Consider the following 57,671-nt stretch of genomic DNA (forward strand, 5'->3'; position numbering starts at 1 on the left):
GCAGCGGATATCGCACGGCGCGGGCTGTGGCCGGTGAATCCATTGAGCGATCCGCGCCTGGCGCGGTTCTGCCATCAGCTCCCGCTCGAGCAACGACACGGGCGCGCCCTGATGCAGCGCTATCTCCAGCAGCAGCTCGGCGAGGATACGTTTCCGGCCGGTTATCGGAAGGAGACGTTCGAGCAGGTGTTTCCAGCATTGATCGCGGCACAGGCGGGCATGCTGACGGAACAGTTGCGCGAATGCGCGCTGGCGGATCTTGGGCTGGTCGACCGGCGTGGCGTGATGGCGCTGCTCGACGCGGTAGCGGCCAGCCAGGCGCGTGCGCCTACGGCGGTGCTGGTGTCGTTTCTGTGGATGGAGCGGTTGGCGAGGCAGTGGGGGTGACTATGGAACCCTTCTCCCCTCCGGGGAGAAAGTAGCAGCAGCCGGATTAGGGGTGGGTGCTCGCGATTACGCTTCTACGAAAAGAAGAAAAGCTCTTGAGCTTATCGAGACCCTCCACTCACCGCTCCGCCCGACCCCTCACCCCGACCCTCTCCCCGGAGGGGAGAGGGAGCAAACTGCGCTTCAGCGAAAACGCTTTATCCATGCCACGTACTTGTCCACGAACCCCTGCAGGAACTTCTTCGTGCCGTCGCTCGAAATATTCCCCTCGCCGTCGATCAACCCGTCCTTGAACGCAATGAACACCTCCGGCTGCGCCAGCAAGGGCACGTCCACATAGGCCAGCACATTGCGCAGATGCTGCTGCGACAAGGCCGAGCCGGTCGCGCCGATCGAGGCGCCGATCACCGCGCCGGGCTTGCCCGCGAAGGAATTCGTCCCCCACGGCCGCGAGGCGATGTCGATCGCGTTCTTCAGCACGCCGGGAATCGAACGGTTGTATTCGGGCGTCACGAACAGCAGCGCATCCGCCGCTTCCACCGCCTGCTTCAGCTGCTGGCACGCGGCCGGATAGTCGCCGTCGAAATCCTGGTTGTAGAGCGGCAACCCGCCGATGTCGATGTGCTCGAACGAAAGATCCTTCGGCGCCAGCTTTTCCACCGCACGGGCGAGTTTGCGGTTGATCGAGTCCTGGCGAAGGCTGCCCACGAAGACGGCGACCTTGGTGCTCATGGCGAATGCTCCTTCCGGGAAAGGGAACGCCCAAGCTTGCGGAGCCGCGGTCAAGGCAAGGTGACGCCTGGATGGCACGCCCCATGCTTTCTTTCCTAGGCCATTCGTCCGAATGGGTCAGCCGCCGCGACTCGGCCAGAATCCAAGGCCAGACCGCACGGCAGAGCCGGGCCAGGATGGCCGCGGACGCCAGGCGGGCCGGCAGGGGGGTGTGGTGGTGGCAGGCTGGTTACCAGGAACGCACAGGTGGCGGCGATGGTTCGTCCTCGCGCTGCTGCTGCTCGTGCCATGGCGCGCCATGCCGCAGCCCGCGGCCGCGATGGAGGCGGCCTGGTGCGCGGCGCGGCCCGGCGACACGCCGGCCGGCGTGCTGGCCGCCTTCGACCGCGGCGAGCTGCGCGCCTTCGACCCGTCCGCGATGACTCCCATCCTCAATCCCGGCGAAGCCGCCTGGGTGGTGCTGCGGCCGCTGCCGACGCCGCTGGTCGAGGAGCGCGCGCTCACCATCGAACCGCCGCCGCTGACGCCGGTGACGCTGTACGCGCGCGGCGAACCGGCGCGCCGGCTGGCCCTGGACGATTTCGACGCGCCACTGCACGGTCACGGCCGGCTGGCCTGGCGCGTGCCGGCCGACGGGGCCGCCACCGCGCCGATCCTGCTCCGCTTCGAAGCCAATGCCGCGGCCAGCGCACCGGTGCGCTTCGGCTTGCAGCCCTGGGCCGACTACCTGCGCGACGACGCCGGCTGGCTGATGTTCGCCAGCGCCTGCTTCGCGGTGATGCTGGCGATGGCCGCGTTCGCGTTGTGCCTGGCGCTGATGCTGCGCGACGCCACCTTCGGCTGGTATGCCGGCTATGTGTGCTGCTACGCGGCGATCCAGGGCATCCAGACCGGCTACGTGTTCCATCCGATGGAGTGGGCCTGGCTGGCCGGCACCGCGCAGGTGGCCGCGCCCACCGCGGCGCTGCTGTCACTGGCCTTCGCCGCGGTGTTCGTGGCGCGCTTCTGCGATCTGCAGCGCTTCGCGCCGGCGCTGCACGCCACCACGCTGGCGCTGGCGCTGGGCGCGCCGCCGCTGGTGCTGATGCGCAGCAGCCATATCGATGCGCTGATCGCGCCGGCCCGCGCCCTGCACTACCCCATGCTGCTGATCGGCGCGGTGCTGCTGCTGTGCGCCGGCGTGGTCGCCGCCGTGCGCGGTTCGCGCAGCGCGCGCTATTTCCTGCTCGGCTTCACGCCGCTGCTGGCGCTCACCGTGCTCGACAGCGCGCAGGCCAACGGCGCCCTGCCCGGCATGGGCTGGCTGGACGATGCGGCCCTGGCCGCCGGCGCGGTGCAGGCGGTGGTGCTGGCGCTGGGCCTGGCCGACCGCGCGCTGGCCATGCGCCACGACACCGACGTGGTGCGCGAACTGGCCGACGTCGACGCGCTGACCCGCGTGCTCAACCGCCGTGCCTTGAGCGAAAGCCTGCAGGCGGCGATGTCCTGCCACGGCGAGCCGCTGGCCCTGCTGTTCCTGGACCTGGACTGCTTCAAGTCGCTCAACGACAGCCAGGGCCACCACGCCGGCGACTGCGCGCTGACCGCCGTGGCCGCCGCGCTGCGCCACGAGCTGCGCCCGCAGGACCTGCTCGGCCGCCACGGCGGCGAGGAATTCCTCGCCGTGCTGCGCGGCGTGGAGCTGCCGCAGGCCATCCACGTGGCCACGCGGCTGTGCCGGCGCGTGCACCGGCTGGAAATTCCCGTGGACGGCCGCCAGCAGCTGCTGACGGTCAGCATCGGCATCGCCATGCATCGCGCCGACGATACGGTGGAAACCCTGGTCGAGCGCGCGGACCACGCGATGTATCGCGCCAAGCTGGACGGGCGCAACCGCGTAAGAGTGGACGAGAAGCTGATGGCCTGCCGCTCGCGCGAGCGGGCGGCGCTGCGTTCGACGGAGCAATCCTGAGCCGCGGACGCGCCGGCATGCGCCTCGCGCCACGGCCATCGATCAGGCACTCTGGTAGAGCCATTGCTTCAGCGCCGCTTTTATCTTCGCGTCGGGCCGGCCCAGCCAGGTGAGCTCGTCGCGGCTTTCGTCGGCGCCGCCGTCGTCAAGATCGGACCGGTCGCGGCGGGCCCGCGCGAACACACCCCACATCGCATGGCTCTTCTCGTCGTACGCCAGCACCAGACGCTCGGTGGCGCAGTCGTGCGGCTTGCAGCCGTGCGCGACGAGCAAGGTCCGGCCGTCCGCCCGCATGTCCTTCGCGGGCGCGGCGGTGCCGCCGTCGCGGGTCCAAGCGGGAAGCGCGTTGATTCCGGCGAGCGCCTCGAAGGCGATGGCGAAATCGGCCCGTTCCAGCAGGTCGGACAGATAGGGGCCGAGCACCGATACTTCCGGCCCGGCTCCGTCCGCCGGCTCTGCATCGGCCCACATCGGAAATGCCGCCGATACGCTGCCGCCATGCGCCGGAGCGGCAGGGATGATCGGACTGGCGACCCGCACCCTTACCTCCCGGTCCCCATCGTCCTGCGAGCAGGCGGCGATAGCGAGGACCGAAGCGATCGCGAGAGCCCGAGCGGGCATGTTCATGCTGATTTTCCTTCGACGGCGGATACGGCAGCTTGTTGGTGCAGACTGCGTGAAAAGCACCGCACCATAGCCACCGCCATCGCACCGCGTCGGCAGGAAAATTCCAGTGGCCGCGCCAGGCCGCGGCCGGCATCGGGCATCACTCGGGGTAGTACAGCCTCTTCTTCAAGGCGTCCTTGAACTGATCGTCCGGCTCGCCCAGCCAGCTCAGCTGGTCGTTGCTGCCGTCGCTGACATCGGCCGGCGCTTCGCCCTGGCGCCGCGCGAACACGCCCCACATCGCGTGCGTCTTCTCGTCGTACAGCAGCACGATGCGTTCGCTCGGACAGTCGTGCGGTTTGCAGCCGGCGGCGGCGAGCAGGCTCTTGCCGTCGACCGCGACTTTCTGCGCCGGCGTCGACGTGCCGCCCTGCTCTGTCCAGTCGGGCAGCTCCTTCGCGCCCTTCAGCGCATGGAACGCCGCGGCGAAATCGCTCTGCTGCAGCAGGTCGAACAGATACGGGCCAGCCGAAACCGGCGTGGCGGCGGAAGACGCGGCAGCGGCACTGCTGCCGGGAGCGGGAGCCAGATTGCTCGCGGCTGCGGTGGCGGTGGTGGATAGGGCCGGCGTCGACGGCGAAGTCGCCGGGTTATCCGCGGTGTCGTCCTGCGAGCACGCGGCGACGGCGAGGACCGAGGCGATCACGAGCGCGTGAACGGCATGTTTCATGGCTGCCTCCCTTCGTTATTCGTTCGAAGGACTTCGACCATACGGCGCGAGGGCTGAATCGCCACCCTTGCGGTCCCATGCCGTGAACCAGATCACGTGCATCGTGCGGTTGGGGTTCGCCTGCGGCTCACCCCAACCTACGCCATGCGGTCGGCCGCGGCCACGATCTCCGCTTCGCCCGGCAGGACCAGCAACGCGGCACCGGCCAAAGGCGTGTACGTGTCGGCGCCCACCACGCGCTGCAGCGGCGTGGCGCCGCAACCTCCTTCGACGATGGCGGTGATGATGCCCTCGCCCACGCCGGCGCTGCGGCGGCCTTCGTCGAGCACCAGGATGCGCTTCGCGTTGCGCGCCTGCTCCACGATGAACGCATCGTTGAGCGGCGCCAGCCAGCGCAGGTCCACCACGCGCGTGCGCCAGCCGCGTTTCTGTTCGATCTCGCGCGCGGCGCGCAGCGCCATCGGCACGCCGTTGCCGAAGGTGAACACCACCAGGTCGTCGGCGTCCTGTTCGTAGACGCGGCCCTCGCCCAGCGGCAGCGCCTCGCCCGGGGCGGGATAGGCGTACTGCCACAGGCCGTCGCCGGCTTCGTACAGGTCCTTGGTCATGTACAGCGCGATCGGCTCCAGGAAGGCGCACACGCGCCCGTCCACCTTGGCCAGCGCCATCAGCGTGCGCAGCATGGCCGCTGCGTCGTCGCCGCGGCTGGGGCAGCCCACCACCAGGCCGGGGATGTCGCGCAGCGCGGCGATCGAGTTGTCGTTGTGGAAGTGGCCGCCGAAGCCCTTCTGGTAGCCCAGCGAGGCCACGCGCATCACCAGCGGATTGCGGTACTGGTCGTTGGAGAAGAACTGCAGGCTGCAGGCTTCGCCGCGGATCTGGTCGCAGGCGTTGTGGAAATACGCCAGGTACTGGATTTCCGGCATGGGCAGCATGCCCATGTTGGCGTAGCCCTGGGCCAGGCCCAGGATCACCGTTTCGTCGAGCAGCGTGTTGAACACGCGGTTGCCCTTGAAGGTCTTGAACAGGCCCTTGGTCACCGTGTACACGCCGCCCTTCAGCGCCACGTCCTCGCCGAACAGCAGCGACTCCGGATACTTCGCCATCACGTCGTGCAGCGCCTGGCCGATCTGGATCGCCAGATGGCGCGGCGGCTGCTTCTCCGGCAGCTTCTCTTCGCCGCCGAACACCTCGGCGCGGCGCGCGGCGTAATCGGCGCGTTCGGCTTCGGCCTTCACCGCGGCCGGCGTGTACGGCGCCAGCGGCTTCATCACTTCGGCCAGCGTGCCCAGGCGCGGACGGCGGTCGGCATCTTCGGCGGCGGCGAAGCACTGCTTGCGCGTGGCTTCGTACAGCTCCAGCAGCGACTCGCGCGTGTACAGGCCCGAAGCGAGCGCGATCTCGGCCGAGCGCAGCAGCGGGTCGGTAGCTTCCAGCGCGAACAGCTCCTCCACGCTGCGCCACTCGATCTCGAAATCGGTGCCGGCGTGGCCCATCACGCGCGTGGTGCGCAGATGCAGGAAGGTCGGGCGGCGCGTGCGGCGGCAGTGCTCCACCGCGGCCTGCACCTGGCCGTAGCCTTCGGCCAGGTCCAGGCCGTCGGCGTAGAAATAATCAAGGTCCGGGCGCCGGCTGAAATTGTTGGCGATCCAGCCGCTGGGCGTCTTCACCGAGATGCCGATGCCGTTGTCCTCGCACACGAACAGCACCGGCGCAGGCAGCTTCTGGTAGGCCGTCCACCCTGCCGCGTTGAACGCGGTCTGCGCGGTGGCGTGATTGGAGGAGGCGTCGCCGAAGGAGCAGATCGCGATGCTGTCCTCCGGCACCGGCAGCGTGTGGCCGATGCGGCGCGCCTGTTCGATCGCCACCGCGGTGCCGAAGGCTTTCGGCAGATGCGAGGCGATGGTCGAGGTCTGCGGCAGCACCCACAGCGGCTTGCTGCCCCACACCTTGTGGCGGCCGCCGGAGGCGGGGTCTTCCATGCTGGCGGCGAAGGACAGCGCCGAATCCATCACCGGATCCATGCCCGGCAGCTTGCGGAAGCGCTCGGCCATGAAGCCGCCGGAGCGGTAATGCAGGAAGGCCGGATCGGTATGGCGGGTGAGCCGCGCCACCATCGCATTGCCTTCGTGGCCGCTGGAGCCGATGGTGTAGAACACCTTGTTCTGCACGCGCAGCACGCGGGCCATCAGGTCCAGATGGCGCGAGATCAGCTGCGAGCCGAGCAGGTCGCGGAAGCCCTGCGCGTCCAGCGCGCTGCCTGGCAGCACCGGCTCGCCGTCGCGCGGCGCGGCCTGCGCCTGGCCCTGCCAGAGCTGTACGAACTCGATGAAGTTCTGGTCGACGATCTCGGCGCGGTTGAAGCCTTTGTGGCGGGCATTCAGGGAGAACGGAAGCGCGGTCATGGCGTGTCGGGTTCGGTAGGAAGGGAAAGAAGGAAACGCTGGCGTCAGCTCGCGGTGCCCGGCAATGCGCGCAGCAGCGCGGCGCGATGCAGGTCTTTCGGGCGGGCGAAGCTTTCGAGGATGCGGATCTGTTCGGGGATGCTGGGCACGGGCACGTCCAGGCCGGCGACGCGCACCTGCACGGTCTCGTGCACCGCCACCGGCTGCCAGCCCTGCCCCGCGTTGAGTTCCAGCGCACCCATCACTTCCACCGGCATGCCGGGGAAGCGGAAGCGGGCGAAGAGCGAGCGGAAGCGTTCGGCGCCGGCGGGTTCGTAGCCGGCTTCGAGGCGGTCGCGCCAGGCGTCCGTGAGGCGCGCGGCATCGGCGGCGCTGGTGAGCAGGTCGAGGTCGGCCACGCTGACATCGGCGCCGGCCAGGCGGGCGGCGGCGCTGCCGATCAGCTGCCAGGGGTCGCGGCACAGCCGCCGCAGCTGCGGCACGGCGTCGAGGATCACCTGCTCCAGTGCGTCGCGCATGCGGCTCGTCAGGCGCGCCGGCGGCGGCGCCACTCCTCGCGGCTCTGGCCCCAGATATCGATGGCCACGTCCTGGAACGGCTCCGGCAGGCGGCCCGGGCCGCGCTTGCGCGAACCCAGGCGCATGGCCAGCGCCTGCGAGGCGGTGTTGGCGGGGTCGATGCTGTGGATCACGTCGGTCCAGCCCAGATGCTCGAAGGCCCAGTCCATCGCCGCCGCCGCGCCCTCCGCCGCATAGCCCTTGCCCCAGGCCGCGCGCGCCAGGCCCCAGCCCACTTCGGGGCCGGGCCAGCCTTCCGGCTGCCAGGGGCCGAGCCGGCCCAGCCACTGGCCGGTGGCCTTCTCGATCACCGAGAACATGCCGTAGCCCTGGATCGACCAGGCCCCGACCATGGTCAGGAACCCGCGCCAGGCCACCGCGCGCGGCTGCTGACCGCCGATGAAGCGGGCCGATTCCGCATCGGCCATGTTCGCGGCCCAGCCGTCGAAATCCTCGGCCCGCGGCGGACGCAGCAGCAGGCGCTCGGTTTCGATGCGCAGTTCGACCCAGGCGGTATCCGGCGCCCCCATCGGCGTCAGAACGCGTTGATGCCGGTGAGCTCGCGGCCCACCACCAGCTGGTGCACGGTTTCCGTGCCCTCGTAGGTGATCACCGATTCCAGGTTCAGCGCATGGCGGATCGCCACGTGCTCGGTGGTGATGCCGGCGCCGCCCAGGATGTCGCGGCATTCGCGCGCGATGTCGATGGCCATGCGGCAGTTGTTCCACTTGGCCAGCGAGACCTGGGTCGGCTGCATGGTGCCGGCGTCCTTCAGGCGGCCCAGCTGCAGCGACAGCAGCTGCGCCATGGTGATGCGGCGGGCCATCTCGGCCATCTTCAGCTGCACCGCCTGATTCGAGGCCAGCGGCCGGCCGAACAGCATGCGCTCCTGGGTGTAGTCCAGTACTTCCCTGAGGCAGGCCTGGGCGGCGCCGATCGGGCCCCAGGTGATGCCGTAGCGGGCCTGGGTGAGGCAGCCCAGCGGGCCCTTCAGGCCTTTTACGTTGGGCAGGCGGTTGGCTTCGGGCACGCGCACGTTGTCGAAGAACAGCGCCGAGGTGACCGAGGCGCGCAGGCTCATCTTCTTGTGCACTTCCTGGGCGGTGAAGCCCTGGGTGCCGGTGGGCACGATAAAGCCCTGGATGCCGTCCTCGGTCTGCGCCCACACGATGGCGATGTGCGCCAGGTTGCCGTTGGTGATCCACATCTTGGCGCCGTTGATGACCCAGTCGCCGCCATCCTTTTTGGCGTTGGTCTTCATATTGGCCGGGTCCGAGCCGCCGTGCGGCTCGGTGAGGCCGAAGCAGCCGATGATCTCGCCGGCGGCCATCTTCGGCAGGTAATGCAGCTTCTGCTCCTCGGTGCCGTAGGCGTAGATGGGGTACATGCACAGCGAGCTCTGCACCGAGGCGAAGCTGCGCAGGCCCGAATCGCCACGCTCCAGCTCCTGGCAGATCAGGCCGTAGCTGACCCCGTTCATGCCGGCGCAGCCGTATTTCTCCGGAAGGGTGGCGCCCAGCAGGCCCAGGCTGGCGATGTCCGGCACCAGTTCCTTGGGGAAGCGGCCCTGGTCGAACGCGTCGCCGATGATCGGCAGCACGCGCTCGTCCACGAAGCGGCCCACGGTGTCTTGCACCATGCGCTCCTCGTCGGTGAGCAGCGAGCGGACGTCGTACAGGTCGAGCGGGTTCAGGCGGGCGGACATGCGGATGTTCCGTGCGGTCGGTGGGAAGCCGCCGATTCTAGCGGGGCGGCTCGCCCGGGGTCATGACGAGGTGCAGCAGATGGCGCAACGGTTGCCGTAGGTTGGGGTGAGCGCAGCGAACCCCAACGCCGCGCACCGTTGGGGTTCGCTGCGCTCACCCCAACCTACGCCGGGCTTTGGCTGTCATTGGGCATGCAAGCCATGGGACCATGGCCCTTTCCCCCGCCGCCTTCCCCTTCCCCATGCTCAAAGGCGTCCTCCTCGGCTTCGCCTGCTACGCCGCCTACGCGATCAGCGATGCCTTCGTGAAATCCCTGCACGGCGGCCTGCCGGCCTTCGAGGCGGTGTTCTTCGGCGCCGTGCTGATGCTCAGCGCCCTGCCCTTGATCCGGCGGCCGGGGGACCGCTGGATCGAGGTGTTCCAGGCCCGCAAGCCGTCGCTGTGGTGGATCCGGGCGGTTTCCGGCGCCGTCTGCAATATCACTGCCGTGATCGCCTTTACCGCGCTGCCGATGGCCGAGGCCTTCGCGCTGATCTTTCTGTTGCCGATCTTCGTCACCTTGCTGTCGGTGCTGTTCCTGAAGGAGCACGTGGGCTGGCGCCGCTGGTCGGCGGTGGTGGCGGGCTTCCTGGGGGTGCTGGTGGTGCTGCGGCCGGGCTTCCGCGCGCTCGGCGTCGGGCACCTGGCGGCCATGACCTGCGGCCTGTTCGGCGCGGTGTCGGTGGTGGCGCTGCGCATGGCCGGCGCGCACGAGAAGCGCATCAGCCTGTACGGCGCCGGCGTGATCGGCCCGCTGCTGGCGGGCGGCGTGCTGATGCTGCCGCATTTCGTCTGGCCCGATGCCCATCAATGGCTGCTGCTGGCCGGCTATGGCCTGCTCGCCGGACTGGCCGGCGTGCTGCTGATGCTGGCGACCCAGCATGCGCCGGCCAACCGGGTGGCGCCGACCCAGTACAGCCAGATGCTATGGGCGATCGGCTTCGGCTACTGGCTGTTCGGCGACCGGCTGGACTGGCCGATGCTGATCGGCATCGGGCTGATCCTGGGGTCGGGGCTGTTCACGCTGGTGCGCGAGGAGCGCGTCACGCCGTGGTGGCGGCGAACGAAGCTGGTCTAGTTCATATCTCGCGCGGGGGGCCCGCGCTCAGCTTCATATCGCGCGGCAGGCCCGCGCTCAGCTGTTGCTGACCCCGTGCGGCACGTGCCCCGCCGCCACGTATCTGCGCGCGGACTCGATATTGGCCGGTGAGTCGTCGAAGAAGATGTCCGCGCCGAAGGCTTCCAGGAACGGGCCCTTGTCGCGTCCGCCGAGGAACAGCGCTTCGTCGATACGCACGCCCCAGCGGCGCAGCGTGAGGATCACGCGCTTGTGCGCCGGCGCGGAGCGTGCGGTGACCAGTGCGGTGCGGATCGGCGAGGTCTCCGCCGGAAACGCCGCCTGCAGCCGATGCACCGCCGTGAGAAAGCCGCGGAACGGCCCGACCGACAGCGACTCCTCCGCCCGCTCGCGTTCGTTGCGGTGGAATGCATCCAGCCCTTCCTCGCGCGACACCCGCTCGCCTTCGTCGCCGAAGATCACCGCATCGCCGTCGAAGGCGATGCGCAGCTGCTCGGTCGCACGCGGCGGCGCCACCGACGGCAGGATGGTGGCGGCGGCCACGCCGGCGGCGAGCGCGCGGCCGACGTCCTCGGCGTTGGCGGACAGGAACAGGTCGGTCTTGAACGGCGCGATGTAGTCCGACGTCGGCGCACCGCTGGTGAATGCCGCGCGGCTGATGTCCAGGCCGTAATGCTGGATCGCATTGAAGATGCGCAGCCCCGTATCGCCGGAATTGCGCGACAGCAGGATCACTTCCACCGGCGGCACATTGCCGCCGAGCTTGTTCAAGCCCAGCAGCTTCTGCACCAGCGGGAAGGCCACGCCGGGCTTGAGAATCTCGTTCTCGTGGTCGATCTGGAATGCGCGGTAGGCATCGAGCCCGTCGCGCTCGAACAGCGCGTGGCTGTCGCCGAGGTCGAACAAGGCGCGCGAGGAAATCGCCACCACCAGGCGGTTGTCGCTGGCGGCTTGCGGATCGTGGGCGTCGGGGTGCGGGGTGGTCATGGTGTGCTTGTACAAGTGATCAGTCCGGCGCGAACTGCTCGTCGAGGATGCGCTGCTCCAGATTGTGCTCCGGATCGAACAGCAGGCGCACGCCCGGCCCCGCCGACTGCCTGACCGTCACCTCGCGCACGTCGCGCACTTCGTGGAAATCCGCGGTAGCGCTGACCGGCCGCTTGTTCGGATCGAGCACGCGCAGGCTGACCTGGGTGCGGTGCGGCAGGATCGCCCCGCGCCAGCGGCGCGGGCGGAACGGGCTGATCGGGGTGAGCGCCAGTACGTTGGCGTCCAGCGGCAGGATCGGGCCGTGCGCGGAAAGGTTGTAGGCGGTGGAACCGGCTGGCGTGGAAACCAGGATGCCGTCGCACACCAGCGCATCCAGCTTCACGGTTTCGTTGAGCTTGATTTCCAGATGCGCGGCCTGGTTGCTCTGGCGCAACAGCGAGACTTCGTTGAAGGCCAGCGCGTGGTGCTTCTCGCCCTTGGCGCAGACCACGTCCATCTCCAGCGGATACAGCACCGCCGCATGTGCCCGCTCGATGCGCCCGGGCAGATCGTCCACGCGATGCTTGTTCATCAGGAAGCCGACGCGGCCCAGCTTCATGCCGTAAACCGGAATGTCCAGCGGCAGATGCGCATGCAAGGTGCGCAGCATGAAGCCGTCGCCCCCCAAGGCCACGATCGCCTGCGCCTGCTCCGGCGGCACCTCGCCGTAACGCTCCACCAGTTTGCGCCGCGCCTGCTGGGCGACCGAGGTTTCGCTGGCGACGAAGGCGTAGGCCATGGGGGCGTGGGCGGCGGTGGATGGGCCGCCAGTTGAGCCTAGATGGGCGACAGGCGCAAGGGCTGGCGCCGCCCGCGACAGGCCAGTCCTGGTTTTTTCCGGTTCATTGCCGCTGAGCGGATTTCTACGATGCACATCCCTCATCGCACCCGGCGTGCGTGCGCGAGGTTCCTTCGATGCCCAGCTACCGCCAGGTGTGCGGTAGGCGTTGGCGCGTGCACGCGCATTCGAATCAAGTGGAGATGCTTTAAGTGAATACGATCTACAAGGTTGTACGGAGTGCTTCGACCGGCAAGTGGGTGGTGGCGTCGGAATTGGCCAAGGGGCGCACGAAGAAGGCTTCGAAAGCCATCGCTGCAATGGCGATCACCATCCTCGGATTCAGTGCGAATCTCGCCTTGGCCGAAACAGATGGCGCGACGGAGCATGCAGCAACATCCTGTACTACAACCGACGGCAAGCCCGGGACCATCAACGCACAGAATGTATGTGCGGCCCGCAATAGCCCAAATTCAGCTGCACGTGCACCACGGACCATTGCGTCACGCGCGGCGCTCGACGATGGATTCATCAAAGTCAATGGCAATACAAGTGCAAGCTCAACCACCCCGGCCACTGCAAACGGTTCTGGAGCGATTGCCATTGGTGACGCTGCTCAGTCAGGCGCGTCGAGCGGAACTGTCGACACGGTAGCCATCGGCATTTCATCCAGGGCTATAGGACGCACCTCCATCGCTCTCGGCAGGGCGGCCTCGTCAAGCGGAATCCAGTCTACGGCCATAGGCAACGAAGCATCGTCGGCTGCCACCAACTCTCTCGCCTTCGGCGCAAGTTCATCAGTTGACTCGACCTCCACGGGTGCCATCGCGCTCGGCGCCGGAGCCTCCGTAGCCGCGAACGCAGCTAACTCGGTTGCACTCGGCAACAATTCGACGGTCGGCGCCGCCAATACCGTGTCGGTTGGCAACTCCACGACCAAGCGCACTATAGTCAATATGGGCAACGGCGTGAGCGCTAACGACGCCGTCAACGTCAGCCAGCTTTCGCCGGTGGTGACCGCCCTGGGCGGCGGTGCCACGATCGACGCCACCACCGGCGTCGTTACGGGCCCGACCTACATCCTGACCAATGGCGGCACGCAGACCACGGTGGGTGGTGCGCTGAGCAGTCTGGATACGGCCATCACCAACTACAACAAGTATTACAAGGTGAATACCTACAGCAGTGCGGCGGATGCGGTTGCCAATGGCACCGGCGCCATTGCGATCGGTGCCGGTGCAGTAGCAGGGGCTGCCGGCGGCGGCGCCACGGATTCGATCGCGATCGGCCTTAACGCTCAAGCGGACGGCACGCAGTCGCTTGCATTGGGCCGGACTTCCCGCGCCAGCGGGGTACGCGCGGTAGCCCTCTCCGACAGCGCCAACGCTGCGGCTGACAACTCGCTGGCGGTCGGCTACAACGCTTCGGTGGCTGCCACCTCCAGTGGCGGCATGGCGCTCGGCGCCAACAGTTCGGTAGGCGCGAACGCAGCCAATTCTGTCGCCCTGGGCTATGGCTCGGTCGCCGACCAAGCCAATACGATCTCCGTGGGCACCAGCACCGCGCAGCGCAAGATCGTGAATGTGGCTGCCGGCGAGCTGTCCGCCTCCAGCCACGACGTGGTGATCGGTTCGCAGCTCTACACCACCAACCAGAACGTCACCAACCTGCAGAACCAGATCAGCAACGGCTCGGTCGGCCTGGTGCAGCAGGATGCCACCAGCAAGAAGATCACCGTGGCCTCGGGCGTCGACGGCGATACGGTGGACTTCTCCGGCACGAAGGACGGCGCCACGATCTCGCGCAAGATCACCGGCGTCAGCGACGGCGAAGTGTCCGCCACCAGCAAGGATGCGGTGAACGGCTCGCAGCTGTACGCCATCGACAACAGAGTGATGACCAACGAAAGCGACATCCTCGCACTGCAGAACGGCACAACCGGTCTGGTCAAGCAGGATGCCACCACCCAGGCAATCTCCGTGGGCGCGAGCAGCGGTGGCACTAGCATCAACTTCGCTAACAGCACGGGCGCCGGCCGCGTGCTGAGCGGCATCGCCAACGGCGTCGCCGACAGCGATGCGGTGACCATCGCGCAGCTGAAGGCCGCCGGCCTGGTCGACGGCAACGGCAAGTCGCTGCTGGCGCTGGTCTACGACGACCTGACCATGGGCAGCGCCATGCTCGGCGGCAGCAAGGGTACGGTGATCCGCAACCTGGCCAACGGCTCGGTGGCGCACGGCAGCATGGAAGCGATCAACGGCGGCCAGCTGTTCGACTTCCAACAGGACGTGCGGAACCAGATGAATGCGCTCAACGGGCAGATCAATGCGCTGAACGACCAGGTGAGCCATATCCAGGAAGGCATCAACAACGGCTCGATCGGCGGCACCGGCACCGGTGGCGACAGTGCCTCGCTGGGCGTGGGCGCCAATGCGTCCGGCGATCACAGCACGGCGGTGGGCACGGGCTCGAACGCGTCCGGCGCCGGCAGCACGGCCACCGGCGCGGGCTCCAGCGCCTCCGGCGACAACAGCACGGCCAATGGCGCCAACGCCATCGCCTCGGGCGGCAACAGCACCGCCAATGGCAACGGCGCGCAGGCCACCGGCAACGACAGCACGGCCAGCGGCGCTCATGCCATCGCCTCGGGCGAGGGCTCGACCGCCAACGGCACTAATGCAGTGGCCTCCGGCAACAACAGCACGGCACTGGGTTCCAACAGCAGTGCCACCGGCAGCAACTCGGTGGCCCTGGGCGCCAATTCCAGCGCCGACCGCGACAACACCGTGTCGGTCGGCTCGGCAGGCAACGAACGCCAGATCACCAATGTCGCCGCCGGCACCCAGGCTACCGACGCCGCCAACTGGGGCCAGGTGCAGGACGCCGTGCACGGCGTGCAGGATTGGGCGACCCGCCGCTTCGAGCAGGTCGACGGCCGCATCGACCGCATGGGTGCGATGGGCGCCGCCTATTCGCAGATGGCCTTCAGCGCGACGGGGGTGAACACGCCCAACCGCGTCGGTGTGGGCGTGGGCATGCAGGGTGGCAAGTCGGCGGTGGCGCTGGGTGTGTCGCACCAGTTCTCGCCGAACGTCAACGTGTCCTTCGGCGGTTCGGCGTCCGGCAAGGAGGCCTCGGTAGGCGCGGGCATGGCCATCGGCTGGTAAGCAGCAGCAAGCGAGGGCAGTCCCTTGGGCCGGCATCGAAAGATGCCGGCCTTTTTTTGCGTCCGGCATTCGGCGGTTATCCGTTTGGCTCCATTCCGGTACGCGCGAGGGCGGTTCTGCGAATGGCGCGACCACCGTCACCGCCGTCAGCCGGCGCACGGACGAGCATGGCCACGCTGCTGCCGACTGGGCAGGGGACATGCCACTCGTGGGGGCAAGACACGAGCAAGCGAACATGGCCAGCGGCAGCAGCGCTTATCGCGAACAACCCGTCGCCCGGCGCCTTGCGCCCGCGCGGCGGCGTTGCGCGCCCTCTCCAAGCACCGTTCACCTACTCGCAAGCGCTACCCATGAGTCCCAGATACCCGATCCGCCTCAACCGGCACGGCACGCCATGCGTGCATGCCACGCGCCATACCGGCCGCGGTGCCGCCAGACGCCCGGGCCAAGGCGGCGACCTGCTCGCCGTCGGCTTCGGCGCCCTGGCTTTATGCGTCACCATCCAGATCCGCGCCAACGTGCTCGAAATCTGCGACGGCAACACCGCCACCACCATCACCGCAGGTTCCACCGCGAAAGTCGGCAAATGCAACGCACAGGGAAAGAACGGCACCACCTTCCTGCTCGCCAGCAACGGCGATGGCGCGGCGGTGCACGGCCATGACAACGGCACGCTGACCCTGCGCGGCAACAACGGCGTGCAGATCCACGGCCAGGCCTCGCTCAACGGCAACAAACTCACCAGCCTTGCGGCCGGCACCGCCGACGCCGACGCGGTGAACTTCGGCCAGTTGCGGCCGTTGCAGGATTCGCTGAAACAAACGAGCGGCACGCTGGGAACCTTGGAGAAAAACCTCGGCGCCGCCAGCAGCAGCATCGCCAGCCTCAGCACGGGCCTCGATGGCGCCAACAAGCATATCGCCGGCCTCAAGAGCGGCCTCGATACCAGCAACAGCAGCATCGCCAGGCTCAGCGGCAACCTCGACACCGCCAACAGCCATCTGGCCGGCCTCAATAGCAGGCTGGACACCAGCAACGGCAACATCGCCAGGCTCAGCAGCCACCTCGACACCGCCAACAACGATCTGGTGAATCTGAAGAGCGGCCTCGCCACTGCCAGCAGCAGCATCGCCAGGCTCGACAGCGATCTGGGCGCGAGCAACGCCCATATCACCCGCTTGCTTGGCGTACTCGGCGGCGGCGCCACGGTCGATGCTGCCGGCAACGTGGTGCAGCCCATCTACAGGATCCAGGGCCGCGAGCACACCGGCGTGGATGGCGCGTTGAATGCGCTCGACGCTGGCCTGGATAACGCCAACACCCATATCGCCAGGCTCGACGGCAGCCTCGGCAACGGCTCCGCCGGCCTGCTGCGGCAGGCCGCTCCAGGCGAGGACATCATGCTGGCCAAGGATCTCGATGGCGAACGCCTGAATATCGCCGGCAGTTTCGACGATGCGACCGCAGGCGGCGGCACGGTGACGAAGATCAAGGACCGCCGCCTCACCGGACTCGCCGCCGGCAGCGCCGACAACGACGCGGTGAATCTCGGGCAGCTCAAGGACAGCGGTCTGTTCGATCGCGATGGCACCGCGCGCCACGCCGTGATCTACGACGGTGCGGACAAGGCGATGGTGAGCCTCGGCGGCAGCGGCGGCACCGTGCTGGCCAATGTCGCTCCCGGCCTGATCGCCGCCGGCAGCACGCAGGCGGTCAATGGCGGGCAGCTCCACACGCTGCGCGAAGACCTGCAAGGCCAGCTGCATGGACTGGACGGACGCGTCGGCCAGCTGGAGACATCCGGTGCCGGCCATCACGACGACATGTCCCGCACCGCCAACGACACCGCGACAGCCGCTCCGGCCAAGAGCCAGAACGGCAACGCCAACCATCGCGCGGAAACAGGCACCGCCAGCCACACCGTGGCGGACCGCGGGCACACGGCATCGTCAACTCCGGCATCGTCAACGCCGGCAGCGCAGCCCCGCCCGATCGCCCACGTCGCCCCCGGCACCGCACGTACCGACGCCGCCAACTGGGGCCAGGTGCAGGACGCCATCGGCGACGTGCGGCACTGGACTCGCCGCCGCTTCGCGCAGATGGATCGCCGCATCGCCGGCATGGGCGCGATGGGCGCGGCCATGGCGCAGATGGCGTTCAGTGCGCAGGGCCTGGCGAAGGCCAACCGCATGGCCGTGGGCGTGGGCAGGCAAGGCAGCCGCTCCGCCGTGGCGCTCGGCTATTCGCACCAGCTGCATGCGAATCTCAACCTGTCGCTGGGCGGCGCGGCAAACGGCGACGACACCTCGATGGGTGCCGGCCTCGCACTGGGCTGGTAAGCGCGGCCCGCCAAAAAGAAGGCCGGCATCCACGGATGCCGGCCTTCCCGTTCAACGCTTCCGCATGGGCGCGGAAGCCTTCGCAGCCACTACCGCTTACGCGCTCACCGGCACCGCGGCCAGCTGCGCCAGGCGGCGCACCGCCACCGAGGCGATCGGATAATCCGCATTCTGCGTGAGGATCTCTGCCAGCATGTTGCGCGTGTACTTCAGCGTCGCATCGTCGCGCTGCAGCCATGCCTGCACCGGCGAGACGTCCTTGGCCTGGCCGGCGAGCGCCAGCACCTGCAGGGCCAGCGCGCGATGCTGGTGGTTGAGCTCATCCAGCAGCGAACCGCGCGCCTGCGCATGCCAGTGGCCTTCCACCGGCAGCGCCTCGATCTGGCTGCGCAGCCATTCCAGGTCCAGCGCCTCGCCCAGCTCGTAGAACACGCCGGCCACCTTGTCCACCGGCTGGCCGCTCTGCTGCGCCACTTCCACCATGTCGAGCATGGCGCGCAGCTCGGGGATGCGGGCCATGCGCACCGACAAGCCGGTGGGAAGACCTAGGCCTTCCCATTTCTCCTGGCTGGTGCCGAAGTCGGCCTTGCCGGTGGGCGTCAGTGCGTCGGGCACCGCTTCGTACAGCGCGGCGACGCCGGCCTGGTAGCGGTCGACGTTCGCGGCGATTTCCAGCGTGCCGCCCGGACGGCTCAGCAGCCAGCGGGTGAGATGGCGCAGCAGCGACCAGATCTGCATGACGGCGTCGAGCTGGGTCTCCTCCGCCACCTTGCTGTCAAGCGCCTCGATCTCCGCCCACAGGTCGCGCGCGCCGAGAATCTCGCGGGCCGCCGTATAGGCCTTGGCGATCGCCGCCGGGCCGTGGCCGGTGTCTTCCTGCATGCGCATCATGAAGGTGGCGCCCATGCGGTTGATCGTCGAGTTGGTCACCGCGGTGGCGATGATCTCGCGCTTCAGGCGATGGCGCTGCATGTGCTCGGCGTACTTCTCGTGCAGCGGCTCGGGGAAGTAGCGCACCAGCTCCTTGGAGAGGTACGGGTCTTCCGGCACGTCCGAGTCGAGCAGCTGCTGGAACAGCTTGATCTTGTCGTACGACAGCAGCACCGACAGCTCCGGACGCGTCATGCCCTGGCCGCGCGTCTTGCGCTCGGTCAGCTCCGCCTCGCTGGGCAGGTTCTCGACCTGGCGGTCGAGCAGGCCCTCGCCTTCCAGGATGCGGATGAAGTGGGCCATCGAACCCAGGCGGCGCACCGACTGGCGCTCCATCAGGGTGATCGCCTGGTTCTGGCGGTAGTTGTCCCACAGCACCAGCTGGCCGACCTCGTCGGTCATCGCGGCCAGCTGCTGGTTGCGCGCGGCGGTGTCCAGCTCGCCGCGCTGCACGGCGTCGTCGAGCAGGATCTTGATGTTCACCTCGTGGTCGGAGGTGTCCACGCCGGCCGAGTTGTCGATGAAGTCGGTGTTAAGCAGCACGCCGTGCTGGGCGGCTTCGATGCGGCCCTTCTGGGTGAAGCCCAGGTTGCCGCCCTCGCCCACCACCTTGCAGCGCAGCTCGCCGCCGTTGACGCGCAGCGCGTTGTTGGCGCGGTCGCCGGCGTCGGCATGGCTCTCGCTGCTGGCCTTGACGTAGGTGCCGATGCCGCCGTTCCAGAGCAGGTCCACCGGCGCCTTGAGGATGGCGTTGAGCAGTTCGTTCGGCGCCATCTGCGTGACGTCGCCCTTGATGCCCAGCGCGGCGCGCACTTCCGGCGACACCGGCACGGCCTTGAGCGTGCGCGGATAGATGCCGCCGCCGGCGGAGATCAGCGACTTGTCGTAGTCCTCCCAGCTCGAACGCGGCAGCTTGAACATGCGCTCGCGCTCGGCGAAGGAACGCTCCGCGTCCGGGTTCGGATCCAGGAAGATATGGCGATGGTCGAACGCGGCCAGCAGGCGGATATGGCGCGACAGCAGCATGCCGTTGCCGAATACGTCGCCGGACATGTCGCCGATGCCCACGCAGCTGAAGTCCTGCGTCTGGCTGTCGCGGCCCAGCGCGCGGAAGTGGCGCTTGACCGATTCCCAGGCGCCCTTGGCGGTGATGCCCATGCCCTTGTGGTCGTAGCCGTTGGAGCCGCCGGAGGCGAACGCGTCGCCCAGCCAGAAGCCGTGCTCCAGCGAGATGGCGTTGGCGATGTCGGAGAACGTCGCCGTGCCCTTGTCGGCCGCCACCACCAGGTAGGGGTCGTCCGCGTCGTGGCGCACCACGTCGTGCGGCGGCACCACCTTGCCTTCGACCAGGTTGTCGGTGATGTCGAGCAGGCCGCTGATGAACATGCGGTAGCAGGCGATGCCCTCGGCCAGCTGCGCGTCGCGGTCGCCGCCCCCACCCGTTAGCTGGGGCGGACGCTTCACCACGAAGCCGCCCTTCGAACCCACCGGCACGATCACGGTATTCTTCACCATCTGCGCCTTGACCAGGCCCAGCACCTCGGTGCGGAAATCCTCGCGGCGGTCGGACCAGCGCAGGCCGCCGCGCGCCACCGCGCCGAAGCGCAGGTGGATGCCTTCCACGCGCGGCGCCGACACGAAGATCTCGCGGTACGGCACCGGCTTGGGCAGGTCGGGCACGCGGTGCGAATCGAACTTGAAGCTGATGTAGCCGCGGTGCGCGCCTTCCCACTGCTGGAAGAAGCTGGTGCGCAGGGTGGCGCGGATCAGCGCCATGAAGCTGCGCAGGATGCGGTCGTCGTCCAGGCTGGAGACGTTCTCCAGCAGCACGCCGATGGTTTCCTCGATCACCTTGATCTGCTCGGCGCGCGGCTGTGCCAGCGCCCCGACCAGGCCGTCGATCAGGGCCGGATGCGCGTGGCGCACGCTTTCCGGGATCAGCGCCTGCATCTCGCCGGCCAGCGCGGCCTGCGCGTTCTTAAGTTCCAGCGCTTCCAGCGCCTCGCGGCGCGGATCGAACTTGGCCAGGAACAGCTCCACCAGCAGGCCGGCGATGGCCGGATAGCGGTTGAAGGCGTCTTCCATGTAGTTCTGCGAGAACGCCACGCCGGTCTGCAGCAGGTACTTGCAGTAGCCGCGCAGCATGGCGACCTGGCGCCAGCTCAGCTTGGCCCCGAGCACCAGGCGGTTGAAGCCGTCGTTCTCGGCGTTGACGCGCCAGATCTGCTCGAAGGCGTCCTCGAACAGGCTGCCGACCTGCTCCACCGAGAACGTGAGGTTGCCCACCGGCTGCACCTCGAAGTCCTGGATGAACAGCGGCGTGCCGCCGGTCTTCACGTCGTACACGTGCTCGGTGAGCACGCGCAGGCCGAGGTTCTCCAGCTGCGGCAGCACTTCGGACAGCGCGATGTCGGCGCCGCTGCGGTAGACCTTGAAGCGCAGTTCTTCCGGACGCTGCTCCGGGTGATAGAACGACATGCGCACCGCGTCGTCGCCCTTCAGCAGGGCCAGCTGGCGCACGTCCTCGGCGGCGGCGGCGGGCAGCACGTCTTCCACGTAGCCGGCCGGCAGCGCCTTGCCGTAGCGGTTGGCCAGCACCACGCCGTCGTGGTCGCCCATCAGCTTGACCAGGGCGTCGCGCAGGTCGTCGTGCCAGTTGCGCACGATCGCGGCCACGTCCTGCTCCAGCGCCGCGGCGTCGTAGCTCACGTGGTCGCCGATCTTCGGGCGCACCACGATGTGCAGGCGGGCCAGCGCGGCCTCGCCCATCAGCACGGAGGAATCGATCTGCTCGCCGTGCAGCGCGTCGCGCAGCATGCTCTCGATGCGCTCGCGCACCGAGGTGTTGAAGCGCTCGCGCGGCACGAACACCAGGCAGGTGAAGAAGCGGCCGTAGCGGTCGCGGCGCACGAACAGGCGCGTGCGGGCGCGCTGGCGCAGTTCCAGGATGCCGATGGCGGTGGCGTAGAGCTCGTCCTCGTTGCTCTGGAACAGCTCGTCGCGCGGCAGCGTCTCCAGGATGTGGCGCAGCGACTTGCCCGAGTACGAATCGCGCTTCAGGCCCGAACGGGCCGTCACCGCTTCCACGCGCTGGCGCACCAGCGGCACGTCCTGCGGGCGCGCCATGTAGGCATTGGAGGAGAACAGGCCGAGGAAGCGCTGTTCGGCCACCGGCTTGCCGCTGGCGTCGAAGCGCAGCACGCCGACGTAATCCATGTGGCCCTGGCGGTGCACGTGCGAGCGCGCATTGGTCTTGGTCAGGATGATCGCGTCGGTGGAACCGGACTGCGGCAGTTCGCTGGCCGCCATGCTGCGCAGCGAACGCGGCGCCATCGAGCGCTCCTGCTTGTGCAGGATGCCGAGGCCCGAGCCTTCGACCGAGCGCAGCACTTCGTCGCCGGCGGCCTGGGTGACTTCGTATTCGCGATAACCGAGGAAGGTGAAGTTGTCGTCGGCCAGCCAGCGCATGAACTCGACCGCTTCTTCCACCGAATCGCGGTTCAGCGGCAGCTGGCGGTTCGGCAGGTCGGCGGCGATGGCCAGGGCCTGGTCGCGCATGCGGCTCCAGTCGGCGACCGAGGCGCGCACGTCTTCCAGCGAGCTCTCGATCTGCGCCTTGAGCTGGGCCATCTCGGCTTCGTCGGCGAGACGGTCGATCTCGAAGTGCATCACCGACTCGGGCGCGCCGTCGTCGGCGCCCAGGCGCTGCAGGCGGCCGGCGGCATCGCGCGCGGCCTTCACCACCGGATGGATCACCGCATGGATCTGCAGGCGGGTGGACACGATCATGCTCACCGTGTCGACCAGGAAGGGCATGTCGTCGGTGGCGATCTGCACCACGCTGCGGCCCGCATGCCCGGCCTGCGGATTGAACACGCGCACCGAGGCGCGGCCGGTCTGGCGCTGCTGCACGAACTCGAGCAGGCCGCCGATCAGCGCGGCCCATTCGCTTGCGGTGTGCAGTTCGAGGTCGCCGGCGGCGACGCGGGAGAAAAAGGCGCTGATAAAAAATTGCGCCTCATCAAGGCGCTGGTTGGGGAAACCGGTTTTTTTCAGTTCATCCAGAACTTCAGCCTGGATCGATGTTTCGCTGGCCGCACGAATTGCGTTCATGGCATCTATTGGCAGTGACGGAGATGGGGCAGAAAAGCCGCAAAAGGATACGCTCGCACCAAGGCGATAGCCACCTGCATTGCGGCAATCACTTCAGCCTGCGGTTCGGCAGACGATCGTTTTGCGCAAGCGTGCGTTGCGGCTCGATCAACGGTGCTCGTGGATGCATGCGCACTGCGGTGCGGAGCGATGCGCACGTGTGTTCGTCGACGGATGCGGATCGACGATGCAAGCGATGCCTTGCCACTGCATCGGAAAGAGGCCGCGCGCGTGCTTCGCTGCGCCGCAGCACGCCAAGCCGGCTTAGGGGCGAGAAACCCGGATAAAAATACCGGCTCGATATCCGGAACGCGGCGGCCGCGGCGTGGTCGCCGCCTGCCGGCTCAAGAATTCCTCTGAGGGAGCATTCCACCCGGATCGCTAGCTAGACCATGCGCCCGCGCACGGTCCCCGCCATATCCCGTCACACCCCCTTCGCGGCGAAAACACGAAGAATTCAGGGCTAGACCATTCGTCAAAGCAAATTGTAAACTGGCCGGTATAGTCAAGCCCGCTGCCCGTCCGGAGCACCGCATGCGTTGTTCACAGCCGTCGTTCAGCCGCAAGCTGTCCGGCGGCACTAGGCAGGCATGCTGCGCCACGGAAAGCTACGCGCCTGGCAGCCGATCCGGGGATCGGCGAGACCCGCACACCCGATACCTATAAATGGAGTCCCCATGAAGTCCTCGTCACTGCGCACACCCCTGCTGTGCCTTGGCCTGCTGGCGCTGGCCGCCTGCGGAGGCAAGAAGGAACAAGGCCCGCCGCAGATGCCGCCGCCGGAAGTCGGCGTCGTCAAGGCCCAGCCGGTTTCCGCCCCGCTCAACAAGGACCTGGTGGGACGCCTCTCCGCCTTCCGCAGCGCCGACGTCCGCGCCCGCGTGGCCGGCGTGCTGCTCAAGCGCGTCTATGAGGAAGGCACCGACGTCAAGAAGGGCCAGGTGCTGTTCGAGATCGATCCGTCGGTCTACCAGGCCAACTTGAACTCGGCCCAGGCCAACCTCGCCTCGGCCCAGGCCACCTACGCCAATGCCCACAAGGCCGCCGAGCGCGCCCGCCAGCTGCGCCCGCAGGGCTACGTGTCGCAGGCCGACCTCGACAGCGCCGAAGCCAGCGAGCGCAGCTCGTCCGCCGCGGTGAAGCAGGCGCAGGCCTCGGTGGAAAGCGCCCGCATCAGCCTGGGCTTCACCCGCGTCACCGCGCCCATTGACGGCCGCGCCGGCCAGCAGCAGGTCACCGAAGGCGCCATCGTGGGCAACGGCAACGCCGATGCCGGCGCCAGCTCCACCCTGCTCACCACGGTCGACCAGCTCGATCCGCTGTACATCAACTTCACCGTCAGCGCCGCCGACCTCGACCGCCTGCGCCGCGCCCAGAGCGCCGGCCACGTGAGCCTGACCGACCCGACCAAGACCACGGTCGACGTGATCCTGCCCGACGGCAGCAAGTACGAGCACCAGGGCCAGCTCGACTTCTCCGGCGCCACGGTCGATCCGACCACCGGCACGGTCAACCTGCGCGCGCAGCTGGCCAACCCGGACAAGCGCCTGCTGCCCGGCACCTACGTCACCATCAAGGCGAACCTGGGCCAGCAGAACAACGTGTTCCTGGTGCCGCAGCAGGGCGTGGCGCGCGACGTCGCCGGCGCCTACGTGCTGGTGGTGAACCAGGAGGGCAAGGTGCAGCGCAAGGACGTCACCGCCAACGACCTGAGCAACGGCAACTGGATCGTCACCGGCGGCCTCGCCGCGGGCGACCAGGTGATCGTGTCGGGCCTGCAGGCCGTCCAGCAGGGCGCGCCCGCCAAGGCCTCGCCGTGGACGCCGGGCCAGAACGCCGGTCCGCCGAACGGCGCGCCGGGCGGTCAGCCCGCGGCCGGCAAGCACTGACGGGAGTCGACCGACATGCCCAGTTTTTTCATTGACCGCCCGATTTTCGCGTGGGTGGTAGCGATCCTCATCACCATGGTCGGCACGATTGCGATGCTGAACATGGGTATCGAGTCCTACCCCAACATCGCGCCGCCGCAGGTGGTGGTTAACGCCACCTTCCCGGGCGCCAACGCGGACACGGTGGAGAAGAACGTCACCCAGGTGATCGAGCAGCAGCTCACCGGCATCGACCACCTGCTGTACTTCTCCTCTTCCTCGAGCTCCAACGGCTCGGCCTCCATCACCCTCACCTTCGAGACCGGCACCAATGCCGACATCGCCCAGGTGCAGGTGCAGAACAAGGTCTCGCTGGCCCAGCCGCGCCTGCCCACCGCCGTGACCCAGCAGGGCGTGGTGGTGGCGAAGAACAATCCGGACTTCCTGATGTTCGTCTCGTTGGTCTCGACCAACCCGGACATCGACGGCAACCGCCTGGCCGACATCATCGCCTCGCAGGTCGCCGACCAGGTCGGCCGCATTCCCGGCGTCGGCAGCACCCGCGTGATCGGCGCCGAATACGCGGTGCGCATCTGGCTGAACCCGGACAAGCTGCAGGGCTACGGCCTCTCGGCCAGCGCCGTGCGCGACGCCGTGTCCACCCAGAACGTGCAGTTCGCCGCCGGCTCGCTGGGCGCCGACCCGGCGCCGGCCGACCAGGGCTTTACCGCCACGGTGTCGGCGGAGGGCCGGTTCTCCTCGCCCGAGGAGTTCGGCAACATCATCCTGCGCGCCAACAGCGACGGCACCGTGGTGCGCCTGAGCGACGTCGCCCGCGTCTCGTTCGGTCCGCAGTCCTACGGCCTGGCCTCCACCTGGAACGGCCAGCCGGTCGGCGGCCTCGGCGTGCAGCTGCTGCCGGGCGCCAACGCGCTCGACGTGGCCACCGCCGTGCGCGCCAAGATGGACGAGCTGTCCAGGGACTTCCCGCAGGGCGTCACCTGGTTCGCGCCGTACGACACCACGCCGTTCGTGAAGGTGTCGATCAACGAAGTGGTGCACACCCTGGTGGAGGCGATCATCCTCGTCTTCCTGGTGATGCTGATCTTCCTGCAGAACATCCGCGCCACCATCATCCCCACCCTGGTCATCCCGGTGGCGCTGCTGGGCACCTTCATCGGCCTGATCGCGCTGGGCTTCACCATCAACCAGCTGACCTTGTTCGGCATGGTGCTGGCGATCGGCATCGTGGTGGACGACGCGATCGTGGTGATCGAGAACGTCGAACGCATCATGACCGAGGAGCACCTCCCGCCGAAGGAGGCCACCCGCAAGGCCATGGGCCAGATCACCGGCGCGGTGGTGGCGATCACCGTGGTGCTGGCGGCGGTATTCGTGCCGTCGGCCCTGCAGGCCGGCGCCTCGGGCGTGATCTACAAGCAGTTCGCGCTGACCATCGCGGTGTCGATGGGCTTCTCCGCGTTCCTCGCGCTGTCGTTCACCCCGGCGCTGTGCGCCACCATGCTGAAGCCGACCCACGACCAGAAGAAGAACGTGGTGTACCGCGGCTTCAACAAGATGTTCGACTGGGTCACCCACACCTACAGCGGCCATATCTCCAGCGCCGCGCGGCATGCGCCGCGGTGGATGATCGTGTTCGCGCTGATCACCGCGCTGGCCGGCTTCCTGTACACCAAGCTGCCCACCAGCTTCGTGCCCAGCGAGGACCAGGGCTTCGCGCTGGCCATCGTGAACCTGCCGCCGGGCGCCACACTCAAGCGCTCCGAGCAGGTGATGGCGGAGATGCGCGAGCGCATCAAGAACAGCCCGCTGAACGACTCGATCGTCGGCATGTACCAGATCAGCGGCTTCAGCTTTGTCGGCCAGAGCGAAAGCGCGGGCATGGCCTTCATCAAGCTCAAGGACTGGAGCGAGCGCAAGATCACCGCGGACGAGCTGATCATGCAGGCCAACGGCGTGCTGCACGGCATCCGCGACGCGCAGATCTTCGTGGTGAACCTGCCGACCATCCGCGGCCTCAGCCAGTTCGGCGGCATCGACATGTACCTGCAGGCGCGTGCCGGCCAGACCCATGGCGAGCTGATGCAGGCCATGGGCATGGTGCTGGGCAAGTCGCAGGGCAACCCTGCCCTGCTCGGCACCCGTCCGAACTCGCTGCCCGACGCTCCGCTGTGGAACCTCAAGGTGGACCGCGTGCAGGCCGAGTCGATGGGCCTGTCGGTCAGCGACGTGTACACCGCGATCCAGCTCACCCTGGCGCCGATCTACGTCAACGACTTCGTCTACGGCGGCCGCGTGAAGCGCGTCTACCTGCAGGCGGACCAGCCGTTCCGCATGGGCCCGGACGCCTTGAACCACGTGTTCACGCCCAGCGCGCTGGCCAGCACCGGCAGCAGCAGCGCCGCGCGTTCGGCCACCAACCCCTACAACATGATCCCGATCTCCAGCGTGGTGCATTCCGACTGGGGCACCGGCTCGCCGGCGCTGACCCGCTACAACGGCTACGCCGCCGTTGAAATCGTGGCCAGCGAAGGCAAGGGGTACTCCACCGGCCAGGCCATGGGCGCGCTGCAGAACATCGTCGACAAGGACCTGCCCAAGGGCTTCGGCGCTGACTGGACCGGCCAGTCCTACCAGGAAATCCTGGCGGGCAACTCGGCCACCCTGCTGCTGGTGCTGTCGATCGTGATCGTGTTCCTCTGCCTCGCGGCGCTGTACGAGAGCTGGTCGATCCCGGTCGCGGTGCTGCTGGTGGTGCCGCTCGGCCTGCTCGGCACGGTGGTGTTCTCCATGCTGCGCAGCCTGCCGAACGACATGTACTTCAAGATCGGCATGATCACGGTGATTGGCCTGGCGGCGAAGAACGCCATCCTGATCGTGGAATTCGCGGTGGAACAGCAGCAGCAGGGCAAGTCGCTGTTCGACGCGGTGGTCACGGCGTCCCGCCTGCGACTGCGCCCGATCCTGATGACCTCGATGGCCTTCATCCTGGGCGTGTTCCCGCTGGCGGTGTCGACCGGCGCGGGCGCCAACTCCCGCCATGCGATCGGCACGGGCGTGATCGGCGGCATGCTGTTCGCCACCTTCCTGGGCCTGCTGCTGATCCCGGTGTTCTACGTGGTGGTGCGCCGCGCCCTGGGCGACAAGCTGGACGAGAGCTCGCACAAGGTGCGCCAGGCGCACGGCGGTGGCGGCGACGCAGCCTCCGGGCACTGATCGCCAGCTACCCTGCAACAAACAGAAGCCCCGGCCATGCCGGGGCTTTTGTTTTATGCATCCGCCGCATCGAAAGCCGTTGGTTGGCCAAAGCCCCGATGGTCAAATCTAGTAATCGTAAGTCTCGGACCGGAAGATCTGGTTGAGGATCCAGTAGTCCTCGGTCGTCGGCATGATTTGAAAGAACTCCCAGAAGCGCGTGGGATACTGGTTGATCCGCAGGGTTCCTTTTACAAGGACGCAGATCCCGCCATTCATGCTCGGCTGCGCGTAGGTTTCCTCGACTTCATAAGTCACCGCGGTAATGGACTGCAATTTTCCGATGATGGCGCCAGCCCCCTGGTAGTTCTCTCCTTCAAAGGTGAGCAGGGAACCGTCGTGGTAGAACGGCGCCAACGTATGCGGATCGGTCTGCAAGCCGTGGTAGTACCGCCGGGAAAAAGCGCTGGCGACCACGTCGGTATCTACGCCGGGGTTCATGACTGCATCCTTTTGCATGTTCTCGGCGCCGAGCTTACGACGCCATCCGGCCGCAGGCATGCCGCGCATCCCATAAAAAAGCCCGGCGGTCACCCGCCGGGCTTGATCGATCGCGCTTGCCGAAAGGCTCAGCGCAGACCGGTTTCGGCGCGCGCGATCACCAGGCGCTGGATCTCGCTGGTGCCTTCGTAGATCTCGGTGATCTTGGCGTCGCGGAAATAGCGCTCCAGCGGCATTTCCTTCGAATAGCCCATGCCGCCATGGATCTGCACGGCCTGGTGGGCGATCCACATGGCCGCCTCGGAAGCGACCAGCTTGGCCACCGAAGCCTCGGTGCCGAAGCGGCCGCCGTGCTTCTCGGTCTGGCCCTTGGTCCAGGCCGCGCGCAGGGTCAGCAAGGTGGCGGCGTCGAGCTTGCACTTCATGTCGGCGATCTTGGCCTGGGTCATCTGGAACGTGCCGATCGGCTGGCCGAAGGCCTTGCGGTCGCGCGACCACTGCAGGGTGGCCTCGTAGGCGGCGCGGGCGATGCCCACCGCCTGCGAGGCGATGCCGATGCGGCCGGCGTCGAGCACGCCCATGGCGATGGAAAAGCCCTTGCCCTCCTCGCCCAGCAGGTTTTCCTTGGGGCAGACGTAGTCGCTGAATTCGATCTCGCAGGTGGCCGAAGCGCGGATGCCGAGCTTGGGCTCGGTCTTGCCGGCCATGAAGCCCGGCAGCTGGGTGTCGACGATGAAGGCCGACACGCCCTTGGCGCCGATGCCCGGCGTGGTGATGGCGAACAGCACGATGTAGCGCGCCACCGGGCCGGAGGTGATCCAGCTCTTCTTGCCGTTGATCACCCAGTCGCCATTGGCGTTCTTCGTCGCGCGCGTGTGCATGGCCGAGGCATCGGAGCCGGACTGCGGCTCGGTCAGCGCATAGGCGCCGATCGCCTCGCCCTGGGCGATGGCGCGCACGTACTTCTGCTTCTGTTCCTCGTTGCCGTGCTTGAGGATGCCGTTGCAGAACAGCGAATTGTTCACCGACATCACGGTGGAGGTGGCCGCGTCGGCCGCGGCGATCTCGATCATCGCCAGCACGTAGGCGACCGGGTCCATGCCGGCGCCGCCGTACTCGTGCGGCACTTCGATGCCCATCAGGCCGAGCTGGCCCATCTCGCGGATGTTCTCCAGCGGGAACTCGCCCTTGGCGTCCAGCTCGGCGGCGACCGGCACGATGCGCTTCTGGGCGAAATCGCGGGCGATGGACTGAATCGAAAGCTGGTCTTCGGTAAAGCTGAAATCCATGGGGGACTCCGGGGAAGGGCAAAGGAAAAAAGCTAGCCCGCTATTTTAGCCGGCGCGGGAAAAAGGCCCCTGTGCGGTGCAGCAGAAGGCCTGCCGCCCCGCCCGCCGGCCCGGGTGGAGGCCGCCCTGGAATTTGTCGCTTGACGCCCTCCCGGTCCCGCCCTAGCCTTTTGCATCTTTCCATCGCGATATAAGGATGCGGCATGGATCTCGCCACCGCTTCCAGCGTTCTGCGCCTGCTGGCCGACCCCACCCGGGTGCGCCTGCTGGCCCTGCTCGAACGCGAAGAACTCACCGTCGCCGAGCTGGCCGCCGTGCTGCGCCTGGCCCAGCCGCGCGTGTCCACCCACCTGGCCAAGCTGAAAGAGGCCGAGCTGGTGCGCGACCGCCGCGCCGGGGTGTCCGCCTATTACCGCGCCAATATGGAAGGCGACGAGCGCCAGCACGACCTGATCCGCTCGCTGCGCGACAGCATCGACGACGCCCTGCTGCGCGAAGACGCCGACCGCCTGCCCACCGTGCTGGCTCAGCGCGCCGGCGAGGCCGGCTGGGCCGACACCGTGGCCGGCGACATGGAGCGCCACTACTCGCCCGGCCGCACCTGGGAAACCCTGGCCCGCTCCCTGCTGCAGCTGCTGGAGACCGGCGACGTGCTGGACATCGCCTCCGGCGACGGCATCACCGCCGAGCTGCTGGCGCCGCATGCGCGCTCGATCGTCTGCGTGGATTCCAGCGACCGCGTGGTCGAAGCCGCCGCCCAGCGCCTGCAGCCCTTCGCCCACGTGGAAGTGCGCCAGGGCGACATGCACGCGCTGGATCTGGGCGAACGCCGCTTCGACCTCGTACTGATGCTGCACGCCCTCACCTATGCCGAGCGCCCGGCGCAGGCCGTGGCCGAGGCCTCGCGCCTGCTGCGCCCCGGCGGCCGCCTGCTGGCGGTGACCCTGGGCCGGCACGACCACCGCGCCGTGGTGGAGCCCTTCGACCACCGCAACCTGGGTTTTTCTCAGGACGAACTCTCCGGCTTCGCGCGCGGCGCGGGCCTGGAAGACATCAGCTGTACCCGCCTGAGCCGCGAGCGCAAGGCCCCTCATTTCGAGGTGATCAGCCTGCTCGCCCGCAAGCCGTAAGGAGAACATCCGCATGAGCGCCCTGCCCTGGCTCCACCCCGACCGCGTCGCCCTGCTCGAGGCCGCGCTGCGCCAACGCATCCTGATCCTCGACGGCGGCATGGGCACCATGCTGCAGGGCCATCGCCTGGACGAGGAAGGCTTCCGCGGCGAGCGTTTCGTCGAAGGCCGCGACCATGCGCACGAGGCGCATCACGACCATCCCGGCTGCGACCTCAAGGGCAACAACGACCTGCTCACGCTGACCCAGCCGGCGATCATCCGCGGCGTGCACGAGGCTTATCTCGAAGCCGGCGCCGACCTGGTCGAGACCAATACCTTCAACAGCACGCGGATCAGCCAGGCCGACTACCAGCTGGAACACCTGGCGCACGAGCTGAACCTCGAAGGCGCGCGCCTGGCCCGCGCCGCCTGCGATGCATGGACCGCGAAGACGCCGCACCAGCCACGCTTCGTGATCGGCGTGCTCGGCCCCACCAGCCGCACCGCCTCGCTGTCGCCGGACGTCAACGACCCGGGCTTCCGCAACGTCACCTTCGAGGAACTGGCCGCCAACTACACCGAGGCCGCGGCCGGCCTGATCGACGGCGGCGCCGACCTGATCATGGTCGAGACCATTTTCGACACGCTCAATGCCAAGGCCGCGCTGTTCGCCATCAGCGAACTGTTCCGCGAACGCGGCGCGCGCCTGCCGGTGATGATCTCCGGCACCATCACCGACCGCTCCGGCCGCACGCTTTCGGGGCAGACGGCCGAGGCGTTCTACTACTCCGTCGCGCATGCGCGCCCGCTCACCGTGGGCCTGAACTGCGCGCTCGGCGCGGCCGACCTGCGCCCGCACGTGCAGACCCTGGCCCAGGTCGCCGACTGCTTCGTCAGCACCCATCCCAATGCCGGCCTGCCGAATGCGTTCGGCGAATACGACGAAACGCCCGAGCAGATGGCCGCGGTGATCGGCGGCTTCGCCCGCGACGGCCTGCTCAACCTGGTCGGCGGATGTTGCGGCACCACGCCGGCGCATATCAAGGCGATCGCCGAAGCGGTGCGCGACTGCGCGCCGCGCGCCCTTCCTTCCATCGACGCCGCCGAAGCCGCCTGATCCGATGAGCACACGCCATACCCGCCTGTCCGGCCTGGAACCGCTGGTCATCACGCCCGACCTGCTGTTCGTCAACGTCGGCGAACGCACCAACGTCACCGGCTCCGCGCAGTTCCGCAAGCTGATCAAGGAAGACCGCTACGAGGAAGCCGTCGAGGTGGCGCGCCAGCAGGTGGCCAGCGGCGCGCAGATCATCGACGTCAACATGGACGAAGGCCTGATCGATTCGGAAGCGGCGATGACGCGCTTCCTCAACCTGATCGCCGCCGAACCGGACATCGCCCGCGTGCCGGTGATGGTCGACTCGTCCAAATGGAGCGTGCTCGAAGCCGGCCTGCGCTGCCTGCAGGGCAAGGGCATCGTCAATTCCATCTCGATGAAGGAAGGCGAGGAGCTGTTCCTCGAGCACGCGCGCAAGGTGCAGCAGTACGGCGCCGCCGTGGTGGTGATGGCCTTCGACGAACAGGGCCAGGCCGATACCTGCGAACGCAAGGTGGAGATCTGTTCGCGCGCCTATGCGCTGCTCACCGGACAGCTCGACTTCCCGCCCGAAGACATCGTGTTCGACCCGAACATCTTCGCCATCGCCACCGGCATCGAGGAACACAACAACTACGCGGTGGACTTTATCGAAGCCACCCGCGAGCTGAAGCGGCGCTTCCCGCTCAGCCATATTTCCGGCGGCGTCTCCAACGTGTCGTTCTCGTTCCGCGGCAACAACACCGTGCGCGAGGCGATCCATTCGGTGTTCCTGTACCACGCCATCAAGGCCGGCATGGACATGGGCATCGTCAACGCCGGCGCGCTGATGATCTACGACGAGGTGCCGGCCGAGCTGCGCGAGCGCGTCGAGGACGTGGTGCTGAACCGCCGCGCCGACGCCACCGAGCGCCTGCTGGAGATCGCCGACAACTACAAGGCGAAGAAAGGCGAGGTGGTGGTCGAGAACCTGGCCTGGCGCGAGAAGCCCGTGCGCGAGCGCCTCAGCCACGCCCTGGTGCACGGCATCGACGCCTTCGTCGAGGCCGACACCGAAGAGGCGCGCCAGCTCGCCGCGCGCCCGCTGGACGTGATCGAAGGCCCGCTGATGGACGGCATGAACGTGGTCGGCGACCTGTTCGGCGCCGGCAAGATGTTCCTGCCCCAGGTGGTCAAGTCCGCCCGCGTGATGAAGAAGGCAGTGGCCTACCTGCTGCCGTATATCGAGGAAGAAAAGGCCCGCACCGGCGACGTCGGCAAGAACAACGGCACCATCGTGATGGCTACCGTGAAGGGCGACGTGCACGACATCGGCAAGAACATCGTCGGCGTGGTGCTCCGCTGCAACAACTTCGAGGTGATCGACCTGGGCGTGATGGTGCCGGCGCAGAAGATCCTGGACACCGCGCGCGAGCACAAGGCCGACCTGATCGGCCTGTCCGGCCTGATCACGCCCTCGCTGGAGGAAATGAGCCACGTCGCGCGCGAAATGCAGCGGCAGGAATTCAGCATTCCCCTGCTGATCGGCGGCGCCACCACCTCGCGCGCGCATACGGCGCTGAAGATCGACCCGCATTACAAGGCGCCCACCGTATGGGTGAAGGACGCCTCGCGCGCCGTCGGCGTGGCGCAGTCGCTGGTCAGCAAGGACCTGGTCGACGCCTTCATGGCCAAGGTGCGCGCCGACTACGAGGAAGTGCGCGAACGCCACCGCAACCGCGGCCCCGGCAAGAGCCTGGTGCCGCTGGAGAAGGCCCGCGCGCAGCGCTACAGCTGCGACTGGGCCGCGTACGAGCCGCCGCAGCCGCGCCAGCCGGGCGTCACCGTGTTCGACGACTACGACCTGGCGGAACTGCGCAGCTACATCGACTGGACGCCGTTCTTCCAGGCTTGGGAACTGGCCGGCCGCTATCCGGCCATCCTCACCGACGACGTCGTCGGCACCCAGGCCAGCGAACTGTTCCGCGACGCGCAGGCGATGCTCGACCGCATCGTCGCCGAGCGCTGGCTGACCGCGCGCGCGGTAATCGGCTTCTGGCCCGCGGCGCAGGTCGGCGACGACACCGAGGTCTACGCCGAAGACGGCCGCAGGCTCGCCATGCTGCGCCACCTGCGCCAGCAGGCGGACAAGCCGGCGGACCGTCCGGATCTCTGCCTGGGCGACTTCATCGCGCCGAAGGAAGCCGGCAAGCGCGACTGGGTCGGCGGCTTCGCGGTCACCGCGGGCATCGGCATCGAGGCACATATCGCCCGCTTCGAAGCGGACCACGACGACTACTCGTCGATCCTGCTCAAGGCGCTGGCCGACCGCCTGGCCGAGGCTTTCGCCGAACGCATGCACGAGCGGGTGCGCCGCGAGTTCTGGGGCTATGCGCCGGACGAGGCGCTGGATAACGAAGCGCTGATCGACGAAAAATACCGCGGCATCCGCCCCGCCCCCGGCTATCCGGCCTGCCCCGACCACACCGAGAAAAGCACGCTGTTCAAGCTGCTGGACGTGACCGCCAACACCGGCATCGAGCTGACCGAGGGCTACGCGATGTATCCGACGGCGGCGGTGTCCGGCTGGTACTTCTCGCATCCGGACAGCCAGTATTTCGTGGTGGGACGGTTGACCCGCGAGCAGGTCGAGGATTACGCGAAGCGCAAGGGGTGGACTCGCGAGGAGGCGGAGAGGTGGCTGGCGCCGAATTTGGATTACGATCCGGATTGAGGGTGAGGGGCTGGCGCCCCTTTTTGCTCGGTCATCCCGGCGTAGGCCGGGATCCAGTAACTGTATCGCTTGGTTTTCGCGTTATCGCGAATGGGCCGCTTATGCAGCGGGCATTTCGGACGCCTGCTCGTTGCTCGTCATTCCGGCGTAGGCCGGAATCCAGTTTCTGTATCGCTTGGTTTTCGCGTTACCGCGATTGGGCCGCTTATGCAGCGGGCATTTCGGACGCCTGCCGGCGCCCGAGTCACTTTTTCTTTGCTGGCCCAAAGAAAAAGTAACCCAAAAGAAATGGCCTGAGAGCCAAGGCTCGCGACGCGACTAGAAGGAGCAGTGGGCGGCTGCGGTAACTTGATTAACCTGGGTCTATACGAAACCACGGTGCGTTTACGTAACGCATGCTTCAACGTGCCGTGGCCGAGAGGATGTTCAAGAACCGAGGCCAGCTTCTGCTCTTCGTTCCTGCCTACCTCACGACATCACCCCTCTCCCCTCCGGGGAGAGGGCAGGGTGAGGGGCCAGGCGGAGCGCAACGCTAAATCTTGCCGTGACGTAGGTTGGGGTGAGCCGCAGGCGAACCCCAACATCCGCACCTTCACGCGCCTCGCCACGTTGGGGTTCGCCTGCGGCTCACCCCAACCTACGTTGGCGGCGGCGCATATAAGAGCGAAGAGCCAAAGCTGGCCTCAGTCCTTGAACATCCTCTCGGCAATGGCACGTTGAAGCACGCGTTACGTAAACGCACTGCCGTTTCGTGTAGACCCAGGTTAATCAGGTTACCGCGGCCGTCCACTGCTCCTTCTAGTCGCGTCGCGAGCCTTTGCTCTAAGGCTATTTCTCTTTGGTTACTTTCTCTTTGAGCCAGCAAAGAGAAAGTGACCCGGGCGCCGGCAGGCGTCCGGAATGCCCGCTGCATAAGCGGCCCAATCGCGATACCGCGAAAACCAAGCGATACAGAAACTGGATCCCGGCCTACGCCGGAATGACGTGCATGAGCGGGACGACGCTCAGGTCTCCTCCGGCCCCCCGGGCCGCACCGTCTCCGGCCTGTGCTGCCGCAAATGCGCAAACACATTGTAAATCGACACCAGCATCGGAAACGCCGTCTGGATGATGCCGACCGAATCATTCTTGCCCCAGATGAAATAGGCCAGCGTCAACACACTGCCAGCCACCGACAGGTACCAGAACGACATCGGCACCACCACTTTCTTCTGCTTCTTGGTGGCATAGAACTGCACGAACCAGCGCGCGGTGAACAGCAGCGTGCCGAGCAGGCCGATGACTTTCCACGGCGTCAGCGTAATCAGGTGCAGGTTGGCGAGAGCTTCGTGCATGGCGGTCATCCGTACGGGTCAGCCGGGGCATTGTAGGCGCGGGCGCGGTGGCGCCGCGAAAACGCGAAGGCCACCGCGGGGGTGGCCTTCGTGTTTCGATCGGGATGGTGGGCGGTACAAGGATCGAACTTGTGACACCTGCCGTGTGAAGGCAGTGCTCTACCGCTGAGCTAACCGCCCGCCGGAAGCGCGAAACTATACGGGGACTTCACCAGCAGGTCAATGCCCATGACCGAAGATTCTGAGCCCGCCTGCCCTACCCGGCCCGCCGCCGCAGCCGGTATTCGTGGCGCCCCACATAGACCGCCGCCGCCAGCACCATCAGGCCCAGCACGTACCAGGTGATCAGGTAGCTCAGGTGATTGTTGGGAAAGCTGGTCACGGTGAGTCCGCCGCGCGGCCAGGCGTCGGCCTGCGCCGGGTCGGCATCCGCGTCGACGAAGAACGGCGCCACCGCACCCAGCCCTCTCGCCCTGGCGATGGCCTGCACGTCGCGCGCATACCAGCGTGCATGCGCGGGGTCGTTATGGCGCAGGAACACTTTCGTCTCGGGCGTGCGCAGCAGGCCGGTGACCGTCGCCTCGCCCGCGGGGCCGGGCGCGCAACGTCCGTCGCGGCCGCAGGCCTCGGCCGGCACGAAGCCGCGGTTGACCAGCACGATGGAACCGTCGTCCTGGCGCAGCGGCGTCATCACCCAATAGCCGCTGCCCAGCGCGGTGCTGGCCGCGACCAGCACCTGCTGCTCGTAGAGGAACACGCCGGCAAGGCGCACGTGGCGGTATTCGTGGCTGGCCGCCGTGACGGCGGGCCATTCGGACGGCGTGGGCGCGGCGACGGCCGGCGCATGCACGCGCTGCTCCACGCGGGCGATCAGCTCGCGCTTCCAGGCCAGGCGCTGCACCTGCCAGGTGCCCAGGGCGACGAAGCCGGCAAACGCCGCCAGCGCGCACAGCGCCAGCAGCGACAAGGCGAGCGGCCCGCGCGGGCCGCGCTCGGACGCATCGGCGGCGCCTAGCCTGGCCATGGCAGCGCCGCCGCGACGGGGATCACGGCAGGTTCCGCGGATCCATCAGGGCCGGCATCATGTTGTGATTCAGGTGATACATCACCCAGATCGAACCGCTCAACGTGATCAGCACCAGCACCGCGGTAAAGATCAGGGCCAGCATGTTCCAGCCGCCCTCCGACTTCGCGTTCATGTGCAGGAAGTACACCATGTGCACCACGATCTGCACGGCGGCGAAGCCCAGGATCACGAACGCCGTGGCGCTGGGATCCTTCAGGCCGCCGCTCATCACCAGCGCGAACGGCACCGCGGTCAGCAGCACCGCCAGCACGAAGCCGATCATGTAGCCCTTCAGCGAGACGTGGCCGATGCCGTCGTCGTGCTCGTGATGCTCGCCATGGCCATGCTCATCGTGGCCATGTCCGGCATGGACGTCGGTATGCGCGCTCACGGCAGCACTCCCATCAGATAGACAAAGCTGAAGACGCCGATCCACACCACGTCCAGGAAGTGCCAGAACATCGACAGGCACCACAGGCGGCGCTTGTTCGGCCCGATCAGGCCCTTGCGCTTGACCTGCACCATCAGCGTGATCAGCCAGATGATGCCGCAGCTCACATGCAGGCCGTGCGTGCCGACCAGGGTGAAGAACGAGGACAGGAAGGCGCTGCGCTGCGGACCGTTGCCCTCGGCGATCAAGTGCCCGAACTCGTACAGCTCGATGCCGATGAAGCCGGCGCCGAGCAGGCCGGTGACGGCCAGCCACACCAGGGTGGGATTCACCCGCTTGCGCTGCATCTCCAGCATGGCGAAGCCATAGGTGATCGACGACAGCAGCAGCAGCGAGGTATTGAGCGCCACCAGCGGCAGCTCGAACACTTCCGCGCCGGTGGGACCGCCGGCATAGCTGCGGCCCAGCACGCCGTACACCGCGAACAGGCAGGCGAAGATGAGGCAGTCGCTCATCAGGTACAGCCAGAAGCCCAGCAGCGTGCCGTTCTCCGGGTGATGCTCGGTTTCCTGGTGGAACCGCAGCGGCGCGGCGGCCGTGTTGTAGGTGTCGTAGGACTTCGCGTCAGACATGGCTGGCCAGCGCCTCGGTGCGCGCCGCTTCCACCCGGGCCACGTCGGCGGCCTGGATGTAGTACTCGCGGTTGTAGTTGAAGGTATGCCCGATCGCCACGGCCAGCAGGGACACGAAGGCCAGCGCGGCGACCAGCCACATCTGCCAGATCATGGCGAAGCCCAGCACCGTGCTGATGCCGGCCAGGATGATGCCGGCGCCGGTGTTCTTCGGCATGTGGATGTCGATGAACCCCGACAGCGGACGCTGCCAGCCCAGCTGCTTCATCTGCCACCAGGCGTCGCCGTCGTGCACTACCGGGGTGAAGGCGAAGTTGTAGGCCGGCGGCGGCGAGGAGGTGGACCACTCCAGCGTGCGGCCGTTCCAGGGGTCGCCGGTGACGTCGCGCAGCTTGTCGCGGCGCAGGAAGCTCACTACGAACTGGATCAGCATGGCGCCGATGCCCAGCGCGATCAGCACCGCGCCGAAGGCGGCGATCTGGAACCAGATCTGCAGCGAGGGATCCTCGAAGTGGCTGATGCGGCGGGTCACGCCCATCAGGCCCAGCACGTACAGCGGCATGAAGGCGAAGTAGAAACCCACCACCCACAGCCAGAACGAGCACTTGCCCCAGAACACGTCGAGCTTGAAGCCGAAGGCCTTGGGGAACCAGAAATTGATCGCCGCGAACGCGCCGAACAGCACGCCGCCGATGATCACGTTATGGAAGTGCGCGATCAGGAACAGGCTGTTGTGCAGCGAGAAGTCCGCCGGCGGCACCGCCAGCAGCACGCCGGTCATGCCGCCGATCACGAAGGTGACCATGAAGGCCACCGTCCACATCATCGGCAGCTCGAAGTGGATGCGGCCGCGGTACATGGTGAACAGCCAGTTGAAGATCTTCGCGCCCGTGGGGATCGAGATGATCATCGTGGTGATGCCGAAGAACGAGTTCACGCTCGCGCCCGAGCCCATGGTGAAGAAGTGGTGCAGCCACACCAGGTAGGCCAGCACCGTGATCACGATGGTGGCGTACACCATCGAGGTGTAGCCGAACAGGCGCTTGCGGGCGAAGGTGGAGACCACCTCGGAGAACACGCCGAACATCGGCAGGATCAGGATGTAGACCTCCGGATGGCCCCAGATCCAGATCAGGTTCACGTACATCATGGCGTTGCCGCCAAGCTCGTTGGTGAACATGTGGGTGCCGAGGTAACGGTCCATCGACAGCAGCGCCAGCACCGCGGTCAGCACCGGGAAGGCGGCGATGATCAGCACGTTGGTGCACAGCGCGGTCCAGGTGAACACCGGCATCTGCATCAGCTTCATGCCCGGCGCGCGCATCTTGATGATGGTCACCAGCAGGTTCACGCCCGACAGCAAGGTGCCGACACCGGCTATCTGCAGGGACCATATGTAGTAGTCCACGCCCACATCCGGACTGGCCAGGATGCCCGACAGCGGCGGATAGGCCAGCCAGCCGGTGCGCGCGAACTCGCCCACGAACAGCGAGGCCATCACCAGCACGGCGCCGGCGGTGGTCATCCAGAAGCTGAAGTTGTTGAGGAAGGGGAAGGCCACGTCGCGCGCGCCGATCTGCAGCGGCACCACGTAGTTCATCAGGCCGGTGACGATCGGCATCGCCACGAAGAAGATCATGATCACGCCGTGGGCGGTGAAGACCTGGTCGTAGTGATGCGGCGGCAGGTAGCCGAGGTTGTCGCCGAAGGAGATCGCCTGCTGCAGGCGCATCATGATGGCGTCGGCGAAGCCGCGCAGCAGCATCACCAGGCCTAGCACCATGTACATGATGCCGATCTTCTTGTGATCGATGCTGGTGAACCATTCGCGCCAGAGATAACCCCACAGGCGGTATTTGGTGATCACCGCGAGCAGCGCCAGGCCGCCGACCAGCACGGCGGCGAAGGTGGCCAGCAGGATCGGCTCGTGGAACGGAATGGCGTCCCAGCTGAGACGGCCGAAGATCAGTTTGGTCAGATCGGGATGGTCAGACATCTTGGACACCCGGGAAGGCGCAATGCGTAAGGCGGACGGGACGGCGCACGATCAGTGCTCCATGTGTTCCATGTGCGGCATGTCGTGCTCGCCGGCCGGCTTGCCGGCGCGGGCCGCATCTTTTGCCATGGTCTCGTGCATGCACGGCGTACCCGGTGCGACGCACAGATTGACGATGGCCGGATACAGGTCGGGCGCGACCGTGGCGTAGCGGCGCACGGGTTCGTTCTCGCTGGGCTTTTCCAGCTGCAGATAGCTTTCGCGGGTGAGCGCGCCGCCATCCTTCGCCTTGGCCACCCATTGCTCGAACTCGCCTTCGCTGAGCCCCAGGAACTTGAAGTGCATGCCCGAGAAACCGGCGCCGCTGTAGTTCGCCGAAATGCCCTCGTAGCTGCCCGGCTTGTTGATCACCGCATGCAGCTTGGTCTCCATGCCCGGCATGGCGTAGATCTGGCCGGCCAGCGAGGGGATGAAGAACGAGTTCATCACGGTCGAGGCGGTGATCTTGAACTGGATCGGGCGGTCGACCGGCGCGGCCAGCTCGTTCACCGTGGCGATGCCCTGCTCCGGATAAATGAACAGCCACTTCCAGTCCAGCGCCACCACGTCCACTTCCAGCGGCTTGGCACCGGCCGGAATTTCGCGGCCGGCGGCGATGCGCTCCAGCGGCCGGAACGGATCGAGCTTGTGCGTGCTCACCCAGGTCAGCGCGCCCAGCGCGATGATGATCAGCAGCGGGGCCGACCAGATCAGCAGCTCCAGCACGGTGGAGTGGTCCCAGTCCGGCTTGTAGGTGGCTTTCTGGTTGGACGCGCGGTAGCGCCAGGCGAAGAACAGCGTGAGGCCGATCACCGGTACGACGATGAGCAGCATCAGCACCAGCGAGATCAGGATGATGTCGCGCTGCTGGACGGCCATGTCGCCGGACGGCGACATGAGCACGGTCTGGCAGCCCGACAGCAACAGGACGGCGGGGAGCAGCAGTCCGCGGAGAGCCTTGGAGGACATGGGCCGGAAGGGGAGCAGAAGCATGGGGAGAGACCCGGAAGTTAACCTACGCGTGCTGCGCCGCGGAATAGGACACTTTGTCTCATGGCGATTAAACGCCGCCGGTGCGATCCTTACGCGAACCACCCCAGTTCTCAAGTTCAAGCATGGCCATGTCGAGCACTTTTGACCAACACGGATCCCCGGACACGGCCCGCCAGGACGCGCTCCAGGACAGGCCCGCCCCCGGCCACTCCCAGGTCGCCCCCGGCGAGATCGCCGTCGGCGTGGTGATCGGGCGCGCTTCCGAGTACTTCGACTTCTTCGTGTTCGGCATCGCCTCGGTGCTGGTGTTCCCGTCGGTGTTCTTCCCGTTCCGCGACCGCCTGCACGGCCTGCTGCTGTCCTTCGTGGTGTTCGCCCTGGCCTTCGTGGCGCGCCCGTTCGGCACCGCCCTGTTCATGACCATCCAGCGCCGCTGGAGCCGCGGCACCAAGCTCACCGCCGCGCTGTTCCTGCTGGGCAGCGCCACCGTGGGCATGGCCTTCCTGCCCGGCTTCGACACGCTGGGCTGGCGCGCGATCGCCCTGCTCGCCTTCTTCCGCCTGCTGCAGGGCATCGCCTTCGGCGGCTCCTGGGACGGCCTGCCCTCGCTGCTGGCGCTGAACACGCCGAAGGGCCGCCGCGGCTGGTACGCCATGCTCGGCCAGCTCGGCGCGCCGATCGGCTTCATGCTGGCCAGCGGGCTGTTCCTGTTCCTGCACAGCCAGCTGTCCAGCGAAGACTTCCTCAGCTGGGGCTGGCGCTATCCGTTCTTCGTGGCCTTCGCCATCAACGTGGTGGCGCTGTTCGCGCGCCTGCGCCTGGTGGTGACCGAGGAGTACACCCAGGCGCTGGAAGAAAGCGCGCTGGAACCGATCGGCATCTTCGAGATGCTGCGCAAGCAGGACTACAACATCTTCCTGGGCGCGTTCGCCGCGCTGGCCAGCTATGCGCTGTTCCATCTGGTCACGGTGTTCCCGCTGTCGTGGATCAGCCTGGGCTCGACCCAGTCGGTCAACCAGGTGCTGCTGATCCAGGTGGTCGGCGCCGGTGTCGGCATCCTGGGCACCATCGCCTCGGGCTTCGTGGCCGACCGCATCGGCCGCCGCACCACCCTGGGCACGCTGGCCGCGCTGATCGGCCTGTTCAGCTTCTTCGCGCCCTGGCTGCTCGGCGGCAGCCGCGCCGCGCAGGACGCCTTCATCCTGATCGGCTTCGCCCTGCTCGGCCTGTCCTACGGCCAGTCCGCCGGCACGGTGACCTCGAACTTCCCGATCCGCTTCCGCTACACCGGCGCGGCCCTCACCGCCGACGTGGCCTGGCTGATCGGCGCCGCCTTCGCGCCGCTGGTGGCGCTGGGCCTGTCCAGCAAGTTCGGCCTGGGCGCGGTCACGGTGTACCTGCTGTCCGGCGCGATCTGCACGCTGGGCGCACTGCGCCTGAACCGGGCGCTCGAAGCGCGCGACTGAGCATCGGCGTGCATGCCATAAAAAAGGCCCGGCAGCGCCGGGCTTTTTTATTTCAGGGTTTCCAGAGGAACCGCGCCGGCAGCGCGACCCGGCTGTCCTGGTTCACCTGGATCTCCTTGGCGCGATGCGTGCGCACGAAACCCTGCCGCTTGAGCAGGCGCTGCATGCCGCGCGAGAAGTCGGTGCAGAAGCATTCCACGCCGCCGGCCGGCGCGCGGCGCAGCGCATAGTCCACCAGCAGGCGGCCGATGCCGGCACGGCGCGCGGATTCCGCCACTACCAGGTATTCGAGCAGCACGGCGGGTGCGCCGTCGTCGAGGCTCACGTCCTTCAGCAGCATCGCGCCCAGGACCTGCCCCGCCTTGCGCGCGACCACGAAGCGGATGCCTGCCTTGCCGCGGCGCCAAGGCAGGCGCCTGGCCAGGATGGCCCTGGCGCAGTCCAGCCCGTGCTTGCGCATCACATAGGGCATCGATGCATAGGCACCGGCGAAATGCCCCTGGCGCGCGCCTTCGACGATTTCGCCGACGAAGAAGAAAATATCCCAAGGCTCACCGGGTGCCAGCACGACACGGTCGTCCACCACCAGTCCGGCGTTATTGAGCAGCATCGATGTCCCCTTGAGCAAAACGTTCTGACCGGACCGCCGGGTATCCCGTCCCCTTCGCCTTGCGGCGCGGCAGTCCCTGCCAGGATACGCCCGCAGAGATGCGTTCCGGTGCCTAGGCTAGCGATTTCCGGACGCAATGAGTTGCGCCGTGCGGACCTGGGTTCCTTGCGTCTCGCGCGCGTGTGATGCAGAACGCAAAAAAAGACCCGCCGTTGACGGGTCTCCGGTGGCGGACTTCGGCCATGCGGTCTATGTCATATGGCCGATGGCTTCGAACGCTGCAGGCTGAGCAGCAGCAGTACCGCCGCCAGCACCGCATAAGCCCCGGCGAACTGCCACACCAGCGCGCGCGCGCCGGCATCGAGCAGCCAGGGCAGATACACGCCGCCCGCCGGATCCACCGAATGGATCAAGCCGAACAAGGCCAGGCCGGCGCCGAGCAGCAGGATCAGCGCCGCGCGCCCGCTCTTGCCGTCGATCATCGCCACCACGAAGCTGGCCCACACCATCGAGGTGATGATGAAGCCGTTGCCCAGGATGGTGATCACCGCCAGCTCCGCGATGCCGTGCCCCTGCTGGCTGAACAGTTCGCCGAAATGCTGCGGCGAGACGTAAGTCGGGTCGCTCAGCTTGATCGTCACCATCCGCGCGATCGCCGGAAAGAAACTGAACACCACCGCGGCCGCATAGCGCATCGGCGTGGCTTCGAACGCCTGCACGGTGATGCCGATCGCCACGAACACCAGGATCGGCGCCAGCACCGACAGCGGCACCAGCTCCACCAGGTTGGACAGATAGCCGAACACGCCGCCCAGCCCGATCACGATGCCGGTCAGCAGCGTATAGCCGCTGCGCGCGCCCATCGCCTTGTACGAAGGCTGGCCGATGTACGGCGTGGTCTGCGCCACGCCGCCGCAGAAACCGGCGACCAGGGTGGCCAGCGCTTCCACCAGCAGGATGTCGCGGGTGCGGTATTCGTCGCCGGCCGCGCGCGCGCTTTCGGTGACGTTGATGCCGCCCACCACCATCAGCAGGCCGAACGGCAGGATCAGCGGCAGGTACGGCACGGTGTAGGCGATGCCGTCCAGCCACTTCAGCGTCGGCAGCGGCAGCGCGAAGCGCCAGGTCCATCCGGCCGGCGCGTGATAGCCGCTGCCCAGCCAGCCCAGCGGCCCCAGCACGTAGTACAGCGCCGCGCCGATCGCCACCGCCGCCAGCACGCCCGGCACGCCGAACGGCAACCGCCCTTTCGCCACCAGCGCGTACAGCACCACGCCAAGGCCGGCGAAACCGACCAGCGGCACTTTCATGATTTCCACCAGCGGCAGGAAGCCCATCAGCACCAGGGCGATGCCGGCGATCGAGCCGAGCAGCCCCGCGCGCGGCACATGCCGCTGCACTGCGCCGCCGAAGAACGACAGCACGAACTTCAGCACGCCCATCACCACCAGCGAGGCCATGCCCAGTTCCCAGGTGGCCTGCGCGGCAGCCGCTTCGTCCATGCCGCCCTGCTTGAAATGCACGAAGGCCGGGCCGAGCACCAGCAGGGCCATGCCGATGCTGGTCGGCGCGTCCAGGCCCAGCGGCATCGCGGTCACGTCGTCGCGGCCCACCCGCGCGGCCAGCCGGCGCGCCATGGCGGTATAGGCGAGATTGCCCAGCAGCACGCCCAGCGCGGTGCCGGGAAACATGCGCAGGAACACGATGTCGGCGGGGAACCCGAAGATGCCGATCAACGCGGTGGCGAGGAAGGCCATGATGGACAGGTTGTCCACCACCAGGCCGAGGAAACCATTGAGGTCGCCGGGCGTCAGCCAGCGGCGTGTCGCGGTGTTGTTCAAAGTGATGTCCTGATGCGCTGATTAGAACGACACATCCGCCGGCTGCGTCACCCGCAGCACCGACTGATCGCCCGTGCGCTGCTTCCACGCCGCGCGGATCGCCTCGACCTTGGCGCGGTTCTCGGCCGTGTCCGGATAATCGATCACCAGCTGCTTGGAGCGCAGCCGCTCGGGCGTGCTCTGCTGCTTGCCCTGCCACTGGCCGTAGACGTCGATCACGCTCAGCCCGTCGGGAAAGCGCGGCGTCACTTCGCGATCGAGGAACTCGCGCCAGGCCTGCTCGCTCACGCCGTTGCCCGGCTGGTCCGCCAGCCCCAGGCCGAAATACAGCCGCGTCTCCACCCAGCCCTGAGTCGCAGCCGGATGCGCATGGTCGCCCTGCAGGGTCGCACCGGCCGTGGCCTGCGGTTGCGTGGCGCAACCCGCCACCAGGCCAAAAGCCAGCACCGCCGCCAGCGCACGCTGAAATTGCATAGGGATTCCCTGTCGTCGTTTGGACGTCCAGACGGATAAACCGTCGTACGCCCGGAAAGTTTCGTGACGAAGTATTGACATGAACCTTGCGCAATGCAACAAATGCCGGACGGCGCGGGAGCACCGCGCCCTTCCCTATCTTCGCGAACCTCGCCGTGACCATCACGACCGCCGGACAACGCCGCTTGCCGCGTACCGCCCGAATGCGGCGATGTTGCTGTCGCTGATTTTTTTCGCGACGCGCTGATCCAGCGCCTTCCAGACAAGACCTTCGACGCCGCATCCCCATGCGGCGCGCCCCGCTGCTGCCCGCTGCAAGGAATCCGCATGTCCATCGTTTCCCGCACGTATCGCCGTACCTTCCTGTCCACCGCGCTGCTGCTCGCCGCGTCCGCCGTCCACGCGCAGGCCCAGCAGGCCGGCAACGCCGCGCCGCGCACGCTGGACCAGGTCGTGGTCACCGGCGTGCGCGCCAGCAGCCGCACCGCACTGGAATCGCCGGTACCCGTGGACGTGCTGAGCCAGGACGACCTGCGCGCCGCCGGCGCGGTCAACGGCGAACTGGGCCAGGCACTGGCCAACCTGCTGCCTTCGTTCAATTTCCCGCGCCAGTCCAATTCCGGCGGCTCAGACCACGTGCGCGCCGCGCAGCTGCGCGGACTGTCGCCCGACCAGGTGCTGGTGCTGGTCAACGGCAAGCGCTTCCACACCTCGGCCCTGGTCAACAGCGATACCAAGATCGGGCGCGGCACCACGCCGGTGGATTTCAACGCCATCCCGATCAGCGCGATCAAGCGGGTGGAAGTGCTGCGCGACGGCGCCGGCGCGCAATACGGTTCGGACGCCATCGCCGGCGTGGTCAACATCATCCTGGACGACGCGCCCGGAGGCGGCGAAGTCACCGGCAGCTACGGCGCCAACCACACCCGCTTCAGCCCCGCCGACCGCACCATCACCGACGGCAACAGCAGCTACGGCACCGCCAAGTTCGGCACGCGGCTGGCCGGCACCGGCTTCTTCCGCGCCGGCATCGAGGCCGGCCACCACGACGCCACCAACCGCGCGGGCCTCGACACCGTGCCGGACTGGCTGGCCGATCCCACGCCCGCCAACCTGGCGCTGCGCGGGCGGCGCAACTATGCGGCGGGCGATCCGAAGTCGGAGAACTACAGCGGCTGGCTCAACAGCGAACTGCCGCTGGGCGATAACGCCCGGCTGTACTGGTTCGGCACCTACACCCAGCGCCACACCATCGGCGACAACTATTTCCGCTATCCGGACAGCAGCGCGAATGTGACCTCGATCTACCCCGACGGCTACCGCCCCGAATCGGTCGGCAGTAACCGCGACGTGCAGACCGCCGCCGGCATCCGCGGCACGCTGGCCGACTGGCATCTCGACGGCAGCCTCAACTGGGGCAGCAATGCCTTCGACTACGACCTGCGCGATTCGCTCAACGCCTCGCTCGGCCCCGCCAGCCCCACCTCGTTCCATATCGGCAGTTACCGCTTCAATCAGGGCAGCGCCAACCTGGACGCCAACCGCGAGTTCGCCGCCGGCAGCCGCTACGTCACCGTGTCGCTGGGCGGCGAATACCGCCACGAGCAGTTCCGCACCCTGCCCGGCGATCCGGCCTCGTACGCGGTCGGCCCCTATCTCGACGCACCGGTCGGAGCACAGGCCGGCGGCGGCCTGCAACCGCAGGATGCGGCGCGGCTGTCGCGCAACGTCGGCGCGGCTTACGCGGAAGTGTCCAGCGACATCACCGACCATTTCTTTGCCGACGCCGCCGCGCGCTACGAACACTACAGCGACTTCGGCGGCAACTGGAGCGGCAAGCTCAGCACGCGCTGGGAATTCGCCCCGGGCTTCGCGCTGCGCGGCGCGGCCTCCAACAACTTCCGCGCCCCCTCGCTCAGCCAGATCGGTTTCGAGTCCACCACCAGCGGCTACGGCGCCGACGGCAAGCTGGTCACCGGCCGCATCCTGTCGGTGAACAACCCGCTCGCGCGCGGCCTGGGTGCGCAGGCGCTGAAGCCGGAGAAGTCGCGCAACTTCAGCCTCGGGCTGACCGGCCAGCTCGGCGAGCACTTCGACTTCAGCCTCGACGCGTACCAGATCAGCATCGACGACCGCGTCACCCTGTCGGAAACCATCGACAGCGCCGGCCTGGAGGACTACATCCTGCAGCACTTCGGCGTCCCCGGCGTGCAAAGCGTGGCCTTCTTCACCAATGCGGTGGACACCCGCACGCGCGGCGCCGAGCTGGTCGGCAACTACCGCACGCCCTGGGCCGGCGGCCGGCTGCTGCTCACCCTCGCCTACAGCCGCAACCACACCGACATCCGCGGCGTGCGCGCCACGCCGCCGGAACTGGCGGCGACCGGCGCCGGCAACGTGCTGTTCGGCGACGAGGAGCGCAACACCCTCACCGACGCCGCGCCGCGCCAGCGCGGTTCGTTCAGCGCCAACTGGAGCAACCGGCGCTGGTCCCTGCTCGGCCGCGTCACGCGGCAAGGCTCGACGGTGCGCGTATTCGACTTCGGCGGCGGCTTCGAACCACGCCAGGTCTATGCCGCGCGCTGGCAGCTGGATGCCGAAGCGGAGCTGCACGTGACCGGGCGCTTCAGCCTGGCGCTGGGCGGCTACAACCTCACCAACCAGTACCCCACGCGCTCCAACAGCGACATCAATTACGCCGGCAATTTTCCTTACGACGTGATCTCGCCGATCGGCGTCAACGGCGCGTATTGGTATGGGCGTGCGCGCTACACGTTCTGATCATGAATGCCGTCGCGCGCATGCACCGCACACGCGCAACGGCATCCGCAACCGCCACTGTCGCCCACCGCTTGCGCAACTAAAGTAGTTGACACCGACCACGTACGTTGGCGCACAATGCACCACCCGCGCTCGAATACGCGTGGGCCCACTGCCAAGCTTCACCCGCAACACCCATCGCCGCATGCTCACCGCATGCGGCGATGTTCGTTTCAGGGCACGCCGCCACGGCACGCCGCCGCCACTCGCCCGCCGCGCCGATGTCCGCCACAATTCCCGCATGACCTCTTCCCTGGCCCTGCCCCTCGACGTGCCGATCGAACCGGGCCTGATGGTCATCCATGGCAACCGCCTGGAAGATCTGCGCGACCTGCTCACCGCCTGGATCCAGCGCACGCCGCTGCGCCCGCTGGAAGACGAACTGATGCTGGTGCAGAGCAACGGCATCGCGCAGTGGCTGAAGCTGGCGCTGGCGCGGCCGCCGCAGGAAGGCGGCCTGGGCATCAGCGCCGCGGTGCAGGTGCAGTTGCCGGGACGCTTTCTATGGGAGGCCTATCGCGCCGTGCTCGGCCGCGATGCGGTGCCGCCCACCTCGCCGTTCGACAAGTCGCGCCTGGCCTGGCGGCTGCTGCGGCTGATCCCGCGGCATCTGGACGACGCCGACTTCCGCCCGCTGCGCGACTTCCTCGGCGAGCAGCCGGACTGGCGCAAGCGCCATCAACTGGCCGCGCGCATCGCCGACCTGTTCGACCAGTACCAGGTTTATCGCGCGCATTGGCTGGCCGACTGGGAACGCGGCGTCGACGCGCTGTACGACGACTGGCGCGGCCGGCACGCGCCGCTGCCGCCGGGCCAGCGCTGGCAGGCGCAGCTGTGGCGCCTGCTGCTGGACGACGTCGGCGGCGAGTTCCGCCACAGCCACCGCGCCGCCGTGCACGCCGCCTTCCTCGCGCGCGCGCAGGCGCTGGCCGAACGGCCCGCGCGGCTGCCGCGGCGCATCGTGGTGTTCGGCATCTCCTCGCTGCCGCTGCAGACGCTGGAAGCGCTCACCGCGCTGGCGCGGCACAGCCAGGTGCTGCTGATGGTGGCCAATCCCTGCCGCCACTACTGGGCCGACATCATCGAAGACCGCGAGCTGCTGCGCGGCGAACGCCGCCGCCAGCCGGGCAAGCCCGGCCTGCCCGAACAGCCGCGCTATGAAGAACTGCATCTGCATGCCAACCCGCTGCTGGCCGCCTGGGGCAGGCAGGGGCGCGATTACATCCGCCTGCTCGACAGCTTCGACCAGCCCGAGCGCTATCGCCGCCGCTTCGCTTCCTGGGGTTCGAGCATCGACCTGTTCGAAGACCCCGGCCGCGACACCCTGCTGCACCAGGTGCAGCAGGCCGTGCTCGACCTGGAACCGCTGCCCGCCGACCCGGCGCAGCGGCAAACCTGGCGCGCGGGCGACGGCTCGCTCAGCTTCCACGTCGCGCACAACGCGCAGCGCGAGGTGGAGATTCTGCACGACCGCCTGCTGGCGCTGTTCGAGCAGGCCCAGCGCGACGGCCGCCCTCTCGCGCCGCGCGACGTGATCGTGATGGTGCCGGACATCCAGAGCTACGCGCCGCACGTGCAGGCGGTGTTCGGGCGCATCCCGCCGGACGATCCGCGCTACCTGCCCTATGCCGTCGCCGACCAGCCGGACCGCGGCGCCGCGCCGCTGCTGGTGGCGCTGGAACATCTGCTGTCGCTGCCGGAGTCGCGCTTCACGGTGAGCGACATCCTCGACCTGCTCGAGGTGCCCGCGCTGCGCCAGCGCTTCGGCCTCGACGAAACCGGCCTGCCCACCCTGCGCCGCTGGATCGAAGGCGCCGGCATCCGCTGGGGCCTGGACGGCGCGCAGAAGGAAAGCCTGGGCCTGCCGCCGCAGGCGCAGAACAGCTGGGCCTTCGGCATGCGCCGGCTGCTGCTCGGCTATGCGGTGGGACACGGCGACACCTGGGCGGAGATGGCGCCCTACGGCGAAGTCGGCGGCCTCGACGCCAGCCTGCTCGGTCCGCTCAGCCGCCTGCTCGACCAGCTCGAACTGCACTGGCACGCGCTGCGCGCGCCCGCCGCGCCGGCCGTCTGGGCGGCGCGCCTGCGCGACCTGCTCGCCGCCTTCTTCGACAGCGCGGACCACACCGACGGCGACCGCCTGCGCCGCCTCGACGAAGCCTTGGACGCCTGGCTGGAAGCCTGCGCCGAAGCGGCGCTGGACGAACCGCTGCCGCTGGAGATCGTGCGCGAGCACTGGCTGGAAAGCATCGACGCCAGCCGCCTGTCGCAGCGCTTCATGGGCGGCGCGGTGGGCTTCGGCACGCTGATGCCGATGCGCGCGATTCCGTTCCGCGTGGTCTGCCTGCTCGGCATGAACGACGGCGACTACCCGCGCCAGCAGGCGCCGGCCGACTTCGACCTGATGGCGCAGCCGGGCCAGGCCATGCCCGGCGACCGCTCGCGCCGCGAGGACGACCGCTATCTGTTCCTGGAAGCGCTGCTGTCCGCGCGCGACACCCTGCACGTGAGCTGGGTCGGCCGCAGCGTGCGCGACAACGCGGTGCTGCCGCCGTCGGTGCTGGTCGGCCAGCTGCGCGACTACCTCGCGGGCGGCTGGCAGGCGGCGGATGGCGAACTGCTGGATGCACTCACCACCGAATACCCGCTGCAGCCGTTCAGCCGGCGCTACTTCGGCGCGGACGGCGACCCGGCCCTGTTTACCTATGCGCACGAATGGCAGCGCGCGCACGCGCTCGACGGGCGGGCGGCGGAAACCGGACCGCTGGCGCCGTGGCTGCCGGAAGCCCCCATCGCACTGGATGCACTGCAAGGCTTCCTGGCCCGCCCCGTGCGCCACTTCTTCAACCAGCGCCTGAAGGTGCATTTCGGCGGCGAGGAAGCCGACACGCTGGACGACGAGCCGTTCGCGCTCGACGGACTGGAGCGCTACCAGGCGATTCTCGGCGTGCTGCAGGCGGCGCTGGTCGCCGATGGCGACCGTGCGCCGCAAGCCGTCAACGACGCCGTGCAGCGGCTGGCCCAGCAGGGCCGCCTGCCCACCGGCGGCTTCGGCGAACTGTGGCAGGACAAGATCGCCGCCGAAGCCGGCGTGCTCGCCGCGCACTGGCATGCCGCCGACCGGCGCTGGCCGCGGGTGGATGACAAGTTCGAGCTGCGCCACGAAGCGCATGGGCTGGTGCTGGAGGACTGGCTGTCCGATCTGCGCCGGCCCGGATCAACCCAGGCAGGCATCGACTTCGTGCGGCTCGAACTGATCCAGGGCCCGCTGCTGGCACGCCCGCGCGGACGCCGCCCGGACAAGCTCGTGGCCGCCTGGGTCGCGCACCTGTTCGCCCACGCGGGCGGGCTGCGGGTGGAGACGCGCGTGGTCGCGGCGGATGCGCAGCCGTATTTCCCTGCGCTGGACCCGCCGCAGGCGCGCGCCCTGCTCGATGCCCTGCTCGATGCGCTGCGCCACGGCATGCGCGCGCCGCTGCCGGTCGCGCGCAAGACCGCCTTCGCCTGGCTGCAGGCCGAACACGAAGGCCGCGACGCCGCGGCCGCCGCGCGCCAGTGCTACGACCGCGACGACAGCGGCCAGCGCTTTGCCGAAGTGGACGAAGACGCTTATCTGCAGCGCGCCTGGCCCGCCTTCGAAGCCATGCACGACGCCGGCTTCGAACACTGGCTGCCGCTGTACCGCGCGATGGCGCAGAACGTGCGCTGGGAGGACGGCGCATGAGCGCGGTGCAGCCGCCGGCCTCCATGACGCTCGATCCGCTGCGCCTGCCGCTGCATGGCGTGCGCCTGATCGAAGCCAGCGCCGGCACCGGCAAGACCTGGACCATCGCCGCGCTGTACCTGCGCCTGGTGCTCGGCCACGGCACCGCCGCGCCGCTGCTGCCGGCGCAGATCCTGGTGCTGACCTTTACCAAGGCCGCCACGGCGGAGCTGCGCGACCGCATCCGCGCGCGGCTGACCGAAGCGGCCGCGGTGTTCCGCGCGCAGAAGGCAGCGGACGAATTCCTCGCCGCGCTGCTCGCCGAATATCCGGAGGCGGACGCGCGCGCCGCCGCCGCGCGCCAGCTCGAACTGGCCGCGCAATGGATGGACGAAGCCGCCGTGCACACCATCCACGGCTGGGCTCAGCGCATGCTGGCGCAGCACGCGTTCGACAGCGGCCATCCGTTCGTGCAGGACATCCAGACCGACGACGGCGACCTGCTCGCCGAGGCGGTGCGCGACTACTGGCGCCTGCAATGCCTGCCGCTGGGCCGCGCTGCCGCCGCGCTGCTGGCGCGCTGGTGGAGCGACCCGCGCGAACTGCAGCAGAGCCTGCGCCCGCTGCTGCGCCAGCCGGTGGCCAACCTGCGCCTGCACGGGCAGCCGCTGCCGCAGACGGCGGACGTGCGCGCGATCCTGGAAGCGCCGCTGGCGCGTGCGCAGGCGGCGATGCAGCGCGCGCGCAGCTTGTGGCTGGCGGATCTCGATGGCATCGAGCGCCAGCTGGACGATGCCCTGCGCGAGAAGGCGCTGAACGGCCGCAGCTATCCGGCCGAGCGCCTGCCGCAGGACCTGGCGGCCTTGCGCGCCTGGGCCGGCGGCGGCGAGGCCGACGACAAGCTGCTGGCGCGGTATGCGCAGTCGCGGCTGGACGGCGCGGCCAACAAGAACCGCACGGCACCCGCGCACGCTGCGTTCGCCGCGATCGACGAGCTGCTGGCCAGCGCCGCCGAACTCGACCTTGCCCGTCCACTGATCCTCGCCCATGCCGTGCCGCGCGTGGCCGAACGCATCGACCTGGCCAAGCGCCGCCGCGCCCTGCTCGGCTTCGACGACATGCTGCGCCGCCTGGACGAAGCCCTGCACGGCCCGGCCGGCGAACGGCTGGCCGGTACCATCGCCGCGCAGTATCCGGTGGCGCTGATCGACGAGTTCCAGGACACCGACCCGCTGCAGTGGCGCATCTTCCATCGCCTGTATGCGGACCGCGCGGAGCTGGGCCTGCTGCTGATCGGCGATCCCAAGCAGGCGATCTATGCCTTCCGCGGCGCCGATATCCATACCTATCTGCAGGCGCGCGCCGCGGCCGCGCCGCCGGTATGGACGCTGGGCACCAACCATCGTTCCACCGCCGCGCTGGTCGCCGCGGTGAACCGCGTATTCGAACAAGGCGACCGCCACGCCGAAGGCGCGTTCGCGTTCGGCCGCGGCGAGCGCGGGCTGCCGTTCCATCCGGTCGCCGCGCGCGGCCGCGAAGCGACCCTGGTGCTCGACGGCGAACCCTTGCCGGCCTTGCAGCTGGCGGTGCTGGACGAAGGCCGCAACGTGGGCAGCACCGCGTATCGCCAGCGCATGGCGGAACAGGCGGCCGCATGGCTGGCCGGCCTGTTCGATGCGGCGCGCGAAGGCCGCTGCGGCTTCGCCACGCCCGATGGCCTGCTGCTGCCGCTGGCGCCGGGCGACGTCGCCATCCTGGTGCGCAGCGGTCGCGAGGCGGCGCTGGTGCGCGCGGCTTTGCGCGACACCGGGCTGCGCAGCGTGTACCTGTCCGATCGCGACTCGGTATTCAGCTCGCCCGAGGCGGCCGACCTGCTGCTGTGGCTGAAGGCCTGCGCGGAACCGGGCTCCGACCGCGCCATGCGCGCCGCGCTGGCCACGCGCAGCCTGGACCGCGGCGACGCCGAACTGGACCGCCTCAATACCGACGAGCGCTGGTGGGAAGCCTGCGGCGAACGCCTGCGCGAACTGCAGCAGACCTGGCGCCGCCACGGCGTGCTGGCCATGCTGCACGACCTGCTGCACGCCTTCGACCTGCCCGCGCGCCTGCTGGCATACGACGGCGGCGAGCGTGCGCTGACCAACCTGCTGCACCTGGCCGAACTGCTGCAGCAGGCGGCCGCCGCGCTGGACGGCGAGCATGCGCTGATCCGCTATCTGGCCGAACAGATCGCCGAGGCGCGCGAAGGCCTGGCCGAGGCCGCCGAGGAACAGATCGTGCGGCTGGAGAGCGAGGCCGAACTGGTCAAGGTGGTGACGGTGCACAAGTCCAAGGGCCTGGAATATCCCCTGGTGCTGCTGCCGTTCGCCTGTGCCGCGCGCGAGGTGAAACGCGACGACCTGTTCGTCTGGCACGACGGCGGCGGCCAGCCGCATATGGACCTGGAACCGGACGACGCGGCCTGGAGCCAGGCCGAACGCGAACGCCTGCAGGAAGACCTGCGCCTGCTCTACGTGGCGCTGACCCGTGCGCGCTATGCGTGCTGGGTGGGCGTGGCCAGCGTGAGCGTGGGCAATGCCAAGGCCTCATCGCTGCACAAGTCCGCGTTCGGCTATCTGCTGGCGGGCGGCACGGCGATCGACGCTTCCGATCTGCTGCCCGCGCTGCTGGCGCTGCGCGGCGGCGAGACCGCCATCGCCGTGGATGCGCTGCCGGACGTGCCGCAGCCGCGCATCGCGCCACCCGCGCCGCACGAACGCGAAGACACGCGACCGGCCCGGACGTATGCCGGCCGTCCCGGCGAACGCTGGTGGATCGCCAGCTACAGCGCGCTGAAGTACGACGAGAGCATCGGCGTGCAGATCTCCGGCGACGCGCCGGCCGCGCCCGAAACGCCGGCGCAGGACGTGCTCGCCGAGGCCGGCGCGGAAAAGCCCGCGCCGGTGGCCGACGCGCAAGGCAGCGGCATCCACGCCTTCCCGCGCGGCGCGGTGGCCGGCACCTTCCTGCACGACCTGCTGGAATGGGCGGCCGAGCAGGGTTTTGCCGAAACCGCCGCCGACCCGCGGCCGCTGGCCGAGCTGATCGCGCGCCGCGTGCAGCGCCACGGCTGGCAGGCGCAGGCCGCGCTGCTGGCGCAGTGGGTGCCGGCGCTGCTGCGCACGCCGCTGCCGCTGGGCGATGGACATGCCGTGGCCCTGGCGGAGCTCGCCGACCCGGCGCGCTACCGCGCCGAGCTGGAATTCTGGTTTGCCGTGCGCGAGGTGGATACGCGGGCGCTGGACCGCCTGGTCACCGCCGGCACGCTGGACGGACGTCCGCGCATGCCGCTGCTGTACGACCGGCTCAACGGCATGCTCAAGGGTTTTATCGATCTGCTGTTCGAGCATGGCGGCCGCTATTACGTGGTCGACTACAAATCCAACTGGCTGGGCGCGGACGCCGGGGCCTACACCGCCGAGGCGGTGCGCGATTCGGTGCTGCGCGAGCGCTACGACCTGCAGTACGCGATCTACACCCTGGCCCTGCACCGCCAGCTGCGCGCGCGCCTGCCGGACTACGACTACGAGCGGCATGTCGGCGGCGTGCTCTATCTGTATCTGCGCGGCCTCGATGGCGAAGGCCATGGTGTGCACTACGAGCGCCTGCCGCTGCGCCTGGTCGAGGCGATGGACCGGCTGTTCGCCGAGGGAGGCCGCGCCGATGCCGCCTGATCAGCGCCTTATTCCCTTGTTCGCCGCCGAGGAGCAGCAGCGCCTGCGGGCGCTGGACGTGGCGTTCGCGCGCTTCCTCGCCGAACTGGATGCACAGGCCGACGGCGCCTGGCTGCTGCTCGCCGCGCTGCTCAGCCGGCGCGTGGCGGACGGGCATCTGTGCCTGGATCTGTCGCTGTGGCAGCCGCTGGCCGAAGAGCAGGCCTGGCCCGCGCCGTGGCGCGAGGCGGTGGCGAACGTGCTCGGCGAACAGCGCGTACCGGCGTGGATCGGCGCCGGCAGCGACGCCACGCCCCTGGTACTGGAAGGCACGCGCCTGTATCTGCGCCGCTACTGGAACCACGAGCGCCAGGTGGCCGAGGCGATCCGCGCACGGCTGGCGCAAGCGCACGCCGCGCCGGCGCATCTGCGCCAGCAGCTGGCGCGCCTGTTTCCCGGCGAAGCCTCGCCCGACTGGCCGCGCATCGCCTGCGCGCTGGCTGCGCGCGGCGCCTTTACCGTCATCACCGGTGGCCCCGGTACGGGCAAGACCACCACCGTGGTGCGCCTGCTCGGCCTGCTGCAGACGCTGCGCCTGCGCGCCGGCGAGCGGCCGCTGCGCATCCGCCTGGCCGCGCCGACCGGCAAGGCCGCGGCGCGCCTGCAGGCTTCGATCCAGGGCCAGCTGGCGCGGCTGGACGTGGACGAAGCGGCGCGCGCGGCCATTCCGGCGCAAGTGGACACGCTGCACCGCCTGCTCGGCGCGCGCCCGGACACGCGCCGCTTCCGCCACGGCGCGGCGCATCCGCTGCCGCTGGACGTGCTGGTGATCGACGAAGCCTCGATGGTCGACCTGGAAATGATGTCCGCCGTGCTTGCCGCGCTGCCGCCGTCGGCGCGGCTGGTGCTGCTGGGCGACAAGGACCAGCTGTCGTCGGTGGAAGCCGGCGCGGTGCTGGGCGATCTGTGCCGGCGCGCCGAGGCGGGGCATTACTCACAGGACACGGCCGCGTGGCTGCATGGCGTATCCGGCGACGACGTCGGCGCGTGGACCGCGGCCGATGCCCAGCCGCTCGACCAGCAGGTGGTGATGCTGCGCCACAGCCATCGCTTCGGCGCGGACAGCGGCATCGGGCGGCTGGCGCAGGCGGTGAATGCGGGCGACATGTCCGCGCTGCGCGCGCTGCTGGCGGCGCCGCGGACGGACATCGCGTGGATGGCGCATGCGGCTGGCCAGGCCGACCTCGCCGAACTGGTGCTGCACGGCGGCGGCGAGCGCTTCGCGGCGGACGACCAGGCGCCGCAGGGTTATCGCCACTATCTCGAATTGCTGCGGCGCGAACGCCCCGCGACCGGTGCGGGCGAGGCCGCGCACGAGGATTGGGCGCATCGCGTGCTCGATGCCTTCGGCCGCTTCCAGCTGCTGTGCGCGCTGCGGCGCGGCGACTACGGCACCGAAGGGCTGAACCGGCAGATCGAGGACATCCTGGGCCGCGCGCGGCTGATCGATCCGGTCCACGTCTGGTACGAAGGGCGGCCGGTGCTGGTCACGCGCAACGACTACAACCTGGGCCTGATGAACGGCGACGTCGGCGTGGCGCTGGCGATGCCCGGCGAGGACGGCGTGCCGCGCCTGCGCGTGGCCTTTGCCGCGGCAGGCCCGTCGGAAGGACCGGACGGCGCGCGCGTGCGCTTCGTGTTGCCGTCGCGGCTGGGCGAGCTGGAAACGGTCTATGCGATGACCGTGCACAAATCGCAGGGATCGGAGTTCGATTCCACCGCCCTGGTGCTGCCGGCGCAGGACAGCGGGATTCTTACCCGCGAACTTTTGTATACCGGGATCACGCGTGCGCGGCGGCGCTTCATGCTGGTGGGCGGGGAGCGGGTGGTGGAGACTGCCGCGCAGCGTTTGACGCTGCGGCATTCGGGCTTGCGGGAGCGGCTGGTAGCGCAGTGATGCGCGGCTTTCCACGCGGCGGCCGGATCGGATCCACTCCATGGGGTACAGCATCCCGATGGACAGGCGATAGCCGAATCGGGCCGGCCGCTCGACCATGGACCACGCGGGAAACCGCGCATGCCTCTCCAGGAAATGACGCCATGATCACCAGAACCAGACTTTGGGTCGCGTTGCTGGCCGTGACCATTCCGCTCTCGCTTCATGCTGCGGATACGCAAACCATCCAGCAGATCAAGGAAGACACCGCAAAGACCATCGCTAAACAACTGCAGG

General features: G+C 68.2%; 39 protein-coding genes and 1 tRNA gene (2 of these 40 cut by a window edge). 17 read left to right on the top strand and 23 right to left on the bottom strand.

Translation table 11 applies throughout. The features are described 5' to 3' along the window. On the top strand, positions 1-387 hold the 3' end of the coding sequence (locus FHW84_RS11560) for an asparagine synthase-related protein (RefSeq protein ID WP_167255592.1). The gene continues 1,182 nt to the left of window position 1, outside the view; 387 of the gene's 1,569 nt are visible here — the last part of the coding sequence; the start codon falls outside the window, past its left edge; its stop codon occupies positions 385-387. A gap of 183 nt (positions 388-570) precedes the next feature. On the opposite strand, the gene FHW84_RS11565 is transcribed toward FHW84_RS11560, so the two are convergent. Then, on the bottom strand, positions 571-1,119 hold the full coding sequence (locus FHW84_RS11565; protein WP_167255595.1) for an NAD(P)H-dependent oxidoreductase: 549 nt from the start codon (positions 1,117-1,119) through the stop codon (positions 571-573). A gap of 298 nt (positions 1,120-1,417) precedes the next feature. Here FHW84_RS11565 and FHW84_RS11570 point away from each other — a divergent pair, with 298 nt between their 5' ends. Next, the gene (locus tag FHW84_RS11570; protein WP_167255597.1) at positions 1,418-3,070 is read left to right on the top strand and encodes a diguanylate cyclase; all 1,653 of its coding nucleotides are present in this window, start codon (positions 1,418-1,420) and stop codon (positions 3,068-3,070) included. Positions 3,071-3,112: 42 nt separating this feature from the next. Here the strand turns inward: FHW84_RS11570 and FHW84_RS11575 are convergent, their stop codons facing one another. The 6 genes from FHW84_RS11575 to FHW84_RS11600 form a co-directional block, all read right to left on the bottom strand. Beyond that, entirely contained in the window at positions 3,113-3,697 is a 585-nt protein-coding gene (locus tag FHW84_RS11575) for an Ivy family c-type lysozyme inhibitor (protein ID WP_167255599.1), read from the bottom strand. Between the two features lie 139 nt (positions 3,698-3,836). After that, positions 3,837-4,406 carry an Ivy family c-type lysozyme inhibitor gene (locus FHW84_RS11580; RefSeq protein WP_167255601.1) on the bottom strand — a complete coding sequence of 190 codons (570 nt, stop codon included), beginning with the start codon at positions 4,404-4,406 and terminating at the stop codon, positions 3,837-3,839. 137 nt (positions 4,407-4,543) lie between these two features. Further along, positions 4,544-6,811, bottom strand: coding sequence for a thiamine pyrophosphate-dependent enzyme (locus tag FHW84_RS11585; protein WP_167255603.1), 2,268 nt, complete (start codon positions 6,809-6,811; stop codon positions 4,544-4,546). 44 nt (positions 6,812-6,855) lie between these two features. Next, the gene (locus FHW84_RS11590) at positions 6,856-7,329 is read right to left on the bottom strand and encodes a hypothetical protein (protein ID WP_167255605.1); all 474 of its coding nucleotides are present in this window, start codon (positions 7,327-7,329) and stop codon (positions 6,856-6,858) included. A gap of 8 nt (positions 7,330-7,337) precedes the next feature. Further along, positions 7,338-7,898, bottom strand: a complete 561-nt coding sequence (locus FHW84_RS11595) for a GNAT family N-acetyltransferase (protein ID WP_167255607.1) — start codon at positions 7,896-7,898, stop codon at positions 7,338-7,340. A 5-nt stretch (positions 7,899-7,903) separates the two neighbouring features. Then, on the bottom strand, positions 7,904-9,073 hold the full coding sequence (locus FHW84_RS11600; protein ID WP_167255609.1) for an acyl-CoA dehydrogenase family protein: 1,170 nt from the start codon (positions 9,071-9,073) through the stop codon (positions 7,904-7,906). Positions 9,074-9,315: 242 nt separating this feature from the next. Here FHW84_RS11600 and FHW84_RS11605 point away from each other — a divergent pair, with 242 nt between their 5' ends. After that, entirely contained in the window at positions 9,316-10,191 is an 876-nt protein-coding gene (locus FHW84_RS11605) for a DMT family transporter (RefSeq protein WP_167256013.1), read from the top strand. Positions 10,192-10,248: 57 nt separating this feature from the next. Here the strand turns inward: FHW84_RS11605 and FHW84_RS11610 are convergent, their stop codons facing one another. The 3 genes from FHW84_RS11610 to FHW84_RS23255 form a co-directional block, all read right to left on the bottom strand. Beyond that, a complete protein-coding gene (locus FHW84_RS11610; protein ID WP_167255611.1) occupies positions 10,249-11,178 on the bottom strand; it encodes a 5'-nucleotidase in 930 nt (309 codons plus the stop codon). 19 nt (positions 11,179-11,197) lie between these two features. Further along, the gene (locus FHW84_RS11615) at positions 11,198-11,959 is read right to left on the bottom strand and encodes an NAD kinase (protein ID WP_167255613.1); all 762 of its coding nucleotides are present in this window, start codon (positions 11,957-11,959) and stop codon (positions 11,198-11,200) included. Between the two features lie 262 nt (positions 11,960-12,221). Then, positions 12,222-12,602 carry a hypothetical protein gene (locus FHW84_RS23255; protein WP_243868077.1) on the bottom strand — a complete coding sequence of 127 codons (381 nt, stop codon included), beginning with the start codon at positions 12,600-12,602 and terminating at the stop codon, positions 12,222-12,224. Positions 12,603-12,954: 352 nt separating this feature from the next. Here FHW84_RS23255 and FHW84_RS11620 point away from each other — a divergent pair, with 352 nt between their 5' ends. Both FHW84_RS11620 and FHW84_RS11625 read left to right on the top strand, forming a co-directional pair. Further along, the gene (locus FHW84_RS11620; RefSeq protein ID WP_243868083.1) at positions 12,955-15,165 is read left to right on the top strand and encodes a YadA-like family protein; all 2,211 of its coding nucleotides are present in this window, start codon (positions 12,955-12,957) and stop codon (positions 15,163-15,165) included. Between the two features lie 350 nt (positions 15,166-15,515). Beyond that, positions 15,516-17,504, top strand: a complete 1,989-nt coding sequence (locus tag FHW84_RS11625; RefSeq protein ID WP_167255617.1) for a YadA C-terminal domain-containing protein — start codon at positions 15,516-15,518, stop codon at positions 17,502-17,504. Positions 17,505-17,600: 96 nt separating this feature from the next. On the opposite strand, the gene FHW84_RS11630 is transcribed toward FHW84_RS11625, so the two are convergent. Then, on the bottom strand, positions 17,601-22,547 hold the full coding sequence (locus tag FHW84_RS11630; protein WP_167255619.1) for an NAD-glutamate dehydrogenase domain-containing protein: 4,947 nt from the start codon (positions 22,545-22,547) through the stop codon (positions 17,601-17,603). 716 nt (positions 22,548-23,263) lie between these two features. Here FHW84_RS11630 and FHW84_RS11635 point away from each other — a divergent pair. Together FHW84_RS11635 and FHW84_RS11640 are read left to right on the top strand one after the other, a co-directional pair. Then, positions 23,264-24,475, top strand: a complete 1,212-nt coding sequence (locus FHW84_RS11635) for an efflux RND transporter periplasmic adaptor subunit (RefSeq protein WP_167255620.1) — start codon at positions 23,264-23,266, stop codon at positions 24,473-24,475. Between the two features lie 15 nt (positions 24,476-24,490). Continuing rightward, positions 24,491-27,691, top strand: a complete 3,201-nt coding sequence (locus tag FHW84_RS11640) for an efflux RND transporter permease subunit (protein WP_167255622.1) — start codon at positions 24,491-24,493, stop codon at positions 27,689-27,691. A 108-nt stretch (positions 27,692-27,799) separates the two neighbouring features. Here the strand turns inward: FHW84_RS11640 and FHW84_RS11645 are convergent, their stop codons facing one another. Both FHW84_RS11645 and FHW84_RS11650 read right to left on the bottom strand, forming a co-directional pair. Next, a complete protein-coding gene (locus FHW84_RS11645) occupies positions 27,800-28,264 on the bottom strand; it encodes a nuclear transport factor 2 family protein (RefSeq protein ID WP_167255624.1) in 465 nt (154 codons plus the stop codon). Between the two features lie 35 nt (positions 28,265-28,299). Then, the gene (locus FHW84_RS11650) at positions 28,300-29,460 is read right to left on the bottom strand and encodes an acyl-CoA dehydrogenase family protein (protein ID WP_167255626.1); all 1,161 of its coding nucleotides are present in this window, start codon (positions 29,458-29,460) and stop codon (positions 28,300-28,302) included. Positions 29,461-29,663: 203 nt separating this feature from the next. Here FHW84_RS11650 and FHW84_RS11655 point away from each other — a divergent pair, with 203 nt between their 5' ends. Genes FHW84_RS11655 through metH form a run of 3 tightly spaced genes read left to right on the top strand, consistent with a single transcriptional unit; the run spans position 29,664 to position 34,381 of the window. Next, positions 29,664-30,590 carry a metalloregulator ArsR/SmtB family transcription factor gene (locus FHW84_RS11655; protein WP_167255628.1) on the top strand — a complete coding sequence of 309 codons (927 nt, stop codon included), beginning with the start codon at positions 29,664-29,666 and terminating at the stop codon, positions 30,588-30,590. Positions 30,591-30,603: 13 nt separating this feature from the next. Then, a complete protein-coding gene (locus tag FHW84_RS23090; protein ID WP_168647689.1) occupies positions 30,604-31,689 on the top strand; it encodes a homocysteine S-methyltransferase family protein in 1,086 nt (361 codons plus the stop codon). A 4-nt stretch (positions 31,690-31,693) separates the two neighbouring features. Then, complete coding sequence (metH, locus tag FHW84_RS11660; protein WP_208399752.1) at positions 31,694-34,381, top strand: methionine synthase; 2,688 nt, start codon at positions 31,694-31,696, stop codon at positions 34,379-34,381. 1,004 nt (positions 34,382-35,385) lie between these two features. Here the strand turns inward: metH and FHW84_RS11665 are convergent. The 7 genes from FHW84_RS11665 to cyoA all read right to left on the bottom strand — a co-directional run bounded on the left by FHW84_RS11665 (position 35,386) and on the right by cyoA (position 40,832). After that, on the bottom strand, positions 35,386-35,715 hold the full coding sequence (locus tag FHW84_RS11665) for a lipid-A-disaccharide synthase N-terminal domain-containing protein (RefSeq protein ID WP_167255630.1): 330 nt from the start codon (positions 35,713-35,715) through the stop codon (positions 35,386-35,388). Between the two features lie 105 nt (positions 35,716-35,820). Continuing rightward, a tRNA-Val gene (locus FHW84_RS11670) sits at positions 35,821-35,895 on the bottom strand. A 76-nt stretch (positions 35,896-35,971) separates the two neighbouring features. Beyond that, entirely contained in the window at positions 35,972-36,739 is a 768-nt protein-coding gene (locus FHW84_RS11675; RefSeq protein WP_167255632.1) for an SURF1 family protein, read from the bottom strand. 22 nt (positions 36,740-36,761) lie between these two features. Then, complete coding sequence (gene cyoD / locus FHW84_RS23260; RefSeq protein WP_167255634.1) at positions 36,762-37,172, bottom strand: cytochrome o ubiquinol oxidase subunit IV; 411 nt, start codon at positions 37,170-37,172, stop codon at positions 36,762-36,764. Further along, positions 37,169-37,804, bottom strand: a complete 636-nt coding sequence (cyoC, locus tag FHW84_RS11685) for a cytochrome o ubiquinol oxidase subunit III (RefSeq protein ID WP_167255636.1) — start codon at positions 37,802-37,804, stop codon at positions 37,169-37,171. The genes cyoD and cyoC overlap by 4 nt, the downstream gene beginning before the upstream one ends. Beyond that, a complete protein-coding gene (gene cyoB / locus FHW84_RS11690; protein WP_343203600.1) occupies positions 37,797-39,770 on the bottom strand; it encodes a cytochrome o ubiquinol oxidase subunit I in 1,974 nt (657 codons plus the stop codon). The genes cyoC and cyoB overlap by 8 nt, the downstream gene beginning before the upstream one ends. Before the next feature lie 81 nt (positions 39,771-39,851). Further along, complete coding sequence (cyoA, locus tag FHW84_RS11695) at positions 39,852-40,832, bottom strand: ubiquinol oxidase subunit II (RefSeq protein WP_243868078.1); 981 nt, start codon at positions 40,830-40,832, stop codon at positions 39,852-39,854. Positions 40,833-40,960: 128 nt separating this feature from the next. Here cyoA and FHW84_RS11700 point away from each other — a divergent pair, with 128 nt between their 5' ends. Further along, a complete protein-coding gene (locus FHW84_RS11700) occupies positions 40,961-42,298 on the top strand; it encodes an MFS transporter (RefSeq protein ID WP_208399753.1) in 1,338 nt (445 codons plus the stop codon). Between the two features lie 52 nt (positions 42,299-42,350). On the opposite strand, the gene FHW84_RS11705 is transcribed toward FHW84_RS11700, so the two are convergent. From FHW84_RS11705 to FHW84_RS11715, 3 genes are all read right to left on the bottom strand, one after another. Continuing rightward, positions 42,351-42,908, bottom strand: coding sequence for a GNAT family N-acetyltransferase (locus FHW84_RS11705; protein WP_167255642.1), 558 nt, complete (start codon positions 42,906-42,908; stop codon positions 42,351-42,353). 254 nt (positions 42,909-43,162) lie between these two features. Continuing rightward, positions 43,163-44,749 (bottom strand): hypothetical protein, encoded by a 1,587-nt coding sequence (locus FHW84_RS11710; RefSeq protein ID WP_167255644.1) that lies wholly within the window; start codon positions 44,747-44,749, stop codon positions 43,163-43,165. 21 nt (positions 44,750-44,770) lie between these two features. Beyond that, a complete protein-coding gene (locus FHW84_RS11715; RefSeq protein ID WP_167255646.1) occupies positions 44,771-45,223 on the bottom strand; it encodes a DUF3574 domain-containing protein in 453 nt (150 codons plus the stop codon). Positions 45,224-45,302: 79 nt separating this feature from the next. On the opposite strand from FHW84_RS11715, the gene FHW84_RS11720 reads away from it, so the two are divergent. The 6 genes from FHW84_RS11720 to FHW84_RS11745 all read left to right on the top strand — a co-directional run. Beyond that, positions 45,303-45,470, top strand: coding sequence for a hypothetical protein (locus FHW84_RS11720; RefSeq protein ID WP_167255648.1), 168 nt, complete (start codon positions 45,303-45,305; stop codon positions 45,468-45,470). Between the two features lie 80 nt (positions 45,471-45,550). Continuing rightward, positions 45,551-48,004, top strand: a complete 2,454-nt coding sequence (locus FHW84_RS11725; protein ID WP_167255650.1) for a TonB-dependent receptor — start codon at positions 45,551-45,553, stop codon at positions 48,002-48,004. A 280-nt stretch (positions 48,005-48,284) separates the two neighbouring features. After that, on the top strand, positions 48,285-51,767 hold the full coding sequence (gene recC / locus FHW84_RS11730; protein WP_167255652.1) for an exodeoxyribonuclease V subunit gamma: 3,483 nt from the start codon (positions 48,285-48,287) through the stop codon (positions 51,765-51,767). Next, positions 51,764-55,459 (top strand): exodeoxyribonuclease V subunit beta, encoded by a 3,696-nt coding sequence (recB, locus tag FHW84_RS11735; protein ID WP_243868079.1) that lies wholly within the window; start codon positions 51,764-51,766, stop codon positions 55,457-55,459. The genes recC and recB overlap by 4 nt, the downstream gene beginning before the upstream one ends. After that, a complete protein-coding gene (recD, locus tag FHW84_RS11740) occupies positions 55,449-57,395 on the top strand; it encodes an exodeoxyribonuclease V subunit alpha (protein WP_167255654.1) in 1,947 nt (648 codons plus the stop codon). Before recB ends, recD begins: the two co-directional genes overlap by 11 nt. A gap of 143 nt (positions 57,396-57,538) precedes the next feature. Continuing rightward, a protein-coding gene (locus FHW84_RS11745) for a DUF3103 family protein (RefSeq protein ID WP_167255656.1) crosses the window boundary here: on the top strand, positions 57,539-57,671 show its 5' end (the start). Its footprint extends 1,004 nt past the window's final position; only the first 133 of its 1,137 coding nucleotides appear in the window; its start codon is at positions 57,539-57,541; its stop codon lies off the right edge, out of view.

The sequence above is a fragment of the Dyella sp. SG562 genome, from assembly GCF_011759495.1.
GTDB classification, from domain to species: domain Bacteria; phylum Pseudomonadota; class Gammaproteobacteria; order Xanthomonadales; family Rhodanobacteraceae; genus Dyella_D; species Dyella_D marensis.

Bases quoted from the DNA above. Each gene is read 5' to 3' on its own strand.
- FHW84_RS11565 (WP_167255595.1), bottom strand. From the start codon at position 1,119: ATGAGCACCAAGGTCGCCGTCTTCGTGGGCAGCCTTCGCCAGGACTCG.
- FHW84_RS11570 (WP_167255597.1), top strand. From the start codon at position 1,418: ATGCCGCAGCCCGCGGCCGCGATGGAGGCGGCCTGGTGCGCGGCGCGG.
- FHW84_RS11575 (WP_167255599.1), bottom strand. From the start codon at position 3,697: ATGAACATGCCCGCTCGGGCTCTCGCGATCGCTTCGGTCCTCGCTATC.
- FHW84_RS11580 (WP_167255601.1), bottom strand. From the start codon at position 4,406: ATGAAACATGCCGTTCACGCGCTCGTGATCGCCTCGGTCCTCGCCGTC.
- FHW84_RS11585 (WP_167255603.1), bottom strand. From the start codon at position 6,811: ATGACCGCGCTTCCGTTCTCCCTGAATGCCCGCCACAAAGGCTTCAAC.
- FHW84_RS11590 (WP_167255605.1), bottom strand. From the start codon at position 7,329: ATGCGCGACGCACTGGAGCAGGTGATCCTCGACGCCGTGCCGCAGCTG.
- FHW84_RS11595 (WP_167255607.1), bottom strand. From the start codon at position 7,898: ATGGGGGCGCCGGATACCGCCTGGGTCGAACTGCGCATCGAAACCGAG.
- FHW84_RS11600 (WP_167255609.1), bottom strand. From the start codon at position 9,073: ATGTCCGCCCGCCTGAACCCGCTCGACCTGTACGACGTCCGCTCGCTG.
- FHW84_RS11605 (WP_167256013.1), top strand. From the start codon at position 9,316: ATGCTCAAAGGCGTCCTCCTCGGCTTCGCCTGCTACGCCGCCTACGCG.
- FHW84_RS11610 (WP_167255611.1), bottom strand. From the start codon at position 11,178: ATGACCACCCCGCACCCCGACGCCCACGATCCGCAAGCCGCCAGCGAC.
- FHW84_RS11615 (WP_167255613.1), bottom strand. From the start codon at position 11,959: ATGGCCTACGCCTTCGTCGCCAGCGAAACCTCGGTCGCCCAGCAGGCG.
- FHW84_RS23255 (WP_243868077.1), bottom strand. From the start codon at position 12,602: ATGGCAATCGCTCCAGAACCGTTTGCAGTGGCCGGGGTGGTTGAGCTT.
- FHW84_RS11620 (WP_243868083.1), top strand. From the start codon at position 12,955: ATGGGCAACGGCGTGAGCGCTAACGACGCCGTCAACGTCAGCCAGCTT.
- FHW84_RS11625 (WP_167255617.1), top strand. From the start codon at position 15,516: ATGAGTCCCAGATACCCGATCCGCCTCAACCGGCACGGCACGCCATGC.
- FHW84_RS11630 (WP_167255619.1), bottom strand. From the start codon at position 22,547: ATGAACGCAATTCGTGCGGCCAGCGAAACATCGATCCAGGCTGAAGTT.
- FHW84_RS11635 (WP_167255620.1), top strand. From the start codon at position 23,264: ATGAAGTCCTCGTCACTGCGCACACCCCTGCTGTGCCTTGGCCTGCTG.
- FHW84_RS11640 (WP_167255622.1), top strand. From the start codon at position 24,491: ATGCCCAGTTTTTTCATTGACCGCCCGATTTTCGCGTGGGTGGTAGCG.
- FHW84_RS11650 (WP_167255626.1), bottom strand. From the start codon at position 29,460: ATGGATTTCAGCTTTACCGAAGACCAGCTTTCGATTCAGTCCATCGCC.
- FHW84_RS11655 (WP_167255628.1), top strand. From the start codon at position 29,664: ATGGATCTCGCCACCGCTTCCAGCGTTCTGCGCCTGCTGGCCGACCCC.
- FHW84_RS23090 (WP_168647689.1), top strand. From the start codon at position 30,604: ATGAGCGCCCTGCCCTGGCTCCACCCCGACCGCGTCGCCCTGCTCGAG.
- metH (WP_208399752.1), top strand. From the start codon at position 31,694: ATGAGCACACGCCATACCCGCCTGTCCGGCCTGGAACCGCTGGTCATC.
- FHW84_RS11665 (WP_167255630.1), bottom strand. From the start codon at position 35,715: ATGCACGAAGCTCTCGCCAACCTGCACCTGATTACGCTGACGCCGTGG.
- FHW84_RS11675 (WP_167255632.1), bottom strand. From the start codon at position 36,739: ATGGCCAGGCTAGGCGCCGCCGATGCGTCCGAGCGCGGCCCGCGCGGG.
- cyoC (WP_167255636.1), bottom strand. From the start codon at position 37,804: ATGTCTGACGCGAAGTCCTACGACACCTACAACACGGCCGCCGCGCCG.
- cyoA (WP_243868078.1), bottom strand. From the start codon at position 40,832: ATGCTTCTGCTCCCCTTCCGGCCCATGTCCTCCAAGGCTCTCCGCGGA.
- FHW84_RS11700 (WP_208399753.1), top strand. From the start codon at position 40,961: ATGTCGAGCACTTTTGACCAACACGGATCCCCGGACACGGCCCGCCAG.
- FHW84_RS11705 (WP_167255642.1), bottom strand. From the start codon at position 42,908: ATGCTGCTCAATAACGCCGGACTGGTGGTGGACGACCGTGTCGTGCTG.
- FHW84_RS11715 (WP_167255646.1), bottom strand. From the start codon at position 45,223: ATGCAATTTCAGCGTGCGCTGGCGGCGGTGCTGGCTTTTGGCCTGGTG.
- FHW84_RS11720 (WP_167255648.1), top strand. From the start codon at position 45,303: ATGAACCTTGCGCAATGCAACAAATGCCGGACGGCGCGGGAGCACCGC.
- FHW84_RS11725 (WP_167255650.1), top strand. From the start codon at position 45,551: ATGTCCATCGTTTCCCGCACGTATCGCCGTACCTTCCTGTCCACCGCG.
- recC (WP_167255652.1), top strand. From the start codon at position 48,285: ATGACCTCTTCCCTGGCCCTGCCCCTCGACGTGCCGATCGAACCGGGC.
- recB (WP_243868079.1), top strand. From the start codon at position 51,764: ATGAGCGCGGTGCAGCCGCCGGCCTCCATGACGCTCGATCCGCTGCGC.
- recD (WP_167255654.1), top strand. From the start codon at position 55,449: ATGCCGCCTGATCAGCGCCTTATTCCCTTGTTCGCCGCCGAGGAGCAG.